Here is a 57671-nt window from a genome sequence, read left to right as displayed (position 1 = left end):
GGGCATCCATAATCTGCTGCCCTGGAGCCGCGGCATCGACTCGACGCTTTTTCGCCCCCAGCCGCTCGAGGAAAACCCCTTCGGCCTGCCTCGCCCGATCTTCATGACCGTCGGCCGGGTAGCGCTCGAAAAGAACCTGCCGGCCTTCCTCGATCTGGACCTTCCCGGTTCGAAGGTGGTCGTCGGCGACGGACCGGCGCGCGCCGAGCTGCAGAAACTTTATCCAAAGGTGCTCTTCCTCGGCTCGAAGTTCGGCGAAGCGCTAGCGCATGCCTATTCGCAAGCCGACGTTTTCGTCTTCCCGTCAAAGACCGATACGTTCGGCAACGCTATTTTGGAGGCCTTGGCGAGTGGCGTCCCCGTCGCCGCCTATCCCGTCACCGGCCCCGCCGATATCCTTGGTGGCAACGATGCAGCCGGCGTCGTCGATGAAGACCTGGCGAAAGCCTGCCGTGCCGCACTCTCCTCTTCCCGCGAAGAGGCTCGCGCGCTGGCACTCAACTACTCCTGGGAAGCCGCCACGACGCAATTCATCAGCAACGTCCGTCTCGCCAATCATCGCGGCCGGACGTTGCCTCGAAACGACTGAGTGTGGGCCATTCGCCGTCGCCCGACGGCCGCTGTTGCGTGTCAGGCACGCATGAATTCACGATTCTCTTCGATCTTTAGCTGACAAGGAATGAGGTTCGCATCGCAACCGGCTCTGGCCGGCGCAGGCGTGACGTCATATTGCGCAATGCGGCGAGGGAACAGTTAGCCGGTCCACCGCGTTCACTGGCACGCATAGCGACGTTTTGCCTTCATCCGCGAACGTCACAACATTGAATTCTTTGGCATGTTCCGCCACAGACTTGGCATCGGCACCAATGTTGGTGACCATCCGCGAACCGCGTGGCCGGCTCTCCAAGGCAACTTACATTGCGCAGGACTCTTTATCGCTAAAATCAAGAAAATGCATAGCTGTCATGCATTTTTATGTATACGATTATTTATCGCACGATTTAAGTAAAGTCGCTTATGGAGTGCTAAACATGACAGACGACCCGCTGAAACTGGATACTTTCATATGCTTCGCCCTTTATTCGGCGAACCATGCGATGAATCGGCTATACAAGCCCATGCTCGACGAGCTGAACCTCACCTATCCGCAATATCTCGTCATGGTGACGTTGTGGGAGGAGGATGGCCAGACCGTCGGCGGCATCGGCGAAAAGCTTTTTCTGGAATCAAGTACGCTGACGCCGCTGCTGAAGCGCCTGGAAGCCGCCGGCTTCATCCGGCGTACCCGCAGCAAGGAAGATGAACGCCAGGTGCTGATCCGCCTGACGAGCGAAGGCACGGCTTTGAAGAAGAAAGCCACAGGCATTCCCGCCTGCATTCTCGATGCATCGGATACGACGGCGAACGAGCTGACGCGGTTGAAAGTGGAAATCATTAAGCTGCGCGAAGCACTGAGCAAGAACGCGGCCTGATCCCTCAGCCACTGATCCCCTGGGCCGTCACCGCTTCTTTTTGCTCTCGTACGGATTTTCCGACGAGCGGAAATGGATGCGGATCGGCACGCCCGGCATGGCGAAATCTTCGCGCAGGCCGTTGATCAGGTAGCGCACATAGGATTCCGGCAGCGCATCCGAGCGCGTACAGGAAATCATGAAGGCCGGCGGGCGCGCCTTCACCTGGGTCATGTATTTCAGCTTGATGCGCCGGCCGGAAACCGCCGGTGGTGGATGCTGGACCTGCTGCGTCTCCAGCCAGCGATTGAGCCTTGCGGTGGACACGCGCTTGTTCCAAACCTTATCGGTATCGACGACCGCTTGCATCAAGCGATCCAGCCCCTCGCCCGTCTGACCGGAAATCGGGACGGCGCGAATGCCGCGAGCCTGCGGCAGCAGCCGATCGGTCTTTTCGCGCAGATCGGCAAGCACCGCCTGGCGATCCTCGATCATGTCCCACTTGTTGAAGGCAAGCACGGCGGCCCGGCCCTCGCGGACGACGAGATCGACGATCTGCAGATCCTGCTTCTCGAAGGGAATGGTGGCGTCGAAGACGATGACCACGGTTTCCGCGAAACGAATGGCGCGCAACGCATCGGCGACGGAGAGCTTTTCGAGCTTTTCGGTCACCCTGGCCTTGCGGCGCATGCCGGCGGTATCGAACATTTTCACGGTGCGGCCGCGCCAGCTCCAATCGACCGAGATCGAGTCGCGGGTAATTCCGGCTTCCGGACCGGTCAGCAGCCGGTCCTCACCAAGGAAGCGATTGATCAGGGTCGACTTGCCAGCATTCGGGCGGCCGACGATCGCGACACGCAGCGGCCGCGTGTCGTCATAGGCCGGCTCCTCGTCGATCTCTTCACCGTCTTCGCCGACGGCAGGACGCGGAATGTTGACATTCGTCTCCGCCTCATCATCCCTGGGCGGAAAGGCGCGCTCATGGCCGAGCGCCTCGACGATGGCATCGCGCAGATCCATCATGCCCTGGCCATGTTCGGCAGAGATCGGGCAAGGCTCGCCAAGGCCGAGCGTGAAAGCATCGTAGAAACCGCTATCCGAACCGCGTGCTTCCGACTTGTTGGCGACGAGCACCACCGGGCGTCCGCGCTTGCGCAGCATTTCGGCCAGCGCCTTGTCGACATGTGTCAGGCCCATCTTGGCGTCGACGACGAAGAGCGTCAGATCGGCTTCGTCGATCGCAGCCTCCGTCTGGGCGCGCATGCGGCCTTCCAACGTCTCCTCGCCGGCTTCTTCAAGACCAGCGGTATCGACAATGCGAAAACGAAGATCGACGAGGCGCGCATCGCCGGGACGGCGGTCGCGCGTCACACCCGGCGTGTCGTCGACAAGCGCCAGCTTCTTGCCAACCAGACGGTTGAAAAGAGTGGACTTACCGACATTCGGGCGACCGACGATCGCAACCGTGAAACTCATTTAGTGATTTACCCTTCAGCCTTTCGCGACCGGTGCCTTGCCGGATGCGGTAATGAGATCAAGCAGCATCTGGGCGCGGTTGCCGACATTGCGCGGGCTCTGGGGATCGTCGACGATCGCCTGGAACCATTGACGCGCCTTGGCAAAATCGCCGGCCTTGTAGGCAGCAAGACCGAGCACGTCACGTGCGGAATGCCGGAAGGCATTGGCCGGCACGGCCAGTTCCTGGGCTTCCGCGGCAACTTGGTCGTACGTGCCCGTATCGACAAGCAAATAAGCAGCGCGCAGGCGAGCCGCATCCTGGATAACGGCCGGAACGCCGGATTCCTTGCCGATCGCCGAGAAGGCGGCGATCGCGCCGGCCGTATCGCCCTTCTGCGCCTGCAGCGTAGCGGCGCGCATGCGCGCCAGCAGCGGATAAGAACCGCTGCCGCTCTTCTCGATGGCGGCCAATGCAGCCAGCGCATCGTCCGTCTTGTTCTGGTCAGCCAGCGTCAACGCGGCGATGAACTGATCGCCGCTGCTGCCGGCCTGACGACCCGACCAGTAGCGGTAGCCGCTAAAGGCCGCAGTGCCGAGAACGATGAGCACGGCAGCACCGATGATAAGCCGGCCAAAACGGCGCCATACGAACCGCAACTGGTCCGAACGCAGTTCCTCGTTCACCTCGCGGATGAAGCTATCGTCGTTGAATGCCATTCTCGTCTCCGGCCCAGGCCAAAATATTGCAAAGAGCTTATGGGTAGTGGGGCCTTCTACTCCATTTTGCGGCCGTTGTAAGGGGGAATGGCAGAAATCGTCACATAACGAGCGGCGAAACCCCGATAATCCACGCGTGCAGCTTCCAAATGATCAATCCCCAGACCACGATGCCGATGACGATGGCATAAAGATCGTATTTCGCCGAAACGAAGGGCCGCAGGGAAATCTCGCCCGCGCGTTCGCGCCGCTTCAGCGATATCCGCATGATAACGCCCCAGGCCAGGAAGGCGGCAAACAACAGCATGGCGGCGCCATCGCCATTGGAAAGCAGATGCGCGAAGGCCCAGATCTTCACCGACAGCACCATCGGATGCTTCGTCCTGACCGCGATATGCCCTGCCGGCAGCAGAGAGGCGACAAGACAGATCAGTGCAAAAAGCATTAGCAGGATGGTGATATGGCTCATCCAGAATGGCGGAGACCAGATCGGGGTCGAATCGCGCGCTTGCCCGAAGCCGTAGATCAATAGAATCAGCGTGACGATGCTGGCAATCGAATATCCGATCTTCCAGCCGCCCTCGCCGAGACTCTCGATCATCGAGCGGCGGAAGCCGGGTATCACGACGCGGATCAGATGAATACCAAGGAAAAGGATGATGCCAAGGATGAGCAGTGACATGAGTGAAATCCTGTTCGTGTCTTATAGAGACACCAGTATCGACTATGGCGAAAAATTGCCAGCGGGACCGCAGCTTTGCCGCATTTGACCGGCAGGGAGGCAAGAAAGCTAAGCATCTCTCCCGAACCGCATGTTCACGCTGCGAAAAGCGTGAAGCGGATTACGGACAAGATCATGCCCACCTCCACAATTTTCACGGTGCCCATGTTTCGTTTTGTCTCTTTCACCTCCCTCGCCCTCTCCTTTGCCTTGCCGGCAATTGCCGAGGCTCAAGAAAAGCCGAAGCAATTGGTAATGATCTCTTTCGACGGCGCACATGACAATGCGCTGTGGACGAAGAGCCGCGAGATCGCTTCGCGCAACGGCGCACATTTCACCTACTTCCTGTCCTGCACCTTCCTGATGAACCGCGATCAGGCCAAGGTCTATCAGGCGCCGGGACAGAGAGCCGGCAAATCGAATGTCGGTTTCGCCAAGAGCGAGGACGACGTGCACACGCGTATCGCCAATATCTGGGGCGCACATCTCGAAGGCCACGATATTTCCAGCCACGCCTGCGGCCATTTCGACGGCAAAGCATGGACATCGGCAGACTGGCAGCAGGAATTCATGAATGCCCGCATCGCGCTACGCGATGCCTGGAAGAACGTCGGCGAAGCGGACAAGGAACCACCGGGCTGGCAGGAATTTGCGACGAAAGACGTCAAAGGTTTCCGCGCGCCCTATCTTTCGACCAGCGACGGCCTGATGCCCGCCGAAAAGGCCGTGGGTTTCCAGTACGACGCCAGCCTGGTGACCAAAGGCCCGGCATTGCCGCAGGTGGTCGACGGCATCTACCGCTTTGGCCTGCCGCTGATCCCTGAGGGTCCGGACCACCATCCGGTGATCGGCATGGACTATAATCTCTATGTTCACCATTCCAAGGGCGTCGAAGACAAGGCGGATTCCAAGTCCTTCGAAGACCGCACCTTCGATGCATTCGAAGCCGCCTTCGCCAAGCAATATAATGGCGACCGCATCCCGCTGCAGCTCGGCTTCCATTTCGTCGAAATGAACGACGGCGCCTATTGGCGCGCGCTTGATCGCTTCGTCAGCGACGTCTGCCACAAGGACGGCGTTGCCTGCGTCAGCTATTCCCAGGCGATCCCATTGATCGCGGCGCGAGGCAAAGCGCAACAGGGGTGAGGAGCGGTTGGGCGAGCCCGAGCAAAGCTAAGGCCGGTGGTGCGGCAAGCGGAGGCTCCTCGATTAGCCTAACGCTCCCAATTTCCCGCCATTGGTATCATTGAAAAAGGCTCCGCTTCCGGAGCCTTTTCCTTGTTTCATTACCCATCGACATGCACGATGCCGGTCTCACGCTCCAGATAAGTCTGGTCGATCTTCGGTAACGGCTCATCATCGATCGCCGCTTCGAAAGCCTTGAGGCGCTTGTGGATCGACAGGAGCTCGATGATCGTCGTCCAGGAGTTGACGAGATACTGGAACGAATTGCTGACCTGGCCAAAGGCGGTCGCGATCTGCTGATAGATGCCGTAGGTGATCGCGCCGGCGACAAAGGTCGGAACCAGCATGAACAACACGAACATCGAGTCCGCCTGCAGATAGAAATAGCGGGCGACGTTGAAATAGACGTAGTGGAAGTAAATGCGGTAATAGTTCCGCCTGACATTCGCGAAGAGCTCTCCGACGGTCGCCGGCTGCGCACGCTCGCCATTGTCTTCGCCGTAAACGAGCTCCTTGCGGTAAGCTGCTTCCACACGCTGGTTCTTAAAATTCAGGCCGGGCAGCTTGATGCCGGCAACCGCCAGCAACACCGTGCCGAAAGCCGACCAGAAGAGCGCCAGCCAGAAGAGCGAATGGGAAATCTTGCCGATGATCGGCAGTTCGGTGACATAGCTCGAAAGCGCAAGCAGAATCGGCAGAAACACGATCAGCGTCATCACCGAGTTGATCAGGCTGATGCCCAATCCTTCCAGGGTGCTGGAAAAACGCATCGTATCTTCCTGCACACGCTGCGAAGCGCCTTCGATGTGACGCAGCTTTTCCCATTTCGACATGTAGAAGCTGTTCATCGCCGTACGCCAGCGGAAGATATAATGGCTGGTGTAGAAATCCGTCAGGATGGAGACGAACATGCTGAGGAAGGCGATCTGCGCGAAGATTATCATCAACGTGTAGAAGCTCTCCACCGTCACCCCAGGCTGTTTCGTGAGCGCAGCCTGCAGGAGGTCACCGAAAGGACGGCGGAAGTTGTTGACGACGACGGACACCTGGACACCGAAATAGGTGACCAGAATGATCAGCGCCGAGCCCCAGATCGACCAGAGCTTCCAGGGATGATCCCAGGCTTTGATGTGCCATGCCCCGCAGAAAATCGCGGTGCATAAAAAGAAAAACCCGTAGAACCAGAGATTCCCCCACAACACGAAATAGCTGAGGTCATAGGGCTCCTGCCCTTCCGCAGGCATGACGAAACCGAGATGCGTCCCCAAATCGGAAAGAGACGCATACCAGACTGCTATGCAGAGAATCGTCCAGACCACCATCGAGGTGAAGAACAGCTTTGGCTGGGGGAAGAAAGAGTGAAACACGGGAGGCAAGCTTTCTTGATTGGGTCAGCGACCGCAATGACGTTTATTCGCGGCGAACCTAAGGCACTTCGCTGGAGGCGGCAACCGGCCTTGGCTTATTCTTACATAGATGTAATCGCTTATCCCATGATCGTGATGCGATTGTTCAGCCACGGTTTCCCTTTTTAGGAAGGCCACCCTGTCGCCGTTCAGAGATCCGGCAACCCCTTCACTGCAAAAATCCCGTGCCCTCTTGCAGAATTCTATCTTACGATATATATCGTACGACATGACGAACGATATAAACCCTCGTCATCAAAGGAGATACATTATGAGAGGCTTTAGAGATCGCATGTGCGGCGATAGCTTTGACACCATCGAGGCATATATCCTACGACATGGCGAAAGCCGTGATTCACACGGGAGGCACAGGAGAGACTTCATGAGAGGCTTCAAGGGCGGCATGTTCGGCGGCGGCTTTCGCACCGGCCGAAAATTCGATGCCGCTGATCTGCAGCTCATCATTCTCGCCCTGCTTTCCGAGCAGCCGCGGCATGGCTATGAACTGATCAAGACCCTGGAAGAGCGCTCCGGCGGCTTCTATGTGCCGAGCCCCGGCGTCATCTACCCCGCCCTCACCTACCTGGAAGAGACGGGCCTGGCCGAAGTCGAAGCGAGCGGCACGAAGAAACTCTACCGCATCACTGAAAACGGTCAGAAGCGCGTCGAGGAAAACCAGGCGCTGGTCGAGGCGACGCTCGCCAAGCTCAGCGCCATTGGCGAGAAGATGGCGCATGTCAGGCGCGTCTTTGGCGGCGAAGATGCCGGCGACGATGAAGGCCGCGAAGGCCCGTTCGGCCGCGATGCCGGCGATGTTCACCTCGCACGCCAGCTTCTGCGCTCGGCGCTGCGCTCGAAATATCCATGGAGCAAGGCTGAAGGCGCGCGCATCGCCGCAATTCTCGAACGCGCCGCCGCCGATATCATCCGCGGCGAGACGAAGGCGGAAGACTAAGGTCTAGCCGCTTAGTTGTCCGCCAAGGTCAGGATGACAGGCCCGTTGCGGGTGGCGACGACGGTATGCTCGAACTGAACCGTGGGCGCGCGCGGATCGGCATAGAGCGTCCAGGCATCATCGCCGCCCTCCGCCCAGCTTGCGCCGAGCGATAGGAACGGCTCGACGGTGAAGACGAGGCCGTCCTGCATGATGCGGGTCTCGTCCGGATCAGCCCAGGTAGACACTTCCGCCGGTTCCTCATGCAGCGAACGGCCGATGCCATGGCTCGCAAGATTGGCGATCAGCGTATAACGGTTCTTCTGGGCGAAAGCACCAACGGCGTGGCCGATCTTCGAGAAAGGCGCGCCGCTGCGCACCTGGTTCAGCCCAACCCAGAGCGCCCGCTTGCCGTCGCGGCAAAGACGTTCGATCTTCGGCTTGACCGGCGGCACGGCAAAGGACGAGCCGGTATCGGCGAAGAAACCATCCTTCTCCGCGGAAACATCGAGATTGACGAGATCGCCGGCCTGGATCACCCGCGGACCGGGAATGCCATGCGCCACTTCCTCATTGACGCTGATGCAGGTGGCGCCGGGAAATTTGTAAACAAGTTCCGGCGCCGAGCGGGCGCCGGCATCGTCCAGCACCTTGCGGCCAATATTGTCGAGTTCCAGTGTGGTGATGCCCGGCTCCAGCGCCGCAGCCATCGCCTGTATGGCGTTGGCGCAGATGCGGCCGATTTCTTTCAGCTTGGTCAGTTCGTCGTCGTTCGAGATGATCATTCAAAGCTTCCGGATAGCATGCGTCTGTTCGGACAGGCGTTCAAGCCGTCGCTTTCGCCTCTTCGCTTTCTTCAGTCAATGCCTTTCTGACAAGCGGCGCGACTTTCGTGCCGTAAAGCTCGATCCCGCGCATGATCTGCTCATGCGGCATTGTGCCGATCGCCATCTGCAGCAGGAAGCGATCATTCTTGAACAGCTTGTGATGAGCGACGATCTTCTGCGCCACCACTTCGGGATCGCCGACGAAGAGCGCACCATGCGGCCCGCGCGATTGGTCGAAATGTGCCCGGCTCGTCGGTCCCCAGCCGCGCTCGCGGCCAATCCGGTTCATCACCTCGGCCTGCGGGCCATAGAACTGATCGGCGGCGGCCTCAGTCGTACCGGCTACGAAGCCGTGAACATTGATGCTGGTTTTTAGCTTGGCTGCATCCTGCCCGGCGCGGCGGGCGGCCTCGCGGTAGAGATCGATGAGCGGCGCAAACCGGCGCGGCTCGCCGCCGATGATGGCAAGTGCCATCGGCAGACCAAGGGCACCGGCGCGCGCAACTGACTGCGGCGTGCCGCCGACTGCCACCCAGATCGGCAAGGGATCCTGCAGCGGTCGGGGATAGACCCCTCGCCCATGGATCGGTGGGCGGAGTTCGCCTGTCCAATTCACCTGTTCGCTCTCACGGATCGCCAACAGCAGGTCGAGCTTTTCCTCGAAAAGCTGGTCGTAATCTTCGAGATTGTAACCGAAGAGCGGGAAGGACTCGATGAACGAGCCTCGTCCCGCCATGATCTCGGCGCGGCCGTTGGAAATGAGGTCGAGCGTCGAAAACTGCTGGAATACGCGCACCGGATCGTCCGAACTCAGCACCGTCACGGCACTGGTCAACCGGATGTTCTTCGTCTTTGCCGCAGCCGCCGCAAGGGCGACGGCCGGAGCCGATGCTGCGTAATCCGGGCGATGATGCTCGCCGAGCCCGAAGACATCGAGACCGACCTGATCGGCCAGCTCGATCTCCGCGATCAAATTCTTCAGGCGACGCGCCGCTTCCGCACCCTTGTTGAGGGCGGGATTGGGATCGACGTCCGCGAAGGTATAGAGACCAAGTTCCATGATAAAAATCCCATCTGTCATTGACGGACGAAATAGGAAGGCAAGGCTGATACCGCAAATATGAATTGTCGAACGGTTTGTTCGACAATGTTGATACTAAGCCTCTAATTCGAATCCGAATTCAACAGCTTGTCCGCCGCTTCGGAATCGACATCGGAAGCCCTTGATGCTGGACATCAAAGGCGCGGATCGTCCGACAGCAACGCCCAGCGTTCATGGTCGCACCAGACGCCGCCGATCCTCAGATATTTGGGTGAGAAACCTTCCTTGCGGAAGCCGAGCCTTTGCACCAAGGCGATGGAGGCATGGTTCGCGGGCTGAATATTAGCCTCCAGCCGATGCAGGCCGATATCGTCGAAACCATGGGCGACTGCCAGACGTAGTGCCTCGGTCATGAAACCCTGGCCGGCAAAGGCCACCATGCCGTGATAGCCGAGAAAGGCGCTGCGGAAACCGCCCCAAACCACCTGGCTGATATTGACCACTCCGACGATACCGCCCGAACCGGCATCGCGCGCAACCAGGCCGATATTGGATCCGGTCACGGTTTGCCCGAACCAGGCATCGAAGCCATCCCGATCCAGGAAGGGATAGGCCCATGGCGTATGATAAGCGCGGCTCGCTATATTCGCCGCGATCAGTTCGCCAGCATCGGATTGCCTGACTGGTGCGATGGTGACTTGCGGCATGGCTCGCTCCACAAATAGATGTGGCAGCGAGGCATAGCAAATCGAATCCAAAATCAACAGCTTCAACGCAGGAACGGAATCATTTTCCGAACCGCTTCATAGCGAAGATAAAGTCCGCCCCAGGCGATGACGCCGAGGTAGAAACCGAACAGCAGATGCGAGAACACCGGGCTGCCGACCCTGAGATGCGTCGCCATCGCCCCACCGAGCAGACCGGTGAGAAGGATCGCGCCGAGAACCGATGTCTGGGGAATGGCGTATAGAACTGCGCAAAGAAGCGTGATGGCACCGAGCAGCCGCGCCAATGCCGGATCGGCGGAATAGCCGAGAGCTTCCATAGTCTCCGTAACCACAGGCAAAGGAATGAGCTTGATCGCGCCGTCAAAAACAAGAAAGGCGACGATCAGGCCGCTGAGGATCGTGCCGGCCACACGCTGCACCCGAGAACTGGATGGTGATTCCATTGCATAAAACATTGCTGTATCCCCCGGAATTGAATCAACAATTCAGATCTTCGACGCCAGCGCCGCGAGCTGGTCGGTGCACTGGCCCCACCCCTCGTGAAACCCCATCTTCTCATGCGCCTCGCGATCCTCCGCCGTCCAATGCAGGACCGTCGCGGTATAGCGTGTCTTGCCATTGCCGAGATCGTCGAGCTGGATGGTGCCCACCATGAAGGGTTTGGCCGAGGGTACCCACGCGCTGGTGAAGGCATCCGTGAACACGATCCGCTCGTTCGGAACGACCTCGAGATAGACGCCGACGTTCGGGTACTCCTCCCCGTCCGGACTGCGCATGGTGATGGAGCTTGTGCCGCCGGCGCGAACGTCGAGTTCGGCCGCCGAAATCGTCCAGGGCAGCGGCGCAAACCATTGCTTCACAAGGTCCGCTTCCGTCCAGCATCGATAGATCTTCTCGCGCGGAGCATCGATGATGCGGGTAAGAGAAAGTTCGAGGCGTGCATTCTGTTCGGTCACGGCGTGTTCCTTTCTTTCGCGTGAAACGGCCTGATCGGCCTATGTCTCAAGGACGTTGACGTCAGCCTCTTCCCGACATGGAAGGACGGATTTTTTGATTATTTTGCAATTGCCGGAACCGCGGCGCTGAGGCGGTCGAGCTGATGACGGATATGGGCGGCTTCGGCGGGCGAATGGGCCAGCGCGATTGCACGGTCGAAGGCAACGTGCGCCTCACGCGGCCGCCCTAATTGGGCAAGAAGACCGCCCCGAAGCCCGTGAAAATAGAAATAGCCATCGAGTTTATCCGTGAGCGCCTCGACCAAGGCCAGCGCCTCCTCCGGCCCTTTAAGCTTGGCAACTGCGACGGCGCGGTTCAGCGTCACGACTGGCGACGGGTGCAGCCGCTCCAGCGTTTGATAGAGCAGATCGATTTCCGCCCAATCCGTATCCTCGGCTCGCTTGGCGCGCGAATGCAGCGCGGCGATGGCGGCCTGAAGCTGGTAGGGTCCGGGGCGGCGATGGCGGATTGCCTTGTCGAGCAGAGCAAGCGCCTCATCGATCAATTGGCGGTTCCAGAGCGACCGGTCCTGGTCCTCCAGTAGAATGATCTGGCCGTCCGCATCGAAGCGGGCAGCATTCCGCGATTGCTGCAGCAGCATCAGCGCCAGCAGACCCATGATCTCAGGTTCCGCCTGAAAGATGCGCAGCAACAACCGACCCAACCGGATTGCCTCATCGGCAAAGGCGGACGCCTCGCGGCCCGGTCCGCCGGCGGAATAACCCTCGTTATAGATGAGATAGATCATGGCGCTGACAAGCGCCACGCGCTCGGCCCGCTCGACCGCACCCGGCGTCTCGAAAGGCACGCCGGCGGCCGCAACACGCGCCTTGGCGCGGGTGATGCGTTGCTCCATCGCGCTTTCGCTGACGAGGAAGGCACGGGCGATCTGGGTCACCGAAAGGCCGGAGACGACGCGCAGCGCCAATGCGATCTGCTGCGTCGCCGGCAGGTCGGGATGACAGCAGATGAACAGCAATCGCAGAATATCGTCACGATAGTTGGAGCCGTCGAGCCGCTCGGCAATATCGCTTTCGGCGTCGCCGGTATCGGAGATCACCTCCTCATCCGGCAAGCCCTGCGTCTTCGACTGTTTGCGCACGGCGTCGATGCCGCTGTTGCGGCCGACGAAGATTAGCCAGGCGACGGGATCGCGCGGCGGCCCCTTATCCGGCCATGTCTTCAAAGCTCTAAGACAAGCCTCCTGAAACGCCTCCTCGGCAATATCGAGATTACGGAAATACCGCAGCAACGCGCCGAGCACCTGCGGCCGGGCATTGGTGAATGCGATATCGATCCAGGCGAGGTCCGTCATGTTGCGATCGTCCCTGGTCTAAAGACATAAAGCGGGCGGATTTCATAGGAACCGGCGCCGGGATTGGCGATGGCCAGTTTCTTTGAAAATTCAATCGCTTCGTCAAGCGTCTCAAAGTCGACGACGTAGAAGCCGAGCAATTGTTCCTTCGTTTCTGCAAAAGGTCCGTCGATGACGAGGGGTTCGTTCTTGCCCTTGCGCAGCGTCGTTGCCGCCGTCGTCGGCATCAGCCGCGCGACCGGACCGAGCTTGCCGGCTTCGCCAAGCGGCGCCTGCACCGCCAGCAACCGGTCCATCGTCGCCTCTTCCTCCTCCTTGGACCAGGAAAATACGGCGTCTTCGTCGTTGTAGCATAGGATCGCGTAGAGCATGAGGACCTCCTTCTCATGTAAGACGAGGGAGTATCGCCCGCGCCGACAAGCCGCGTCAAAAAATTATCGCAGCAGAAAGCTATGCATCACCGCGGCGGACCGTCAGCGTCCCCGCTTTCGCATCGAGAATGGCAGCCGCGCCGATCGGTACGTTCAGCGGGCTGTGCCCATGCCCCAGCGGCAGGCCGCCGAGGACCGGCACGCCGAGCGCATCGAGATGCTCACGCAAGATATCGATGACCGAGAAGCGGCGATCGAATTCGAAGCGGGTGAACTGGCCGACCGCAACGCCCGCCAGACCGTTCAAATGCCCCGCCTTGCGCAGCATCGTCAATTGCCGGTCGACCTGCCCGCGGTACATGTTGACCGCTTCGAGCAACAGGATGGCACCGCGCAGATCCGGCAGAGCCCAGCCGGCGGCTGTTGCGACCATATCGAGATTGCCGCCGATCAAGCGTCCGGTAACCGTACCCTCGGTCGTCAGCGCCACCGTCGGTTCCTCCGGGCGCGCGCGAATGACGATGTCCTCTGATGTCATCAGCACCCGGCGAAGGGACAAGCTGGTTTCCAAACTGACCTCCTGTTCGCCGTCACCGACGAAAAGCGCGCCGTGGACACCCACCTGCCGGCAGTGCATCCACAGGCTGAGATGCAGTATGGTGATATCGCTGAAACCGACGAGAAACTTGGGATCACGCCGGACGGCTTCGAAATCCAGCCGGTCGGCGATACGGTAAGACCCCTTGCCGCCGCGCGTAGCGAAAATCGCCCGAACCTCCGGATCACGAAGCGCCGCATTGAAATCCGCCAGCCGCTCCTCGTCGGTTCCGGCAAGATAGTCGTGCTTGCAAAACGCATGTTCGCCGAAATCGACGTTGAGCCCCCACTCCTTCAGTATCTCCACCTGCTTCAAAATGAGGTCCCTGTCGGGCGGGCTTGCGGGCGAAACAAAACGGATTTTATCGCCCAGCCGGAGCAGCGGCGGCGTCAGGACGAGATCGGTTTCGGCGCGATCGGGTGATTCCATGCGGGGATTTTGGCATGGAACGCTGATGGGCGTTAGCCTCTGGCTGCGCATCACGCGGCCGCCTGGATTGAGACCGGAATTCCCCTCTTCAGGGAATTGCTGACCATGCATCTCGCCTTGGCTTCATCGATCACCGGCTGCGGATCGGAACCATCGAGCGTTTCGCAGGATACCGTCATCATCGCTGCCTTGGTAAACGACAGATCGCTCTCGAGTTCCACCCGCACGGAGATCGCGATTTTTCGCAAGCCGACACCCATTTCGGCTGCGATGTAATACAGGTCGTTGCAGAAACATCCGCCGATCGCCAATCCCAGCAGTTGGGCGCCGTTGAAGCCGAGCCCCTGCCCGCCGGCACGGCCTGGCGGACGGTCGACGGCAAGCGTATGGCCGCTGGCCCAGCCCAGTGCCGCCTGCGTATCCTCCACATTGCGCAATTCAACGGTCACGGACACCATGGCTGATCTCCTCATTCGCCGGAAAGACGAATGATTGCGCGATCAACGCAGCGATGGAGTCAAGTGAGTAGCCCCTTTGGAGGTCAGCCCTTCAGCATTCGCGGAGGCTTGCGTCTCCCGCCGGGCCGACGCCTTGCCCTGCCACAAAGGCAATCCGAGGGATTCCGATACGGTTGGATCGGCCGTAAAGACGGGGTAACCCTGCTCCATCAACCGCAACAGAATTTCCCTGTCCTTTTGAATATGCAGCCGGGCCAGATTGACCTGGTTGTAAATGTGACCGCCGGAAGCTGGATTGATGCCGGTAATGATCACCGCCGTCGCACCGTTATAGAGCGCGAAAAGTACCGCATTGATACCGTTCGAACATTTGTCATCCGCACCCAGTTCGCTGCATTTTACGCCGCCGATCCGGTCGAGAAGCGCCATCCGCTTATAGCGGTCGACGATTTCAAGATCGTCATATTGGTACTTGAAGGCCTTCAGCCCATTCTCCAGCCGCTCACGGCTCTTTCGCCACAGGAGAATGTAAAGCTTCTTCGTGCGCTCGCCATTGAGAACGCGGCGCACTTCGACGGCGTTCGTATTCGTCCCCTCGATCTGGTTGAATTGAACGAACGAGACATCCGGCACCTCAATGCCCCATGCCTTGGTGACGACCTGAGAGCCGTTGATGGTGATAACCTTGAAGGTCTCGTCGAAATCCGCGGGCTTATGAGACACCGGCGCCGATCCGACCACAAGAACGGGTCCGCAGAAAGGCTCGGCCAGCGTCGGAGGTTTCGGCCGGCAAAGCCAGTATTTGACACTCCGATAAAGGTGTCTCTTCAATTCCGTATAATTAGCAGCCATGCCTCGCCTTGATGTCCCCAAAAGGCGTTCATCGGAAAACAGTCGAATCCAGCCCCCCACTCGAAGGGCGCACTATCACCGCTTCGAACTACATTAGGAAAATAAAATTATCTTACATAATCAAACCGTAGGTGATCTGCCGGCTGGCTTCTGCCGCCTTCAACCCGCACTCAAGGTGCGCGCCACGGCGTTCTTCCATCCCTTGAGCTTCGCGCTTCGCGTCTTCTCGTCCATATCGGGCTCGAAGCGCCGGTCGCGAGCCCAGGCCTTGGCAAAGCTCTTGCGGTCGGGCCAGACACCGGCACGGCTGCCGGCAAGCCAGGCGGCACCGAGCGCGGTGGTTTCCAGGATGGTGGGGCGATCGACGGGCGCGTCCAGCAGGTCGGCGAGCCGCTGCATCGTCCAGTCGGAAGCGACCATGCCACCGTCGACCCGCAAAACGGTCTCCTTGCCGCTGCCGCTCTTCCAATCCTTGTGCATGGCGTCCAGCAGGTCGCGCGACTGATAGCAGACCGCCTCCAGCGCAGCGCGAACGATTTCCGCGGGGCCGGTATTGCGCGTCAGCCCAAAGATCGCACCGCGCGCATCCGGATCCCAATGCGGCGCGCCGAGACCGGTGAAGGCCGGCACGAGATAAACCTCCTGCATCGGATCAGCCTTTTCCGCAAACCCATCGGAATCGGAAGCGCGCTTGATCGCCTTCAGTCCGTCGCGCAGCCATTGCACGGCCGCGCCCGCGATGAAGATCGAGCCTTCCAGCGCATAGGTCGTCTCGCCGTTCAACCGATAGGCGATGGTGGTCAGCAGACGATTTTTCGAGCGCACCATGTCCGTGCCGGTGTTAAGCAGCGCGAAGCAGCCGGTGCCGTAGGTAGATTTCATCATGCCGCGCTCGAAACAAGCCTGGCCGATGGTCGCCGCCTGCTGATCGCCAGCAACGCCGAGGATGGGGATTGCCGCCCCGAAGATGGATGGATCGGTGATCCCGAAATCGGCCGCGCAGTCCTTCACCTCCGGCAGCATCGCGGCGGGAACACGCAGGATCTCGAGCAGATCCTCGTCCCATTCATTGCTGCCGATATTGTACATAAGCGTCCGCGAGGCGTTGGTCGCATCGGTGACGAAACTCTTGCCGCCGGTCAGTCGCCAGATCAGGAAGGTGTCGATCGTGCCGAAGCAGAGTTCGCCCTTGGCGGCACGCGCGCGGGCGCCCTTCACATTGGCCAGCATCCACGAAAGCTTCGTGCCGGAAAAATAGGGATCGAGCAGCAGGCCTGTGTGGCGGGTGAAGAGCTTTTCCAGATCCTGCCGCTTCAGCTTGTCGCAATAGCTCGCGGTGCGGCGGTCTTGCCAGACGATGGCATTGTGGATCGGCTTGCCGGTCGCGCGGTCCCATACGACGACGGTTTCGCGTTGGTTGGTGATGCCAAGAGCGGCGATGTCCTTTGCGGTGATCCCAGCAGCTTTGATCGCCTTATTGACGGTCGCAACCACGGAAGCCCAGATTTCCTCCGGATCATGCTCGACCCAACCGGGCTTCGGATAGTGCTGCGTGAACTCCTTCTGGTCGACGCCGGCAATCTTCATGTCACCGTCGAAAACGATAGCCCGCGTCGACGTCGTTCCCTGGTCGATCGCCAAGACATAACCGCTCATGCATTCCTCCCCGATTGTTCCTGTCCTTGAAACAACAGATACGGCAGCAAAACGAATGTGAAAAGAAAGCAAAACGAAATTTTTGACGAAAATTCCTTATTCCAGCTCGCGGATATATGAAGGGAACTGTCTCCAAAGAGTCTCGCCGGGATGCGATTGCCATATCCGCCGGTTTGAGACTAACCTCAAAGCCGCTATTGCGCTGCAACAACAGCCGCGCCGTCCAAGGAGAAAATCATGGCAAGAACAGTTGTTGTCACCGGTTCTACAAGCGGCATCGGCCTCGCCATTGCGACCGCCTTTGCCGCGAAAGGTGAAAACATCGTCCTCAACGGCTTCGGCAAGCCTGAAGAAATCGATGCCATCAGAAACACGCTCGAAGCCTCCGGCGGCGGCAAGGTGATCTACCATCCGGCCGACATGACCAAGCCCGCGGAAATCGCCGACCTGATCGCGAGCGCCAATTCAACCTTCGGCAGCGTCGATGTCCTCGTCAACAATGCCGGCGTTCAGCATGTCGAGAAGATCGAGGACTTTCCGATCGAGAAGTGGGACCAGATCATTGCCATCAACCTCTCAAGCTCGTTCCATACGATGCGCGCCGCCATTCCGCTGATGAAGGCGAAGAAATACGGCCGCATCATCAATATCGCCTCGGCCCACGCCCTCGTCGCCTCGCCCTTCAAATCCGCCTATGTCGCGGCAAAACATGGTATTATGGGTCTGACCAAGACTGCGGCACTCGAGCTTGCCGAGTTCGGCGTCACCGTCAACGCCATCTGCCCCGGCTATGTCCTGACCCCTCTCGTCGAAAAGCAGATCCCGGATACGGCCAAGGCGCGCGGCATGACCGAAGAGCAGGTGAAGACCGAGGTCATCCTCAAGGCGCAGCCGACGCGTGAATTCGTCAAGGCCGAAGAAATCGCGTCATTGTCGATCTATCTTGCCAGCGACGATGCCCGTCAGGTCACCGGCACGCACGTCTCGATTGACGGTGGCTGGACTGCGGCATAACCATAGACGGTCGAGCATGATCCGAAAAGTGCGGAGCGGTTTTCGGATCAGATTATGCTCAACCGAACAGATGGAACGAGATGACGGTTCGAAGGAAAGTTATCTCGTTCTAGAGTCCGGACTGGGGTTATCCCGTGACCGGCCTTGAAAGACCAAAATAATTGGGAACGACATGAACGACAGCATCCGCCTTATCCTCAACGGCGAGGATATTTCACTTTCCAGCCTGCGCCCGACCGAGACGCTCCTCGATTTTCTGCGTCTCAACCGGCATTTGACCGGCACGAAAGAAGGATGCGCGGAAGGCGATTGCGGCGCCTGCACTGTGCTGGTCGGCCGGCTGATCGATGGCGGATTGCATTACGAGTCGGTCAATGCCTGTATCCGTTTCGTCGGATCGCTGCATGCCACCCATGTCGTCACCGTCGAACATCTGGCCGCCAAGGACGGCACGCTACACCCCGTACAGCAGGCCATGGTCGACTGTCACGGCTCGCAATGCGGTTTCTGCACGCCGGGTTTCGTCATGTCGCTTTATGGCCTGTGGCTCGCGACCGAAAAGCCGAGCCGGGCACAGATCGAAAAAGCCCTGCAAGGCAATCTCTGTCGCTGCACCGGTTACGAGCCGATCGTCAAGGCGGCCGAACAGGTAAGCCAGGCGCGTCCGAGCGCTCTGTTCGATCCTCTTGAAAAGACAAGGGCGGACATCATCGCCCGCCTCTGGGCCATGCAGGGCGGCGATACCATCACCATTGCCTCCGGCGAAGATCGCCTGATCGTGCCGGGCTCGGTCGCAGCCCTTGCGCAAGTGTTGGCCGACGAGCCGAAGGCGACCGTCGTTGCCGGCTCCACCGATGTCGGCCTCTGGGTCACCAAGCAGATGCGCAAGCTCGACCCCGTCGTATTCATCAACCATCTGACGGACTTGCAAAAGATTGTTATGGAAGACACCGGCCTCACCATCGGCGCCGGCGTCACCTACACCCAAGCCTTTGCAGCCATGGCCGAAAAGATCCCGGCGATCGCGAACCTCATCAACCGCATCGGCGGCGAGCAGGTGCGCAACATGGGCACGATCGGCGGCAACATCGCCAACGGCTCGCCCATCGGCGACACGCCGCCGCCACTGATCGCGCTCGGCGCGACCGTGAAACTGCGCTCCGTTGCCGGCACCCGCACGCTGCCGTTGGAAGACTTCTTCATCGATTACGGCAAGCAGGACCGTAATCCCGGCGAATTCGTCGAAAGCATTTTCGTGCCCTATCCCGCCGAAGACATTCATTTCGCCGTCTACAAGATCTCCAAGCGCCGGGATGAGGATATTTCGGCGCTCTGTGGCGCTTTCCACTTGGCACTGGATGCAGCCGGTAACGTCGCCGATATCCGCATCGCCTTCGGCGGCATGGCCGGCACGCCGAAGCGCGCCCGCACGGTGGAAGCCGAACTGATCGGCAAGCCCTGGACGGAAGCAACGGTCACCGCCGCCCGCTCGGCCTTCGATGCCGATTACACACCGCTCACCGACTGGCGCGCCAGCGCCGAATACCGGCAGTTGACCGCCAAAAACCTGCTCATCCGCTTCTATCTTGAAACGGCTGGTGCGCCGCAGGAATTGAAGCGCTTCGCAACGGTGGAGGCATAATCATGGACAAATCCACCTTCGAAGAACGCAAGGTCATCAACGGCTCGATGCATGGTTCGCTGAAGCACGACTCGGCGCACAAGCATGTAACGGGCGCCGCCGACTATATCGACGACCTGCCGGAGCCGGCGGACCTTCTGCATGGCGCACTTGGCCTTTCCGACCGCGCCCATGCGGACATCGCCGGCATCGACCTCTCCGCCGTGAAAGCCTATCCGGGCGTCGTCTGGGTGTTCACTGCAAAGGACATTCCCGGCGCCAACGACACCAGCTCCAACGGCATGCATGACGAGCCGCTGCTGGCCGACACCAAGGTCGAGTTTCACGGCCAGCCGATCTTCGCCGTGATCGCCGAGACCCGCGATGCAGCCCGTCGCGCCGCGCGCCTTGCCAACATCGACTATCGCGATCTGCCCCATTGGAGCGACATCGATGGCGCGCTCGCCAATGGCGCACCGGTGGTCTACGAGCCGATGACCCTGAAGCGCGGCGAGCCGGAAACCGAGATGGCCAATGCCAAGCACCGCATCAAGGCGCAGATGCGCATCGGTGGCCAGGAGCATTTCTATCTCGAAAGCCACATCGCCATGGCGATCCCCGGCGAAGACGACGAGGTTGCCGTTTGGTCGTCCACCCAGCATCCGAGCGAGATCCAGCACATCGTCGGCCATGTGCTCAACATTCCGTCCAACGCCGTCACCGTCAACGTGCGCCGCATGGGCGGCGGCTTCGGTGGCAAGGAAACGCAGGGCAACCAGTTCGCAGCCCTCGCCGCTGTCGCCGCCAAAAAGCTTGGCCGCGCCATCAAATTCCGCCCCGACCGCGACGAGGACATGGCTGCCACCGGCAAGCGCCACGATTTCCTGGTCGATTACGAGATCGGCTTCGACGACGACGGCCGCATCCACGCCGTCGACGCGACCTATGCCGCCCGCTGTGGCTTCTCCTCTGATCTCTCCGGCCCGGTCACCGACCGCGCCTTGTTCCATGCGGATTCGAGCTATTTCTATCCGCATGTCCATCTCGTCTCGAAACCGCTGAAGACGCACACTGTTTCCAACACCGCCTTCCGCGGCTTCGGCGGCCCGCAGGGCATGGTCGGCGGCGAACGGTTCATCGAAGAGATCGCCTATGCGCTGGGCAAGGACCCGCTGGAGGTCCGCCGTGCGAATTTCTACGGCCAGCCGGGCTCCGGCCGCACGCTGACGCCCTATCATCAGGAGGTGGAGGACAACATCATCCACCGTATCGTCGACGAGTTGGAAGAGAGCTCCGACTATCAGGCGCGGCGCAACGCCATCATCGAGTTCAACCGCTCCAGCCGCTTCATCCGCAAGGGTATCGCGCTGACGCCGGTGAAATTCGGCATCTCCTTCACCATGACCGCCTTCAACCAGGCCGGCGCGTTGGTGCACATCTATCAGGACGGCTCCATCCATCTGAACCATGGTGGCACGGAAATGGGCCAGGGCCTCTATACCAAGGTGGCGCAGGTTCTGGCCGACAGTTTCCAGGTGGATATCGACCGGGTGAAGATCACGGCCACCACCACCGGCAAGGTCCCGAACACCTCGGCGACGGCAGCATCCTCCGGCTCCGATCTCAACGGCATGGCAGCCTTTGACGCCGCCCGACAGATCAAGGAGCGGCTGGTTGCCTTTGCCGTCGAGAAATGGGGCGTCGCCGCCGAAGAAATACAGTTCCTGCCGAACCGGGTGCGGGTCGGCGACATGGAAATTCCCTTCCCGGATTTCATCAAGCAGGCCTATTTCGCGCGCGTGCAGCTTTCCGCCGCCGGCTTCTACAAGACGCCGAAAATCCATTGGGACCGCAAGGCCGGCCGCGGCACGCCGTTCTATTACTTCTCCTATGGCGCCGCCTGCTCCGAAGTGTCGATCGACACGCTGACCGGCGAATATCTGATCGACCGCACCGATATCCTCCACGATGTCGGCCGGTCGCTGAACCCGGCGATCGACATCGGCCAGGTCGAAGGCGCTTTCGTGCAGGGCATGGGCTGGCTGACGACCGAAGAGCTTTGGTGGGACGCCAAGGGGCGGCTGCGCACGCACGCGCCTTCGACCTACAAGATCCCCCTCGCCTCCGACCGGCCGAAGATTTTCAACGTCCGCCTTGCCGAATGGTCCGAAAATGCCGAGGCCACCGTCGGCCGCTCCAAGGCCGTCGGCGAACCGCCTTTCATGCTCAGCATCTCGGTGCTCGAAGCCTTGTCCATGGCCGTCGCTAGCGTCGCGGACTACCGCGTCTGCCCGCGGCTCGACGCGCCGGCAACGCCGGAACGGGTGCTGATGGCGGTAGAGCGGCTGAAGGGGATGTGACCATGGCGGTCCGCGAAGTGCTTTCCGGCGTCATACCCAGGAGCGACTTCCGCGCATTTCTCGCGACACGCCCCTCTTCCATCCTCATCGAGATCGTTGAAACACAGGGTTCAACGCCGCGCGAGGCTGGCACCTTCATGCTCGTTTCCGAACGTGCCATCTGGGGCACGATCGGCGGCGGGCAGTTCGAATTTTTGGCGATCCAGAACGCCCGCGAATTGCTGGCGGGCAACGGCGTCGAACTGATGGACATCCCGCTTGGGCCGGAGATCGGCCAATGCTGCGGCGGTCGCACGCAACTGTGCTTTCAGAAGATGACGGCACAATTGCTCGAAGAACTCGAAGCCAAACGGGCCAGCGAAGCGGAACATCGGCCCGAGACCTATCTCTTCGGCGCGGGACATGTCGGCCATGCTCTCGCGGCCGCGCTGGCACCTCTGCCGCTTGCGGTGACGGTGATCGAGACGCGGAAGGAGGAATTGGCAAACCTGCCGGCAGAGACGAAAACTGTGCTTTCGCCAATGCCGGAGGCGCTGGTGCGAGATATTCCGGCCGGCTCGGCCATCGTCATCCTGACCCATGATCACGCCCTCGATTTCCTGATCGCCAAGGAAGCGCTCGCTCGCACCGATCTTGCCTATGTCGGCATGATCGGCTCGGCAACCAAGCGGGCCACCTTCTCCCGTTGGCTGACCCGCGAAGGCGGCGACAAGGCCTCGCTTGAGCGACTGACGCTGCCGATCGGCGGGGCCACGGTGAAAGACAAACGTCCGGAAGTGATCGCCGCCATGACGGCCGCCGAGCTGCTGACGGCCTTCGCGGCTTACCCCATACGATCATCCTCATAACGCGGCTCGCGCCCGTCCAGAAAACCCAGATCGCGCTTAAGCCGATCCGGCATTCCCTCCAGATCCAAGTGTGGCGAAGGCTCTGTGCCCCTCATGAAGACCTGCGCCAGTGTTTCCAACATGCGGGCCAAGGCTGATGGCCCGGCGTTCGTCTGTTCGACGGCATAGCAATCCATGACAATACCTCAATCCAATCGGTGATGTGGATTGCAGTTTGCCGCTGAAAATGCTGAAATTCCAATCGAACAATCGTCTGCATACATAAAGAGAACTTATCCATGAAGCTCTCGAAACAGTTTCCGCTGAATGCGCTGCGGGTCTTCGAGGCCGCTGCCCGACACGGCAGTTTCACGCGCGCCGGTAAAGAGCTCGGCATGACGCAGACGGCCGTCAGCTATCAGATCAAGCTTCTGGAGGAGAATGTCGGCGAGCCGCTGTTCCTGAGGCGGCCGCGCCAGATCGAGTTGACCGACGCTGGCCAGCGCTTGGCGCCGAAGGTAAGCGAGGCCTTTGGCATGCTGCATGAGGCGATGGCTTCGGTCAGCAGCGATGCCGAAACCACGCTCCTCATTCACTCGACACCGACCTTCGCCTCACAATGGCTTGCTCGCCACCTGGGCTCATTTCAACTGCTGCACCCGAATGTCGCGGTACGGCTTGCCACATCAGACAAGATCATTGATTTCTCTCGCGAGTCGTCCGACATCGCCATTCGCAGTGGCCGCGGAACTTGGCCGGGGCTGCGCGCGCATCTTTTGATGAAAATGAACTTCACGCCCATGCTGAGCCCAGCGCTCGGAGCCAGCATCGGCGGCGTCCATACGCCGGCCGATCTTCTCAAACTTCGGATCATCGATGCCGGCGACCCGTGGTGGGTGCAATGGTTCGAAGCGGCTGGGGTTCCGGATCCCGGCCTGCAAGGCCGGCCGAGAAGCAGGCTTGGGGCACAATCCTTCGAAGCAAGCGCCGCCATCGCCGGACAAGGCGTCGCCGTCCTGACGCCTGAATTCTATGCCGACGACCTAGCCGCCGGCCGGCTTGTCCAGCCCTTCGATATCCTCTGCAACGATGGCTCGAATTATTGGCTCGCCTATCCCGAAAACAGACGTCACATGCCAAGAATCCGCGTTTTCCGGAATTGGATACTCGGCGAGTTCGGCATGCCGCTGGAATAGGCGTCGTTCAATAGGCCATATCCGGCGCATAGAAGCAGCGCGGCGTGTTCTCGTCCGGAAACAGACAGAGATGATAGGCTCCGTCCGGCGAACGCATCGTCTTGCGCTGTGGCAGCGTGAAGATATGGGCGTGCGTCACGTAGCGATGATCTCCGGGATAGAGTGTGATCCGATAGCCGCCCGGGATAACGGTAACCGTGCGCGAGGGGATCATCTCGCAATCACCGGTCTTGCTGTCACCGTTGCAACAATAAGGATCGTAGGACCAGCCGGAGGGCGCATCGTGCGCCATGGCGGAAGTTGCGAAGAGGAATAGTGCAAACGCCAGTATACCACGCATGGGCAAATCTCCGACGATGCGGCGAACCGGGGGCTCCGCTGCCCGTTTATCGCCGACGGCGCTGAAAAAAGCGTCCGATTTTGATCTATGGCGAACTTAACGCTCGACAAGAGCGGCAGTATATCGGTCACGGAAGTGTGTGATAATACGAAAAGTAGTCCCTCGCTCAAACTCCGCTTCCCTCTGCGCCCAACATTTTGCAAGGTGTCGAGTCGGAGGAAGAAAAGGGGACCTGAATGTATGAATACGCCATAGCGTGGGAATGGCTGGCCTTTGCTGCCCGCTGGTTCCACGTCATAACCGCCATTGCCTGGATCGGCTCGTCTTTCTATTTCATCGCGCTTGATCTTGGGCTGGTGAAGCGCCCGCATCTTCCGCCCGGCGCCTACGGCGAGGAATGGCAGGTGCATGGCGGCGGTTTCTACCACATCCAGAAATATCTGGTGGCGCCGGCCACGATGCCCGAGCACCTGACGTGGTTCAAATATGAGAGCTATTTCACCTGGCTTTCAGGCTTCCTGATGCTCTGCATCGTCTATTACGGCGGCGCAAATCTCTTCCTCATCGACCGGCATGTGCTCGATGTCAGCGTTCCCGTCGCCATCCTGATTTCGCTGGCTTCGCTCGCTGGCGGTTGGATCGTCTATGATCTGCTCTGCAAGTCGCCGCTCGGCAACAATACCTGGGGCCTGATGGTGGTGCTCTACGCCGTCCTCGTCTTCATGGCGTGGGGCTATACGCACCTGTTCACCGGCCGCGCCGCCTTCCTGCATCTCGGTGCCTTCACGGCGACGATCATGTCGGCCAATGTCTTCATGATCATCATTCCCAATCAGAAGATCGTCGTCGCCGACCTTATCGCCGGACGCACGCCCGATCCGAAATATGGCCGCATCGCAAAGCAGCGCTCGTTGCACAACAACTACCTGACGCTGCCCGTCATCTTCTTCATGCTGTCGAACCACTATCCGCTGGCCTTCGGCACCGCCTATAACTGGATCATCGCGGCGCTGGTGTTCCTCATGGGCGTCACCATCCGCCACTGGTTCAACACGACCCATGCCCGCAAGGGGCGGCCGACCTGGACCTGGATCGTCACCTTCATCCTCTTCATTCTCATCATATGGCTCTCGACCGTGCCGAAGATTCTGACCGGCGAGAAGGATGCCAACGCCATCGCACCGGCTTTCCAGCAGTTCGCATCGGATGCACACTTTCCGGCCGTGAAGCAGATGATCTCGACGCGCTGTTCGATGTGCCATGCCGCCGAGCCGGCGTTTGAAGGCATTGCGCGGGCGCCGAAGGAAGTGATGCTGGAAAACGACGCGGAAATCGCTATGCATGCCCGAGATATCTATATTCAGGCCGGCCGCAGCCACGCCATGCCTCCCGGCAACGTCACCGATGTGACGCCGGAGGAACGCAAGCTGCTGGTCGCCTGGTTCGAAAGCTCCGTCGGAGAAAAAGACCAATGATTACCCTTTTGCGCGGCCGCCTGCTCTCCTTCAAGCGTGCGCCGCAGAGCCTGAGCGACACGGACAGCTACTCGTATGAAAGCGATGGCGGCCTGCTGATCGAGAATGGCATCATCGCAGCCGTCGGTCCCTATACGGAGGTCAAAGCGAAAGCGCCCGCAGACGTCGCCGAAGTCGACCACCGGCCGCACCTGATCCTGCCGGGCTTAATCGACATGCACCTGCATTTCCCGCAGATGCAGGTCATCGCCTCCTATGCCGCAAACCTGCTGGAGTGGCTGAACACCTATACCTTCCCCGAGGAATGCCGCTTCGTCGAAAGCGCGCATGCTGAGCGTATCGCCACCCATTTCTACGATGAGCTGATCCGACACGGCACGACGACGGCAGTTGCCTATTGCTCGGTGCACAAGACCTCCGCCGATGCTTATTTTGCCGAGGCCATGCGACGCAACATGTGCATGGTCGGCGGCAAGGTGATGATGGACCGCAATGCACCGCAGGGCCTGCTCGACACACCGCAGATGGGCTACGACGAGACCCGGCAGGTGATCGCCGACTGGCATGGCAAGGGCCGCAATCATGTCGCCATCACCCCACGCTTCGCCATCACCTCAACGCCTGAGCAGATGGAAGCGACCGCCGCACTCGCGCGCGAATTCCCGGATCTGCATATCCAAACGCATCTTTCCGAGAATGACGACGAGATCAAATTTACCTGCGAGCTCTATCCGGAAGCGATCGATTACACCGATATCTATGCGCGCTACGGCCTGCTCGGCCGCAAGAGCCTGTTCGGCCACGCGATCCACCTTTCCGAACGCGAAGCCGACGCCATGAGCGAAGCCGGCGCCGTCGCCGTCCACTGCCCCACGTCCAACCTCTTCCTCGGCTCCGGCCTCTTCCCGCTGAAAGCGCTTGCTCGCCGCGAAAAACCCGTCCGCATCGGCGTCGCCACCGATATCGGCGGCGGCTCCAGCTATTCGATGCTGCGCACGATGGACGAGGCCTACAAGATCCAGCAGCTTCTCGGCGAACGGCTGAACCCATTGGAAAGCTATTACTACATGACCCTTGGCAATGCCGAGGCCCTGTCGCTGACCGATAAGATCGGCACTCTCGATCCCGGCACCGACGCCGACCTCGTGATCCTCAACGCCTCGGCAACGCCGGCCATGGCGCTGAAGATGGAAGTGGTGAAGAGCCTGACCGAGGAGCTCTTCCTGTTGCAGACCATGGGGGATGATCGGGCGATCATCGAAACCTATGTCGCTGGAAAGCCGATGAAATCGATCCTGCAATAAAGCGATCCGACCTCGCCGCAATGTAACCGCCCAGAGGACAAACAGCCATGACCGCGCCGCTCACCATTGCCGAACTGAAGAAGCTCGCTCAGCGGCGCGTCCCGAAGATGTTCTTCCAGTATGCCGATTCCGGTTCTTGGACGGAGTCGACCTACCAGGCGAACGAGGCTGACTTCGCCAAGATCAAGCTGCGTCAACGCGTGCTCGTCGACATGTCCGACCGGTCGCTGGCAACCAGCATGGTCGGCCAGAAGGCTGCCATGCCGGTGGCGCTGGCGCCGACGGGTCTTACCGGCATGCAGCACGCCGATGGCGAGATGCTGGCGGCTCGCGCGGCGGAAGAATTCGGCATTCCTTTCACGCTCTCGACGATGAGCATCTGCTCGATCGAAGACATCGCCGCGGTCACGAAGCAGCCCTTCTGGTTCCAGCTCTACGTCATGAAGGACCGCGATTTCGTCTTGAACCTGATCCAGCGCGCCAAGGCGGCGAAATGCTCGGCACTCGTGTTGACGGCCGACCTGCAGATTCTCGGCCAGCGCCACAACGACATCCGCAACGGATTGTCGGCGCCGCCGAAAATGACGGCGAAAAATCTCTGGCAGATGGCAACACGGCCCGGCTGGTGCATAGGCATGCTGAAGACGAAGCGTCATTCCTTTGGCAATATCATCGGCCATGCCAAGGATATCTCCGACATGACGACGCTGTCGCACTGGACGCATTCGCAGTTCGATACCAAGCTTTCATGGAGCGATGTCGGCTGGATCAAGGAGCGCTGGGGCGGGCCGCTGATCATCAAGGGAATCCTCGACGTCGAGGATGCGAAGGCCGCCGTCGCTACCGGTGCGGACGCGATCATCGTTTCCAACCACGGCGGCCGGCAGCTTGACGGCGCTCCTTCGTCCATCAGCATGCTGCCGAGGATCGTCGACGCCGTCGGCGACAGGATCGAGGTACACCTCGATGGCGGCATCCGCTCCGGCCAGGACGTGCTCAAGGCCATGGCCCTCGGCGCCAAAGGCACCTTCATCGGCCGCCCTTTCCTCTATGGTCTGGGTGCCATGGGTAAGGAGGGCGTGACCCTCGCGCTTGAGATCATCCGCAAGGAGCTGGATATCTCCATGGCGCTCTGTGGCAAGCGGGATATCAAGACGGTGAATCGATCGATCCTCGCCGATCTCTAACGCAACCAGCCCGTCGCCAGACCGCTAGCCCATTCCATGCGGCCATTCTGCGCCGCCAGCTTCGCCATCGCCATGTGATCGTAGGCCACCTGCCGGAATATAGGCAGCCACATGCCGTCCACCTTCTCCAGAATGGCATAGGAGGCGAAGGGATGGCCTGCTTCAACCTTATGAAAATGAGGCAGATCGTCGTCGTAGGCGGGGCAGCCGACGCTGCCGGGATTGACGATCAGGCGGCCATCGGCAAGCCTGACAACGCGCTGAATATGAGTATGTCCGCACAGGATCAGTGGAAAATCGATGCCGGCGGCCAGTGCTTCGATTTCCTCGATGGGCTTCTGATAGACATGACCGTCTGGCGAGACGGATTCGAGCCAATAGGTATTATCGTCTTTGGGCGTCGCATGGCAAAGATAGGCCTCGTCCCTATAGACGGCACTGAAGGGCAAGCTACGCAGCCAATCGAGATGACGCTCGGCCAGTTCGGCATGGGCGGCACTATCCGAAGCGTGCATCTGCTCGGGCATCTGCTCGATCAGATACCGATCATGGTTGCCGCGAACCGTCACGGCATCAAGCGCAAGGAGAATATCCGCTGTCTTTCCCGCCGTCAGCGGCCCGCTAAAGCAGTCACCGAGATTGACGATGTCGGCAATGCCCTCCCCGCGGATATCCGCAAGCACCGCCTCCAGAGCCAGATGATTGCCATGTACATCCGCAATCGCCGCAAAACGCAAGTCTCAGCTCCCGCGATAGGTGGAATAGCCGTAGGGCGAGATCAGCAGCGGCACATGGTAATGCGCCGTCGTATCGGCAATGCCGAAACGGATCGGCACAAGATCGAGGAACGCCGGCTCCGGCAGCTTGGCGCCGGTTGCTCGTAGATAGTCGCCGGCGCGGAAGAGCAGCTCGTAAGTCCCGGCGATAAAACTGTCGTCGACCAGGATCGGCCCGCCGTCGACGCGCCCATCCGAATTGGTCGTGACCGTCTTCAGATGCCTCCGCGTCTCACCCTCGATCTTGAAAAGATCGATCGTCAAGCCTTCGGCGGGCTTACCGAGAGCAGTGTCGAGCACATGGGTGGTCAATCCGGTCATAGCGTCGGCGCTCCGATGATGAAGGGGGTGTCGAAGAAATATTCCTCGAGATTATTTCCAGGCCCGTCGCGATCCACGATGAGAAAATCACTCCGCTCGCCGAGCGCCATGAGGGGATAGTGCCAGACATTGCGGTAATAATTCACGCCCTGATCGCCTTGCGCCAGGAAAACTTGCGGCCTGCCGGGCTTGCCGCCCTCATCACGCGCGACCACAACGAGGAACGGCCAGCCGTTCAACGGTACGAAGCACTGGCTGCCGAAGGGATGACGCTCCATCATGTCGATCGAGAAGGGAAAGGCACGCGGCTGGCCGCGAAACAGATTGATGATGACCCTCGCTTCGTCGCCCACGGCCTCCGCGCTCGAAAGCGCATGAAACCGCTCCGTCGTGCCGCCATTGATGAATCGCATCGTGGTCGGATCAGCCTCGATCACATCGCCGAACGGCGCGAATGCGGCTTTTGTCAAAGGCTTGATGTCCAGATGCTGTGTCATTGAATGATCATTCGCCTTCCGCGCGCCAATGGCGAATGGACTCCAATCGCAGGAGCAGCTCCGGAAGAGATTTCTGTGCGATGTCCCATAGGGTCGTCAACTCGATGTCGAAATATCCCTGCATAATCCGATTCCTGAAGTCGCGCATCTCATCCCAAGACAACTCCGGATGGTCAACGACAAACTCAGGATAGTCCTCCGCAATGCGCGCAGCCGCCTCGCCGATCAACATGAGATTCATGCCGGTAGCACGCTGCTTCTCAACATTTTTGAAAAACGCTGCTTGATCGACTCCTCGAAGGAATTGATCAATTTCAGATGCAGCCCGCTGCATGCGCTCAAGGTAAATGATCAGCCGATCCAAACTCATACCGGCTTCACTTCGTCGACAATGGTCTGCCGTCTGCTTCCAGCTCTATCCAATGCTTTCCAAAGCCTCATCACAGCACCCTACCGAGCGGATACTAAGCCATGAACGGACCGAAACATAGCGTGCAGGCCGCGCATCAGCCTTCAGGAAGCATGGATTGCAGCCGCAGCAGGGCGATCTTCTCCACCTGCGCCGTCGCGGTCGCAAATTCCGCGTCCCGGTCATTGCCGATCCGTGTTTCGAAGGCGGCAAGAATGTCGTCTTTGCCCAGCCCCTTGACCGCAATGATAAAAGGGAAGCCGAATTTCGCTACGTAAGCCGTATTGAGCTCGGTGAAGCGCGCATGCTCGGCCGGTGTCAGCCGGTCAAGCCCGGCGCCTGCCTGCTCCTTGCGGCTGTCTTCGGTGAGCTTGCCGGCGATTGCGAGCCGACCGGCGAGATCGGGATGCGCGCGCAAAACGCCAAGCCGCTCGTCAGCGCTGGCAGCGCGGAAGATGGCGGTCAGCGCGCCATGGACACCGCCCGATGTCAAAGGCTCGGCAATTTTTCCGGTGTCATAAGCGCGTTCGGCGATGAACGGAGAGTGCTCAAAGACGCCGCCGAAGTGGGTCACGAAATCATCACGCGATATCATCTCAGGGCGCGCCTACGGGAAGGTGATGCTGGTGCCAATGGTTGGCGATCTCGATGCGCTTGGGTATCCAGACCTTGTCGTGCTTCAGCACATATTCAATGAAGCGCCTGAGCGCCGCTGCGCGACCCGGTCGCCCAACCAGACGGCAATGGAGGCCGACCGACATCATCTTCGGGCTCCCCTGCTTGCCCTCTTCATAGAGCGTGTCGAAAGCATCCTTGAGATAGGTGAAGAACTGATCGCCGGAATTGAAGCCCTGTGGCGTGGCGAAGCGCATATCGTTGGTTTCGAGCGTGTAGGGGATGATCAGAAATGGCTTACCGTCGATGCCATCGACCCAATAAGGCAGATCGTCGGCATAGGAATCCGACGAATAGAGGAAGCCGCCTTCCTCCATCACCAGCCGCAGCGTATTGTCGGAGGGCTTGCCCTGGTACATGCCATAGGGCCGCTCACCGGTCAGCTCTGTATGCAGGCGCACGGCTTCGAGGATGTGCTTGCGCTCCAGATCCTCTGAAAAATCCTTATATTCCAGCCAGCGATAGCCATGACTGGCAATTTCCCAACCGGCTTCCTTCATGGCGGCGACCGCTTCAGGATTGCGCGCCATGGCGAGCGTCACGCCATAGACGGTCGCCTGTACCTTGAGTTCGGTAAACATGCGCCACAGCCGCCAGAAGCCCGCGCGCGAACCATATTCGTAGATCGATTCCATGTTGAGATTGCGCTGGTTTGGCCACGAGGCCGCACCCACGATCTCGGAGAGCAGGTTTTCGGAGCCACCATCACCATCGAGAATGCAGCTTTCCCCGCCCTCTTCGTAATTGATCACGAACTGCACCGCGACGCGGGCGTCACCCGGCCATTTCGGATCGGGTGTATTGCGGCCATAGCCGACGAGATTGCGGGGATAGGTATCGGACATCAAAGCACCTTCTCGAATATGCGAGGACGGTAGCATTCACGGCCGGAATGTCGAGACGGAAAGTGTGAAATCTACTTTCCTTTCAACGTCGAGGTCTCAGGCGATCTTACGGGCGCTGACCTTGCCCATGGGATGCAGCGAGTGCACCCGGAACGGCCCGCCCGTGCCCTCTTCCATCATCAGCGCGATGTTCGACACCGGCATCGGCTCGGCAAGCACCGGCTCGAAGAAATCGCGCAACACCCGCTCCATCCGCGGCAGATCGGCGGGGCTGACCGTGCCGGTCAACATCATCTGGAAGCGGAATTCGTCCATCACATGCGGATGGCCCCATCGATGCAAATTGGCGAACTGCGCTGCCGACAGGCCGTCGGGATCGCTGCGCTCGATTTCCGCTTCGGTCAGCGGCGCGCGATAGTGATCGAAGGCCTGGATCAGCGACGCCGCCAGGAAATTCATCTGCTGAGATGGTTCTGATGGCACCAGCCCGAATGCACCGCCGAGACGCGCGACCTCCATCCGCGGAATCTCAAACGGCGTCACGGTGCCGGAAAAACGCATGAGATCGCGCAGAAGCGCCGCCTCGGACATATCCTCAGCCAGGCGAAACGGCGCTTTCAAAGTGCCGTTGAAGCCATAACGGCGCGGCACGGCGGTATGGAAGGCGATTTCATGAATGCCGAGGCCGCGAATAGCGGGCGGATCGACCATCTCGCCGGAATAGACATTGCGGCCGAGCCAATTTGCGGCCACGAGCGTCAGCGGATCGCTCGCAGACGGCGTGAAGCAAATGGCGTAGCGCATAAAATCTCCTCCAGAGCGCGAAAAGCCGGCCGACCGATCCAACCGGCAGCCGATGGGCAAGGAGATAGGTGATTTGCGTGACAGATTAACGACCTGAACGGCGTTTATATTCACGTTTTATGTGATGCTACCATAATGTGATGCGAAAGGGCGAAGCCTTCGGGCAGCTTGAAAGAACAGGGAATTTCCATGGCCTCCCGGATCGCTGCTTCGGCCAGGCGATGCGCAAGGCCGAAGCTGACCTTGAAGCCGCCGGTCAGCGCGATGAGCCGCGGATGGTCCGGATGCGCTCCCACCATGGGGTCCCGATCGATCGCCTTCGGCCGCAAGCCGGCCCAGCGTTCGACCACTTCGGCATCCGCCAGTTCCGGCGCCATTGTTCGCGCAGCGGTCAGCAGCTTATCCAACTGACCATCCGTCGATACCGGATCGTCGAAGCGGTTCTCGCTCGTGCTGCCGACTGCGACCAATCCGCCCTCATGCGGAACGATATAGAGCCCATCGCGGAAAATCACCGGCGAGCCGAGATCGACATCCGCTTTCAGCAGCGCCGCCTGACCCTTGACCGGCTGACCGAGTAAAGAATGACGTCCGGGCGTCAATCCATCCAATAGCGGAAAGGAGCGATGCCCGGAGGAGAGGATGCAACGGCTAAAGCAAATGGTGCCTTCGCGAGTCGTCGCGATACCGCGATCTGGATCGATACTTTGGATTTCCAGACCTTCGGCAAGCCGGACATGCTTCGCCCTATCAAGAAAGCCGGTAAGAACCCTTATGAAAGCTCGCGGCGCCACGCGGGCGGCGAGCGTGTCGAAGACGAATCCGCTGTCGCCGGCGGCCGGATCGATCCAGCCGTCTACCGGCGCAGCTTCGAGCACATGCCAATGAAATCGCCGCTCGCCATGATGCCAATGCGTTTCGGCATCCTGCGAGTGGCCCAAAGCGATCTTATGTAGATGCGGCTTCGGCAAAGGCATCAGCCGGCCGGAACGACGGTATCCGGCGGCAAGCCCGGTTTCCGCTTCCATCGCGGCAATCTCGTCCTCGAGAGAAACCAGCGCATCGAACTGGAACTGCTTCTTCTCAGACCACTTATCCGGCATATGCGGCATCAGCGCGCCCAGCAGGCCGCCGCTTGCCCCCTGCCCCAGCCGACCTGCGTCGACGAGCAGAGTCTCGATGCCCAGACGCTCCGCATGCACCGCCGCCCAAAGGCCCATGATGCCGCCGCCGACGATCAGCAGTTCGACGGATGATTGACCGGCAAGCCCCGGAGGATTATCGGCTCTTCCCATGACAGATCCAGTTTCCGATCAGACGCCCGCGGCAAACACTAATGCGGCAAGCCAAACGCTGGAATGGCGCGACGGCGATATGCCCTATTCGACCGCCTTTGGCGACCATTTTTATTGCCAGACCGATGGCCGGCTGGAATGCGGCCATGTCTTTCTCGCCGGCAACGGTCTGCCCGCGCGCTGGGATGAGCAACGGAGCTTCCTGATCGGCGAGCTTGGTTTCGGCACCGGCCTGAATTTCTGCGAGACCTGGCGGCAATGGCGCCAGCACCGCAAACAGGGTTCGCAACTTCACTTCATGTCCTTCGAGCTCTATCCGATGCGCGCCGCGGAGATCGACCGCGCGCTGTCGCACTGGCCGGAAATCGATGTCGAACGTCGGGCACTCGTCGCCGCCTGGCCGGAAGAACCGCGCGACATCGTCACGCTCGCCCTCGATGCTGAGACGCGCTTGAGCGTCGTCTGTGGCCCGGCGATCGACGGCGTGCGCCAAGCTGCAACAGGCTTCGACGCCTGGTACCTCGACGGCTTTGCCCCTTCCAGAAACGGCGATATGTGGTCGCCGGAGCTGATGCAGTTCCTCCATGACAAGACCGTCGCCGGCGGCACCTTCGCCACCTATGCCGCCGCCGGTTTCGTGCGTCGCAACCTGCAGGCGGCGGGCTTCACGGTCGAGCGGCGCAAAGGATTTGCGGGAAAACGCGAAATGCTCTGCGGCGTCAAATAAGTTTACCTGGTGGAACGCTCGGTCTGCAGCATGGCATCGCCGAGCCAGCGGCGGGCTTTGGTTTCCAGGAGTTCCGGGCTGATCGGCTTGGACATATAGTCGTCCATGCCCGCATCCAGACACATGTCGCGGTCGACATCGAGCGCATGCGCCGTGACACCGACGATCGGTACGTGCCAGCCCTGTCCCGCCTCCGTTTCCAGTTGCCGGATCATGCGCGTTGCCTGATGGCCGTTCATGATCGGCATGGAGACATCCATCATGATCAGCGATGGCCGAAGCCTTCGCCAAGCCTCCACGGCTTCCTGGCCGTTCGGGACCACGAGGAAACGCAGGCCCGTAACCTGCAGAATCTGCGTGAAGACGATCTGGTTGACCTCATTGTCCTCGGCAACGAGGATATCGATAGCGCTAACCGGCTTCGCCGCCACTTCGCGCTCGACGGCATCGATGGCGGCAACGGCCTCGGCCTCGATCGACTTCGAAGCGGCAGCGATTTCATCGCCGCTCATCCGCTGCCGGCGTGCCGTGCGCACGACATCGATGATGGTGTTACGCAGCACATTGGCGCGGGCTGGCTTCATCAGATGTGCTTGACCGTTCAGCGCCGCAAATTCCTTGTCGCTGCCGGCGACGTCCATGGATGTCAGGAAAATCAGCGACACCTTGTCGAAGCGAGAATCGGCGCGAATTGCACGCGCGACTTCATCGCCGTTCATGTCCGGCATGTGATAGTCGAGGATCACGGCATCGACCGGCACGCCCATGTCGAAAGCGGCATGGAGGATCGCGAGCCCCGTCTTGCCATCCTCGGCCGCGTAGCCGTCAAAACTCCATTGCTCCAACTGCTCGGTCAATATCCGGCGGTTGATCTCATTGTCGTCGACGACAAGAATACTCGCGCCCTTGACATTGACCGGCACCGGACGCGCTTCGTTGCGCATGGCCGCCGGTGGCATGGGCAGATGCACGGTGAAAACCGAACCCTTGCCCCACTCGCTCTCGACTTCGAGATAGCCGCCAAAGAGATCGACCAGCCCGGCAGTAATGGCAAGGCCAAGGCCTGTGCCTTCGTGGCGGCGCGTCGAAGAAGCGTCGACCTGCGAAAACTTCTCGAAAATGGAATCGAGCTTCTCGTCGGGAATACCAATGCCGGTGTCTTCGATACGCAACGTCAACATGATCTCGCCATTGTCGACCGGCCGGCTGTCCACCTCGACCAATACGTGGCCGCGCTCGGTGAATTTGACCGCATTGCCGACGAGGTTGGTGACGATCTGGCGGAAGCGGCCGGCGTCTCCCAGCACCATGGCCGGCACCTCGGGCGCGGTGCGCACCAGCAACTCGATGTCCTTGTCCGCCGCCGGCGAAGACAGCAGCGTCGCAACATCCTCCACCGCCTCGGCCGGATCGAAGGCAGCCTTGCGCAAGCGCATCTGCCCAGCATCGATCTTCGAGAAATCCAGAATATCGTTGATGATCGTCAACAGTGCATTGCCAGACTTGACGATGATGTCGACAAAGGTCTTCTGCCGGGCGTCGAGATCGGTCTTGGCGAGCAGCTCCGCCATGCCGAGAACACCGTTCATCGGCGTGCGGATTTCATGGCTCATGTTGGCGAGGAATTCGGACTTGGCACGGTCGGCGGCTTCGCTGCGCGAAAGCAGCAGTTGCAGCTCGGCCTCGCGTTCCTTCATCTCGGTGACATCGGTCAGCACCACGGTCCAACGGCGGCTTTCGCTCATCGTCGCTTCGAGCTGCATCCAGCGCTCGCCAGCGACCTGGAACACCGCCGAAACCGGCTTGCTCGCCGCCATGCTTCGGCTCCAGATACGCCGAACTGCCCCCGGATGGTGACCGAAATCGCCGCGCGCGGCGCAATGATGGAAGGCGGCGGACCAATGCTTACCGACCTCGAGATCGTCTGCCGGAATGCGCAGCATGTCCCGCACGGCATCGTTCGCCAGCATGATGATGCCGTCTTCGACGATGAGCAGTCCCTGCGACATGGCATGCGTCGCGTCCGTCATCAGCTCGCCGAGGCGTTCCAGCGCAAGACGCGCCTCGGTGATCTCACGGGCTTGCTGACGCACGGAGGAGATGTCCGCATAGGCGACCAGCATGCGGCCGTTCGAAATGCGGCGTGCATCCGCGATGACGGATTTGCCGTCGGCAAAGTTCATCTCAGTCTGGAAATGCGGTCCGGCATTGCGGAAGGATTCCAAACGCGCCTGATAAATATCGTCGATACTGCCGGCATCGGCATCGTATCGGCCAAGCTCAAAGTGCTTGGCGACAAGATCTCGATAAGACCGGCCTTCGAAGCGTTCGTCCTTCGGGAATTCCCAGATGTCGTAAAAGGCATCGTTGGTATATTCCACAACATAGTTGCCGTCGTGGATCATCACGCCGATCGGCATCGAGCGCAGGATGTTCTCCAAATCCTGATGCAATGTTTCGGCGTGCGCCTGCGCCTCGATCAACTCGGTCTCGCGCAGCTTCAACACCGAAATATCGGTCATGGACCCGACGGCATAGCGCTTGCCGTCAGAGGTGACGACGCGGTTGACGCGCGTCATGATCGGATGCGTCACATGCTCCCGATCGATCACCGTACCTTCGAATGCGAGTGCGCGCCCTTCGTTCAGCACCCGCTCGTTTTCCGCGAAGTAATCGTCGCCGCCGGTTTCGAACATTTCCTGTTCGGTCTTGCCCAGCACCTCGGCGCGGCTGAGCCCCGTGATGGCCGCATAGGCCTCGTTGGAATAGATCAGCCGATGGCTGGCATCGCGCACGAAGGCGGCAACCGGCAGGTCTTCGAGAATTGTGCGGTAAAGTCCGATCTCGTCGACGTCACCCGGGATATCGCCGCTTTCCCGATCAGAAGAGGCACGCGAAGGCACGGCCGGCGCGTCGAGGAACATGCCAAAGACATAAAGGCGGTCTTCAGACGGCGAAAAACTTTCGATCTGCACACGGGAACGTTCCCGCCCCGTCGGGTCGAAGCATAGCGCCATCTCTTCCGAGCCGAAGACCAGCGCCCGGCGCTCCTTGTCTTCGCGGTCGGCTTCCTCGCCGCTATCGAAGAGATCACGGCTGCGATTGCCGATGAAATCGCCGATGTCGCGGCGAAAAAAGCGCGCATAGGCTTCGTTGACGGCGACGTATCGCAGATCGCTGTTCTTGACATAGGCCGGCTGATCCAGATCTGCGATCCGGCGGCAGGCCATCTCCAGCAATTCACCGTCCGAGTTCAACGGGACCCCTCTTCTCACCGCTCGCTATAGTTTACTGAACCCAAGCTTTATCACAAATCGCTTTAACAAGCCGTTAACCATATTGCGAAGATGCAGAACGTCGCGTTCAGACCATTGACTATCCCAGAACGGACGTCCTTTGGTCGCAAACGACGGCAGCATTTGAGGTCGAACTCTGCCAAGAATCATATGAGCACAATGGTGGAGCGAGAGCATGAGCGACGATAGAAACACGGCCTTGCACGAGACTGACACTGCTGCCATTCCCGTCGAGCGCCGCCGCCGGGCCGGAGGTCGCGGGGCCGAGCGCAGCCGCAAGCCGAGTGGCACGAAATACCTCAACCTCGTCAACAATCTCGCCCGTACCGAACTTCTGTCGCCCGAGGCGCTCGACGATATCCACGAGGCGTCGCTGACCATTCTCGAAGAGATCGGCATGGACATCATCCTGCCGGAAGCGCGCGAGCGCATGAAGGCCGCCGGCGCCGATGTCACGCCGGGCAAGGAGCGCGTCCGCTTCGACCGCGGCATGATCACGGAGCTGATCGCCTCCGTCCCCTCGACCTTCACCTTGCACGCCCGCAACCCGCTCCGAAACGTTCAGATCGGCGGCAGGAACCTCGTCTTCGCCCAGGTCGCCTCGGCGCCTTTCGTCGCGGATCGCGAGGGCGGCAGACGCGCCGGGAATCAGGAGGACTTCCGCAAGTTGATCAAGCTTGCCCAATCCTACGACGTCATCCACCTGACCGGTGGCTATCCGGTCGAGCCTATCGATATTCACGCTTCGGTCCGCCATCTCGATTGCCTCTCCGATATCGTGAAGCTGACCGACAAGGCATTTCATTGCTATTCGCTCGGCAAACAGCGCAATCTCGATGCCATCGAGATCGCCCGCATCGGCCGCGGCATCAGCATGGAGCAGATGGAGCGGGAGCCGTCGCTCTTCACCGTCATCAATTCCTCCTCCCCGCTGCGCCTCGACGGACCGATGCTGCAGGGCATCATCGAGATGTCGTCGCGGGGTCAGGTCGTCATCGTTACGCCTTTCACGCTGGCGGGTGCCATGGCGCCGGTGACCATCGCTGGCGCGCTGGTGCAGCAGAATGCCGAGGCGCTCTGCGGCATTGCCTTCACGCAGATAGTGCGCAAGGGCGCGCCGGTCATGTATGGCGGCTTCACCTCGAACGTCGACATGAAAACGGGAGCCCCCGCCTTCGGCACGCCGGAATATATGAAGGCCGTGATTGCCGGCGGCCAGCTCGCCCGCCGCTATGGCATCCCCTACCGCACCTCCAACACCAATGCCTCCAATACGCTGGACGCCCAGGCAGCCTATGAATCGGCGCTGTCGCTCTGGGCGCTGACCCAAGGTGGCGGCAATTTCGTGCTGCATGCGGCCGGCTGGAGCGAGGGCGGCCTCACTGCCTCCTTCGAGAAATTCATTCTCGATGTCGACATGCTGCAGATGGTCGCCGAATTCCTGACACCGCTGGATGTCAGTAGCGAAGCGCTGGCGCTTGATGCCGTGCGCGATGTCGGCCCCGGCGGCCACTATTTCGGTACGGCGCACACACTCGCCCGTTACGAAACGGCCTTCTATTCGCCGATCCTGTCGGACTGGCGCAATCACGAGACCTGGACGGAAGCCGGCCGGCCAACGACCTATGATCACGCCAACCGCATTTTCAAGGAAACGCTCGCCCATTACGAACATCCGCCGCTCGACCCGGCGATTGAGGAAGAGCTGGACGCCTTTGTCGCCAAGCGCAAGAAGGAAGGCGGAGTCCCCACCGATTTCTAGTTGAAAATCAAAGGCTTTCACCTAGCTATCGTGAACAAAATTTAATGTCGAGACCCTCTTTTTAGCCGCGACTTCGCCCGCTTTCCTCCGCACCTTCAAGCTCGGCGTCGGCTGGGAGCTGTGTTTTGGGAAAGGGATTTCGATGTCTTTGCTTCGCACTTTAACGACGGACGGTTTGATCGCGCTGACGCTTGGCAGCGCCGCCGCCGTAACCACAACGACTGCCGGCGCCTCCGAGCGCGGCGCCTTCTTCGGCGGTCTTGCCGCCGGTGTCGTCGGCGGCGCCCTGGCTGCCGAAGCCGTGTGACCGGCCTACCCGGTCTATCCGGCTTATTATCCTGCCTATCGAACCTATTACGCTCCGGCCTATGTACGCGCCTATCCCGACTGCTACTGGGCATGGCGTCACGATGGTTGGGGTTGGCCCTACCGCGTCGAGGTCTGCCGCTAAGCCTATAAAGATCGGCCGCGACGCCGCCGGATTTCCGGCGGCACTTTCGCCGACCTTCCGAAAAGCTTTTGGCTTCACCTCTTGACTTCGGCGGCGAATAAGACCAAATGCGCGTCAGCTTTCACCTTCCGGCCGCCGCGTGAGCGTGCCCTGCGGGACTAAACGTACGCAAGAGAGGGACAAAAGCGCTTTTGAAATGAGACCGCACCCAAGGCGGTCGGATGCGCTGGAAAGCTTTTTCCAACTTACAAGTTCCCACTTCACGCGGGGTTCTTGACGCCAGAGACAGACCGGACCGCATGGTGCGACCCGGCCTATTCGCTTTGGCGCCCCGAAAGGTATTGAATTGACCGATTTTCACTCGCTTGGTCTCTCCAAGCAGATCGTTGACACGCTGTCGCAGAACAACTTCGCGACGCCGACGCCCATCCAGGCACAGGCTATCCCGCTTGTTCTCCAGGGCCGCGATCTCATCGGCCTCGCCCAGACAGGCACCGGCAAAACGGCCGCTTTCGGCCTGCCGATCATCGAAATGCTGCTGAAGGATGCCAAGCGTCCCGACAACCGCACCGTCCGCACGCTGATCCTCGCCCCCACCCGCGAACTGGTGAACCAGATCGCCGACAATCTTAAGCTGTTCGTCCGCAAGACGCCGCTGAGGATCAATGTCGTGGTCGGCGGCGCCTCGATCAACAAGCAGCAGCTTCAGCTTGAGCGCGGCACCGACATCCTCGTCGCAACCCCCGGCCGCCTGCTCGACCTCATCAACCGCCGCGCCCTGTCGCTCGGCCATGTCAGCTATCTCGTCCTCGACGAAGCCGACCAGATGCTCGACCTCGGCTTCATCCATGATCTCCGCAAGATCGCCAAGCTCGTCCCGGCCAAGCGCCAGACCCTGCTGTTTTCGGCCACCATGCCGAAGGCGATTGCCGATCTCGCTTCCGACTATCTGACCAATCCGCTGAAGGTCGAAGTCTCGCCTCCCGGCAAAGCTGCCGACAAGGTGGAGCAATATGTCCACTTCGTTGCCGGTCAGAACCACAAGACCGAGATCCTCAAGGAAACGATTTCAGCCAATCCGGATGGCCGCGCCATCGTGTTCCTGCGTACCAAGCACGGCGCCGAGAAGCTCATGAAGCATCTCGACCATGTTGGCTTTGCTGTCGCTTCCATTCACGGCAACAAGAGCCAGGGCCAGCGCGAGCGTGCGCTCAAGGGTTTCCGTGACGGTGAAGTCCGCGTTCTCGTCGCAACCGACGTCGCCGCCCGCGGCATCGATATTCCCGGCGTTTCGCATGTCTACAATTACGACCTGCCGGAAGTGCCGGATGCTTACGTTCACCGCATCGGCCGTACCGCGCGCGCCGGTCGCGACGGCATCGCCATCGCCTTCTGCTCTCCCGATGAAATCCGTCTGCTGCGCGACATCGAGCGCCTGATGGGCATCGAAATCGCCGTTGCCAGCGGCGAAGCTCCTGCCGATCGCGCCCGTCCGGCCCGCGGCAACAACCGAGGTGGCGGTCGTGGCGGCCAAGGTCAAGGCCGTGGCGCAGGCCAGGGTCGCTCCGAAGGTCGTCCGGCTCGCCCGGCTCGTCGTCCCTTCTTCGACAAAGAAAATGGCGAAGCCCGAGGCCAGACCGGCGAGCGCCAGGAGCGTCGTCCGCGCGAAGATCGTCCGCAGCGCGAAAACCATCGCAATGCCGATTTCCGCGGCCAGCGCCGCGACGAGCGGACACCGCGACCGGAAGCAGACAACGATCTCGTTTCGACGTCCGACTTCCGCCCGGCCAAGAAGCCGCATCACAACGGCCCGGCAAACGCTAACGGCGCCGCCCACGAAGCTGGCGCCCATCGCGGCCCCCGCCACGCCCATGGCCGCCCCTCGGGTCGCCACAATGAGGAGCGCGGCCACGGTCACGCCCACGGCGAACACCGCGAAGGCGGCAACGGCGGCATGAAGCGCCGCGGGCCGCGCAACGGCAACGGCCAGCGCCGCGAACGCGCTTGATCGAATGAAGAAAGGGGGCGAACAGCCCCCTTTTTTGTGAGTATTCCATAAGCGTTGGATTTCTTCCGACCATCCAAACGCTCGCCCTTTTTGGAGTGCCACCCAAGCAAACGGCAGCGATTTCGAAATCGCGTGGTTCTGCTGAAAATCTCGTTTCCAATGGCCTAGAACATTTGGATGTCTGTTCCGCCTCAATCGGGTCCCGTGCGAGTAGGATATTCGGGCATTCGCAGAATTCCCAACGTTGTAAGGCGAGACGTTGCGTGCGGCAGGATCAACACGGCCGATGTCTGCAAGCGACTGGGGGCAGCTCCTGCTTCTCGGCGGTCTTTGGGGCGGCTCGTTTTTCTTCGCCCGTATCGCCGTAGCCGAAATCCCGCCGCTGGCGCTTGTCCTCTACCGCGTCTCGATCGCCGCGCTTGTTCTGCACCTGTGGCTGCGAATACGCGGCATTTCGTTCTCTCCCGCCTTGGCCAGACCTGCCTCATTCCTGTGCCTGGCCATGCTCAATAACGTCATCCCATTTTCCCTGATCTTTACCGGGCAAACGAAAATCGGCGCGGGTCTCGCCTCCGTGCTCTATGCGACGACGCCTCTCTGGACGATCCTGGTGGCAAATCTGCTGACGGCAGACGAGAAGCTCTCGACCACAAAACTCGCGGGCGTGGGGCTTGGGATCGCTGGAGCGGCCGTCATGATCGGCCCCGGCCTTCTCTCCGATTTCGGCAGCCCGACTTGGGCGAAACTCGCCGTCGTCGGGGCAGCGATTTCCTATGCGTTTGCTGTCGTCTACGCCAAGCGATTCAAGGATTTAAAACCATCCGTCGTTGCAGCCGGCCAGCTCACCGCCTCCACCGTTCTGATGGTGCCGATTGTCCTTCTCGTCTACAGACCCCAGGATATCGTCACCTCAAGCCTTTCCATCTGGATGGCCATCGGTGTTCTTGCAGTCTTCACAACCGCATTCGCTTACATTCTCTATTTCAACATCATCGCCTCGGCAGGAGCGACTAACGCCTCCCTCGTGACGCTGCTGGTGCCCGCCAGCGCGATCATGCTGGGCACAGCCTTTTTAGGCGAGCGGCTTGAGCCTTATGAATTCGCCGGATTGGCGTTGATCATTTCCAGCCTGATTGTCGTGGACGGCAGATTATTTCGCCGCTGACGGGCGGATAACCGCCTGCCCCTACTCCGGAACCACGTCCGCCGTGCGTCGATTGGTAAGATAGACGCCGATCACCACGATCAGCGTGCCGATGATGATCGGCGGTGTCAGCGGTTCGCCGAAGACGATGGCCGCTTCGATGGCGACCGCGGGCGGCATCAGGTAGATCAGCGACGCAGCGCGCGATACCTGACCACGGCGAATGAGGTAGAGCAGCAGGCCGACCGCACCCATCGACAGGCCGAAGACCGACCAAGCGAGGGCAAAAAATGCTTCGTGCGTGCCGTCGAAGTGCAGATTCTCGAATATCAGCGCCAAAGGCGCGGTGACGATGAGAGCACCGACATATTGCAGCGTCGCGATGGTTCGGAGATCGCCGGTCTGCAGATGACGCTTTTGATAAAGCGTGCCGTACGTCACCGAGACCATCGACAACAGATTGACGCCGAGCGGGATCGCCGATTGCCAGAGATTGGCGGTATCCGATGCCAAAAGCTTCGGCGAGATGGCAATCGCTATGCCGACGAAGCCGAGCAGCAAGCCAAGCCGCTGCGCCGGCTTCAGGCGCTCGCCGACCAGATAGGGCGCGGCCATCGCCGTCATCAGCGGCTGCAGCGCCGCGATGATGCCCGAAATGCCCGCTGGCACGCCGCTGGCGATCGCCCACCAAAGACCGCCGAGATAAAACCCATGCAGAAAGATGCCGGAATAAATGGCGCGGAAGACGCTGGACCAATCACGCGGCCATCTCGCGCCGGTGAAAGCGCAAAACAGGACGAAAGCGAGCGCGGACAGGCTGTACCGGATCAGGAGAAAGGTAAACGGACCCGAGTGCATCGTCGCATATTTCGCAACGATCCAGCCTGTAGACCAAAGAAAGACGAAGATCGCCGGCGCGAATGTGTCGAGGGACATGGGGCTCTGACTGAAATTGATGTGGCAGGCTCGGTCCGGGCCTGAATTGAAACCGGGACGTCGCGTGCACAGGGGCAACCGCTGATAACCGAAGACGGCCAAAGCGTCAAAATCGAACCGCTGAAACCAATCATCAATTTTTCTTCATGTCCGCTTCCCGACCGTTGGCCTGAGGACTCGGCACACCACCATGCGCCGACGACAAAATAAGCACACGCTCAGATTTTGATCGCGGCGCCGCGGTAGTAAACTTTCATTTACGGATACGTCGGCTCAAAAAGCCCGGAATTCCGCCATTTTCGGCGGTTTCGAAATTCGTGCGCGCAAATGCGCATACTTCTTGCATTGTCAAAATTGTTGTATTCAAATGGGAAAAAACACGGGGACCGCGCCTTTGGCATTTGATGAAATGATTACTGCGGACGAAAATCCGCGCGCACCTTACGAAAAATATTTCGAGTGGTACTCAGGCCAGGACAGAGGCCACCTCATTGCCAAATCCCGCGATGCGGAAAACATCTTCCGAAAGACGGGCATTACCTTCGCAGTCTACGGGCACGCGGACTCCGCCGAAAAGCTCATCCCCTTCGACATCATCCCCCGCATCATTTCCGGCCGAGAATGGCGCAAGCTCGCCCAAGGCATCGAACAGCGCGTCATCGCGCTCAACGCTTTTCTCGACGATATCTACCACAAACAGGAAATCATTCGTGCCGGTCGCGTCCCGCGCGAGCTGATCGAGAGGAACGACGCTTTCCTGCCGGAAATGATCGGCTTCCGCCCGCCGGGTGGCGTCTACACCCACATCGTCGGCACCGATATCGTGCGCACCGGCGAGGATCAGTTCTACGTGCTGGAAGACAATGCCCGCACGCCCTCCGGCGTCAGCTACATGCTGGAAAACCGGGAAACGATGATGCAGATGTTCCCGGAACTGTTTCATCAGAACAAGGTGCAGCGCGTCGAGGACTATCCGCTGTTGCTGCGCCAGAGCCTCGCCTCGCTCGCTCCCCGCGGCTGCAACGGCAAGCCGCGCGTCGCCGTTCTGACCCCCGGCATCTACAATTCCGCCTATTACGAGCATTCCTTCCTTGCCGACATGATGGGCGTGGAGCTGGTCGAAGGCTCGGATCTGCGTGTCATCGACGGCAAGGTGAAGATGCGCACCACGCGCGGCTATGAGGCGATCGACGTTCTCTATCGCCGCGTCGACGACGACTTCCTCGACCCCCTCACCTTCCGTGCGGATTCGGCCCTCGGCATCCCCGGCATCATGGATGTCTATCGCGCCGGCCACATCACCATCGCCAATGCGCCCGGCACCGGCATCTCCGACGACAAGGCGATCTATTCCTACATGCCCGAGATCGTCGAATTCTACACCGGCCGCAAGCCGATCCTCGAAAACGTGCCGACCTGGCGCTGTTCCGAGCCGGCCAGCCTGAAATACGTACTCGAGAACCTGGCCGACCTCGTCGTCAAGGAAGTGCATGGTTCGGGCGGCTACGGCATGCTCGTCGGCCCGACCGCCTCGAAGAAAGAGCGGACGGAATTTGCCGAGAAGCTGAAGGCCAAGCCGAACAATTATATCGCCCAGCCGACCCTTTCGCTGTCGACCGTGCCTATCCTGGTCAACAAAGGCATCGCTCCCCGCCATGTCGACCTGCGCCCCTATGTCCTCGTTTCCGACAAGGTGCAGATCATTCCAGGCGGCTTGACCCGCGTGGCACTGAAGGAAGGGTCGCTGGTGGTCAATTCCAGCCAGGGCGGCGGCACCAAAGATACCTGGGTTCTGGAGGACTGAGACGGACATGCTTGGAAGAACCGCGAATGGCCTCTACTGGATGTTCCGTTACATCGAGCGCGCCGAAAACATAGCCCGTCTGGTCGATGCCGGCCAACGCATGTCGCTGACCCGCAGCGGTGCGGTGGAAGACGATTGGGATGGTGTATTGCAGAGCGCCGGCGTGCGTGAAGCCTATAACGAAGTGCACAGCAAGCTGACTGGCGCGGACGCGATCGATTACCTGATACGCGACCGCTCCAATCCGTCGAGTGTGATGTCCTGCATCGATTATGGCCGCAACAATGCCCGCATGGTCCGCACGGCGCTGACCCGCGACACCTGGGAAGCCACCAACGAATGCTGGATCGAGCTGAAGACATTGCTCGCCAAGCGCCTGAAGACCGCCGAAGTGCCGGAGATGATCGAGGTCATCAAGCGCCGCGCCGGATTGATCCGTGGCGCATTTCACGGCTCGATGCTACGCAACGAACTTTACAACTTCGCCCGCATCGGCACCTTCATCGAACGCGCTGACAACACGGCGCGCATTCTCGACGTGAAATACTACGTGCTGCTGCCGTCGATCTCGCATGTCGGCTCGTCGCTCGACAATGCGCAATGGGAATCGATCCTGCGCTCGGTCTCCGCCCATCGCGCCTATAAATGGGCGTATGATCCGGAGTACAAGCCGGCCAACATTGCCGACTTCCTGATCCTCAATGGCCAGATGCCGCGCTCGCTCGCCTATTGCTACGAAAAGATCGTCAGCAATATCGGCTATCTCGGGACCGAATACGATCAGCGGCTCCCCGCGCACGACACCGCCGATGCCATCCGCAAGATGCTGCAGACGCTCACGGTCAAAAGCATCATGGATCAGGGATTGCATGAGTTCCTGGAGGATTTCGTTTCGCGCAACAATAAGCTCAGCGCGGAAATCTCCGACGGCTACCGGTTCTATCAGTAAGCGGATCACACTATGAGACTGACGATCAGCCATACCACCGAATACCGCTACGACGAACCGGCGCAGTTTTCATTGCAGCGCCTGAGGCTCACGCCGCTCACCGGTCCCGGCCAGACCGTCCTCGATTGGAAGCTGACGGTCGAGGGCGCCCATCCGGAAGTGGAATATGAGGACCAGTTCGCCAATCGCGTGACGCTTGTTTCGCTCGACGGCGCACAGGACGCAACCCGGATCGTTGCCACCGGCGTGATCGAAACGCAGGACCTGAATGGCGTGACCGGCCAGCATACCGGCTTCAGCCCGCTCTGGCTCTTCCTGCGGGAAACGTCGCGCACCAAGGCCGGCAAGCTGGTGAAGGAGCTGTTGCGCGGCCTTTCCGGCGACAACGAACTCGGCAAGATGCATGCGCTGATGGGCGCAATCCACCAGACGGTGGAATACAAGCCCGGCACCAGCGATACGGAAACCACCGCAGAACAGGCGCTGGAAAAGAAGAGCGGCGTTTGCCAGGACCATGCCCACATCTTCATTGCCGGCGCCCGCGCGCTGCGCATACCGGCCCGCTATGTCTCAGGCTATCTCCTGATGGAAAGCAAGGCCGAGCAGGCCGCGACGCATGCCTGGGCTGAAGCGCATATTCCGGGTCTTGGCTGGGTGGGTTTCGATCCGGCCAACGATGTCTGCCCCGATGCGCGCTACGTTCGCATCGCGACCGGCCTCTGCTATCGCGACGCTGCCCCGGTCTCCGGCATGCGCCTCGGCACACCGGGCGAAAGCCTTTCTGTCAAGGTGACGGTGGAGAACCAGGGACAAAGCCAGAGTCAGAGCCAAAGCTGAGTTCAGAGCAGTTCATCGCTTCACGGAATCGCTGAACTGCTCTATCTCTTTGTTTTCACGCAATTCCGGACGGAAAACCGCTGCGCACTTTTCCTGGAATTGCCTAGTGCGCCTCGCCATCGGGCAACAGGAATTCCAACCCGTTGCGCCGCCCGATCTCAACCACACGCGGCATATCCTGAGGGTGCCCACCCGGCGGTGGCAGGTCGCGCGTGCCCACCGGCATCGCCTCGCCTGCTTCGGTAAAGAAGCCATCGTGAACGCGGCCGGGCGAATTGATGATCAGCAGCCGGCCCGGCGTCGAACCGATATTGCGGAACGCATGAATGGCGCCTGTCGGTATCTTGACGAAACTACCGGCCTGCGCCTGGACGGTCTCACCATCGACCATGAATTCGAACAGGCCCTCGAGGATATAAAACGCCTGGTCATCATCGGGATGCCTGTTCGGCGGCGCCCCCGCCCCTGGCGCCGTCAAAGTCTCGATGAGGCAATAGGCCCCGCCTGTGTCGGCGCTGTGAGCATGAAAACAAAAAAGATTGCCAAAGAGATAGTAGGTATCGGCCTGCAAGGCTGACATAGCGATCCCCCGGATGCCAGATTAAGAATGCAATCCGGAAGGAACTATATCATGAACTGCTGATCAAAGCAGCGCGGCCGGAAACAGGCACCGACATACGCCGCACACTTAGAGCGGTTCAGCGTTTCACGGAATCGCTTTCCCGCTCTATCCCTTTGGTTTGACGCATTCCGGACGGAAAACTGCTTCGCACTTTTCCTGGAATTGCTCCAGCGAACGGCCGCAACATACGAAAAGGGCGGAACTTTCGTCCCGCCCCTTTCCAATTCCAGTCGCCAAACTTAGTGGCTGTCGCGATTGTTCGGGATTTCCGAGCCGCGTGGGCCGACGAGGAAGTCGAGGTCAGCGCCGGTATCGGCCTGCATGACCGACTTCACATAGAGGCCGCCGTAACCGCCGGTAAGCGGCTTGACCGGGGAAACCCAGGCGGCGCGGCGCTTTGCCAATTCCTCATCCGACACTTCGAGCTGGATGGTGCGGGCAGGAACGTCGACGGCGATGATGTCGCCGTTCTGAACCAGTGCCAGCGGTCCGCCATCGGCAGCTTCCGGAGCCGTATGCAGGATAACGGTGCCGTAGGCCGTACCGGACATGCGCGCATCGGAAATGCGGATCATGTCGGTGATGCCCTTCTTCAGCACCTTCGGCGGAAGACCCATGTTGCCGACTTCGGCCATGCCCGGATAACCCTTCGGGCCGCAGTATTTCAGCACCATGACGCAGTTCTCGTCGATGTCGAGATCCTCGCGGTTGATGCGGGCGTGATAGTCCTCGATGCTTTCGAAGACGACGGCGCGGCCTTTATGCTGCATCAGATGCGGAGAAGCGGCCGACGGCTTCAAGACAGCACCCTTCGGAGCGAGGTTACCGCGCAGAACCGCGATACCGCCCGACTGCGTCAGCGCCTTTTCGCGCGGCACGATGACGTCGTCATTGTAGTTGACGACATCCTTGACGCCGGCCCAGATCGTGTCGCCGGTCACCGTGATGGCGTCCTTATGCAGCAGGCCCATTTCGCCGACTGCCTTGATGACGACGGGCAGGCCGCCGGCATAGTAGAACTCTTCCATCAGGTGCTTGCCCGACGGCTGCAGGTTGACGATCGTCGGCACTTCGCGGCCAAGGCGGTCCCAATCGTCCAGCGACAGATCGACGCCGACGCGGCCGGCAAGCGCTAGCAGGTGCAGAACGGCATTGGTCGAGCCGCCGACGGCGCCATTGACGCGGATGGCGTTTTCGAACGCTTCCTTGGTCAGAATGTCGGACGGCTTCAGATCTTCCTTGACCATGTCGACGATACGGCGGCCGGAAAGCTGCGAGATGACGCGGCGGCGCGCATCGACAGCCGGGATAGCCGCATTGCCGGGCAGCGTCATGCCGAGTGCTTCGGCCATCGACGCCATGGTCGAGGCTGTACCCATGGTCATACAGCTACCGGCCGAGCGAGCCATGCCCTGCTCTGCATCCATGAATTCATCCAGCGACATCTCGCCGGATTTCACCATTTCCGAGAACTGCCAGATTGCCGTGCCGGAGCCGACATCCTTGCCGCGCCACTTGCCGTTCAGCATCGGGCCGCCGGAAACGAGGATGACCGGGATGTCGACCGAAGCCGCACCCATCAGCAGGCTCGGCGTGGTCTTGTCGCAGCCGCCGAGCAGCACGACGCCGTCAACCGGATTGCCGCGGATCGCTTCTTCAACGTCCATAGCCGCCAGGTTGCGGAACATCATCGCCGTCGGGCGCAGCGTGCTTTCGCCAACAGAGAAGACCGGGAATTCGACCGGGAAACCACCCGCTTCGTAGACGCCGCGCTTCACGCGCTCCGCAAGATCACGCAGGTGCGCGTTGCAGGGCGTCAGCTCCGACCAGGTATTACAGATGCCAATGATCGGCCGGCCGTCGAAGGTGTCGGCCGGAAGGCCCTGGTTCTTCATCCAGGAGCGATGCATGATCGCGTTCTTGCCGGTGCCGCCGAACCAGTCATAGGAACGCAGCTTGCGCGGCCATTCAGCTTTCTTTTTCATGTCTCAGTACCTTTTGCGTCGCCCAGGCCGCCTCGTTCGCGCCTGGGCTTTGAAATCGATGGTCAGGCCAGCGTGTACGCGGTCTTGACGGTGGTGAAGAACTCGGCGGCATATTTGCCCTGCTCGCGCGGACCGAAGGACGAACCCTTGCGGCCGCCGAAAGGCACATGGAAATCGACGCCGGCCGTCGGCAGGTTGACCATCACCATGCCGGCTTCGGCATTGCGCTTGAAATGCATCGCGTGCTTCAGGCTGGTCGTGGCAATGCCGGAAGACAGGCCGAATGGCGTGTCGTTGGCCGTTGCCAGCGCCTCTTCGTAATCCTTCACCCGGATGACCGAGGCGACCGGCCCGAAGATCTCTTCGCGGCTGATACGCATCTGGTTCGTCGCTTCGGTGAACAGCGTCGGCTGCAGGTAGAAGCCGGGCGTGTCGCGGCTGACGAGTCCGCCGCCGAAGGCGAGCTTGGCGCCCTCCTGTTTGCCGATCTCGATATAGTCGGTATCCGTCTTCAACTGCTTGGCGTCGACGACCGGACCGATATGGGTGCCGGACTTCAGCGCGTTGTCGACATTCAGCGTCTTCAGCTTCTCCGTCAGCGCCGCCACGAACCTGTCGTGGATGCCTTCGGTGACGATCAGGCGTGACGAGGCCGTGCAGCGCTGGCCGGTCGAGAAGAAGGCGGAATTGGCAGCGGCCTCGACGGCAACGGTCAGATCGGCATCGTCAAGCACGACCATCGGGTTCTTGCCGCCCATTTCGAGCTGGTACTTGCGGCCATGCTCGACGGAGGAAAGTGCGACGCGCTTGCCAGTGCCGACCGAGCCGGTGAAGGTGATGCCGGAAAGAACCGGGCTGTCGAGCATTGCCTGACCGACGACCGAGCCCTTGCCCATGACGAGGTTCAACACGCCCTTCGGCAGGCCGGCGCGATGGAGAATATCGACGATCGCCCAAGAACAGCCGGGTACGAGATCGGCCGGCTTGAAGACGACAGTATTGCCGTAGCAGAGCGCCGGCGCGATCTTCCAGGCGGGAATGGCGATCGGGAAGTTCCAGGGCGTAATCACGCCGATGACGCCGAGCGGCTCGCGCGTGATTTCGACCCCGATGTTCGGGCGCACCGAAGGAACGACTTCGCCCGCCAGCCGCAGGGCTTCGCCGGCGAAGAATTCGAAGATCTGCGCGGCACGGATCGTCTCGCCGATCGCCTCGGGCAGCGTCTTGCCTTCTTCGCGGGCAAGCAGCGCACCGAGTTCATCCTTGCGCGCCAGGATTTCCTCGCCCGCCTTCTTCAGGATCGTGTGGCGCTCGAGAATGCCGGAACGCGACCACGCCGGAAAGGCTGCCTTGGCCGCGGCAATGGCGTCGGCAACGTCCTGTACGCTGGCGCTGGCATAGAGGCCGACAACTTCGTTGGTATCGGACGGATTGATATTCTCGGCGCCGGTCGTACCGGTCCATTCGCCGGCGATCAGATTCTGATGAATGGTCATGGCTTCATGCCTTCCTGGGTCTTCTTGGAGACGACCGGCCACTTAAGGAGTAGCCGGCCTCGATACACTAGAGCTGGCGAATGGCCACTTTCTCTTCGGCGGCAATAGCAAGTCGATTGCGCAGCGGCAGGCCGAAGTCGGCCACTTCGATTTCGAAGACATCGCCGGCTTCCGGCTTGATGCCTTCCGCGAAGGAGAGCGTCGCTGTGCCGAACATATGGACGTGGATGTCGCCGGGAATGCGGAACAGGCCGTACTTGAAATGATGGTATTCGAGATTGGCGAAAGTATGCGACATGTTCGCCTCGCCCGAGAGGAAGGGCTTTTCGAAGATCACCTTGTCGCCGCGCTTGATGCGCGAAGTGCCCCGGATATCTTCCGGTGCGGCGCCGATACGGATTTCCGGGCCGAAGCTTGCCGGGCGCAGCTTGGAATGGGCGAGATAGAGATAGTTGATCCGCTCGGTGACGTGATCGGAAAATTCGTTCGAGAGCGCGAAACCGATGCGGAACGGCGAGCCATCCTTGGCGATGACGTAAATGCCCGCCATCTCCGGCTCTTCGCCGCCATCAAGCGCGAAAGACGGTGACACGAGCGCCGCGCCGGGTGCCGTCGCACCAAAGCCGTTGCCCTTGTAGAACCATTCCGGCTGCACGCCCTTCTCGCCGTCCTTCGGCTTGCCGCCTTCGAGGCCCATCTTGAACATCTTCATCGAGTCAGTCAGCGTCTCTTCAGCAGCCTCCGTCGTCTTCTTGTGCATGGAATCGCGGGTTGCAGCGGAGCCGAGATGGGTCAGACCGGTACCGGTCAGATGCATGTGTGCGGCATCGGGATGGGTGATCGGCGGCAGGAAACGACCTTCGGCATATGCTTTTTCCAGATCGATCTCTTCGCCAAGCCCATGTGCCTCAATGACCGCGACGAGAGATTTGTCGTTGTCGGCGGCTTCCATGGCCAAGGCGTAGACGCTGCCGGCATTCAGAACAGCCTTAGCGGGGGTGCCCGGCCCATTGCGCACGGCGACGACGATGCCACCGTTCGAACCCTTGATCTGGGAAATGAGCATGTTTTTCATCCTTTTCTAACGGACAGAGATCGGATGCAGTTTCCCGCTCCGGCTCTCAGCGAGAGCCGGACTCTGTCATGGATTTGGTTTTAAAAGCCCGGCTGATCGCGCTGCGATCAGCCCTTGTTCTTGTTGTAGACGTCGATGAACACGGCAGCGAGAAGGACCGCACCCTTGATCATCTTCTGCGAGTCCGTCTGATAGCCGAGGATGGACATGCCCTGGTTCAGCACGCCCATGATCAAGGCACCGATGACGGCCCCCGTCACCTTACCGACGCCGCCGGATGCCGAAGCGCCGCCGATGAAGCAGGCCGCGATCACGTCGAGTTCCAGACCGTCGCCGCCCTTGGCAGTTGCCGAGTTCAGGCGCGTGGCGATGATGATGCCGGCAATGCTGGCAAGGATGCCCATGTTGATGAAGGTATAGAACGTCAAGCGGCGGGTATCGATACCCGAAAGCTTCGTCGCCTTCTCATTGCCGCCCATGGCATAGATGCGGCGGCCGATCGTAGTGCGCTGTGTGGCGAAGCTGTAGAGAGCAATCAACAGCAGCATCAGAACCAGAACGTTCGGCAGCCCTCTGTATGAGGAAATCTGGTAGCCGATGAAGATGGTCGCAGCCGCAACCACCAGATTCTGGCCAAGAAAGAAGCTGAACGGCTCGACGTCAATGCCGTGCTGCTCGTTAACATTGCGGCGACGCCATGAGAGGAGGAACATAACGATCGGGATGGCGATGGTCAGGAAAATCGACGTCGAACGGATGGTACCCATATCGACAAAGTCCGGAATGAAACCAGTCGCGACGATCTGGAAAGCAGGCGGGAACGGACCGATGCTGCTGCCGTTGCCGGTCGTATTGATGATCGTATAGGTCAAGCCGCGGAAAACCAGCATGCCCGAAAGCGTAACGATGAACGACGGAATGCGGTGGTAGGCGATGAAATATCCATGCCAGGCACCGACCGCGGCACCCATCAGAAGACAAATGACGGTCGCAAGCGCCAGATTCATATGCATCTGCACAACCAGCACGCCGGCAACGGCACCGACGAAACCGACGACGGAACCGACGGACAGGTCGATATGACCGGCCACGATGACCAGCAGCATGCCCAACGCCATGATGACAATGAATGAATTCTGCAGCACGATGTTGGTCAGGTTCTGCGGCCTGAACAGAACGCCGTTCGTGAGATACTGAAACAGCAGCATGATGACGACGAGCGCGATCAACATGCCGTATTCGCGAATATTGTTGCGGATATGGTCGCCGATGGAAACGACGTGGCTGCTTTCCGTAGCTGGGCTGGCCGTAGTCATTGATGCTTCTCCCCTGAGCGCATGATAGCGCGCATGATACTCTCCTGGCTTGCCTCTGCCTTCGGCAGCTCGGCAACGATTCGACCCTCGTTCATGACATAGATACGGTCGCAGGTACCGAGAAGCTCCGGCATTTCCGATGAAATCATCAGAACGCCCTTTCCGTCGGCGGCAAGCTGGTTGATGATGGAATAAATTTCGTATTTGGCGCCGACGTCGATGCCGCGCGTCGGCTCGTCAAGGATCAGGACGTCCGGATCAGAGAACAGCCACTTCGACAGCACCACCTTCTGCTGGTTGCCGCCGGACAGGTTGCCCGTCTCCTGGAAGACGCCTGCCGAGCGAATTCGCAGCTTCGAGCGATAGTTCGTCGCCACCTGCAGTTCCCGAACGTCGTCAATGACGGTCGCCTTGGAGACGCCCATCAAATTGGCGAGCGTCGTATTGTGCAGGATGCTGTTCGACAGCACGAGACCGAGCTGCTTGCGATCCTCGGTCACATAGGCGAGACCGGCATCGATCGCCCTGCGCACCGTGCTGGTGTCCACCTGCTTGCCATCGACGAAGACCTCGCCGCTGACCTTGTGACCGTAGGACTTGCCGAACACGCTCATGGCAAATTCGGTGCGGCCGGCGCCCATCAGGCCGGCAATGCCGACAACTTCGCCCTTGCGCACATTGACGTTGATATTGTGCAGGACCTGACGATCGCGATGGTGCTGGTGGAAGGCGTTCCAGTTTTTGACTTCGAAGATCGTCTCGCCGATCGGCACCGAGCGCGGCGGATAACGGTCGGCCAGCTCGCGGCCCACCATGTTACGAATGATGATGTCTTCGCTGATCTCTTCTTCGTGACAGTCCAGCGCCTTCACCGTCATGCCGTCACGCAATACCGTGATCTGATCGGCCACCTTGCGCACTTCGTTGAGCTTGTGCGTGATGATGATCGAGGTGATGCCCTGATTGCGGAACTCAATGAGGAGATTCAGGAGCGCATCGGAATCGCTTTCATTGAGCGACGCCGTCGGCTCGTCGAGAATGAGCAGCTTGACGCTTTTCGACAAGGCCTTGGCGATCTCGACGAGCTGCTGCTTGCCGACCCCGATGTCGGTGACCAGCGTATTCGGAGATTCCTTGAGGCCCACCTTGGCAAGAAGCTGCTTGGTGCGGGTGAAGGTTTCCTGCCAATTGATCATGCCATTGGCGACGACCTCATTGCCCAGAAAAATGTTTTCCGCGATCGACAGCAGCGGCACGAGCGCCAGCTCCTGGTGGATGATGATGATGCCGATCTCTTCGGAGTCTCTGATGGTTTTGAACTGACGGACGGCGCCGTCATAGAAGATATCGCCATCATAGGTGCCGGCCGGGTAGACGCCCGAAAGCACCTTCATGAGGGTGGACTTGCCTGCCCCATTTTCCCCGACCAAGGCATGGATTTCGCCCTGCCGGACCTTCAGATTGACATTTTCCAAGGCGTTCACACCAGGAAACGACTTGGTGATGCTCCGCATTTCGAGGATGGTATTGTCCATTGTCCGTATCCAACGCCGCGATCAAACATAACAGACCGGGCGATCGTCTTAAATATCAAAGCCAGGGCCCGCATTTCAGCGAGCCCTGACCGGTATGTCGGAAGATTACTTCAGCTGATCAGCCTTGTAGTAACCGCCTTCTACGAGGATCTTCTCATAGTTGGTCTTGTCGACTGCGACCGGGGTCAGCAGGTAGGACGGAACAACCTTGACGCCGTTGTCGTAGGTCTTGGTGTCGTTGACTTCAGGCGTCTTGCCTTCCATCAGAGCGTTGACCATGTTGACGGTGACCTTTGCGAGGTCACGGGTGTCCTTGAAGATCGTGGAGTGCTGCTCGCCAGCAATGATGGACTTAACCGACGGAATTTCGGAGTCCTGACCGGTAACGATCGGCAGCTTCACGCCGCCGCTGCCATAACCAACGCCCTTGAGCGAGGAGAGGATGCCGATCGACAGGCCGTCATAAGGAGACAGAACGGCATCGACTTTAGCGTCGGTGTAGTAGGCCGACAGCAGGTTGTCCATACGAGCTTGGGCCGTTGCCGGGTCCCAACGCAGCGTACCGACCTTGTCCATGCCCATCTGGCCGGACTTCACGACCAGCTTGCCGCTGTCGATGTAGGGCTTCAGGACAGACATTGCGCCGTCATAGAAGAAGAAGGCGTTGTTGTCGTCCGGAGAACCGCCGAAGAGTTCGATGTTGAACGGACCCTTGCCATCCTTGAGGCCGAGAGCGTCGACGATCGAGCCAGCCTGGAGAACGCCAACCTTGAAGTTGTCGAAGGTCGCATAATAGTCGACATTGCCGCTGTTGCGGATCAGACGGTCATAAGCGATGACCTTGATGCCGGCATCGTGAGCCTTCTGCAGAACGTCGGACAGCGTGGTGCCGTCGATCGAGGCAACGACGAGAACCTTGTCGCCCTTCGTGACCATGTTCTCGATCTGCGAGAGCTGGTTCGGAATGTCGTCGTCGCCATACTGCAGGTCGGTGCCGTAGCCGGCTGCCTGAAGCTGCTTGACGATGTTGTTGCCGTCATCGATCCAGCGAGCCGAAGCCTTGGTCGGCATAGCGATACCGACGGTACCCTTATCTGCCGCGAAGGCAGGCGCAACCAGCGTAGCGACGCCGAGCGCTGCGCCGGCCATCAATGAGATAATGGATTTCATTACTCTCTCCCTTAGTTAATAATGCGGCGGACGAAAAAACGCCCGCCCGAGACTGCGGCAGGTTCCGTAGAAGGAATGGTTACTTCTAATTGTGAGAAACGAAGTAGGTCTCCTCCACGCTCTCACGTGCATGAGCTGCACCCAGCGCACGACCGGCAAACTCGTACGATTTCGTATAACTGTCAAATAGAATAACTGGCGCGACATATACCTAGTTTGGTATAATGTTAAAAAATAGTACTTTTTTGCCGACGAACAGGAAATTTGGCCGTGATGGAGAAAATATATAGCGATTATCCGAGCGAAAGCATCGAGATTCATTCCGACAGTTTTCGTGACGACACGCTGCTCAAGGCCGGTTTGAAACTCAATCACCTGCGTATGATCGTCACAATCGAGGATCATGGTCAGATTTCGGCCGCCGCTGAGTCGATGAACATCTCACAACCTGCAGCCTCTCGCATGCTG

At 60.0% G+C, this 57671-nt stretch carries 53 protein-coding genes and 1 pseudogene (2 of these 54 running past the window's edge); 21 read left to right on the top strand and 33 right to left on the bottom strand.

Features of this window, described 5'->3' with window-relative positions:
* Both GGD50_RS24815 and GGD50_RS24810 read left to right on the top strand, forming a co-directional pair.
* Positions 1 to 589 carry the 3' portion of a glycosyltransferase family 4 protein gene (locus GGD50_RS24815; RefSeq protein WP_107108726.1) on the top strand. The gene continues 518 nt to the left of window position 1, outside the view, so 589 of the gene's 1107 nt are visible here — the last part of the coding sequence; its start codon lies off the left edge, out of view; its stop codon occupies positions 587 to 589.
* 442 nt (positions 590 to 1031) lie between these two features.
* Positions 1032 to 1472, top strand: coding sequence for a MarR family winged helix-turn-helix transcriptional regulator (locus tag GGD50_RS24810; protein WP_107108727.1), 441 nt, complete (start codon positions 1032 to 1034; stop codon positions 1470 to 1472).
* Between the two features lie 27 nt (positions 1473 to 1499).
* On the opposite strand, the gene der is transcribed toward GGD50_RS24810, so the two are convergent.
* The 3 genes from der to GGD50_RS24795 form a co-directional block, all read right to left on the bottom strand.
* Positions 1500 to 2927: a ribosome biogenesis GTPase Der gene (gene der / locus GGD50_RS24805; protein WP_107108728.1), complete on the bottom strand. Its 1428-nt coding sequence runs from the start codon at positions 2925 to 2927 to the stop codon at positions 1500 to 1502.
* Between the two features lie 15 nt (positions 2928 to 2942).
* Complete coding sequence (locus GGD50_RS24800; protein ID WP_107108729.1) at positions 2943 to 3626, bottom strand: tetratricopeptide repeat protein; 684 nt, start codon at positions 3624 to 3626, stop codon at positions 2943 to 2945.
* A 100-nt stretch (positions 3627 to 3726) separates the two neighbouring features.
* The gene (locus GGD50_RS24795) at positions 3727 to 4308 is read right to left on the bottom strand and encodes an NnrU family protein (protein WP_107108730.1); all 582 of its coding nucleotides are present in this window, start codon (positions 4306 to 4308) and stop codon (positions 3727 to 3729) included.
* A 204-nt stretch (positions 4309 to 4512) separates the two neighbouring features.
* Here GGD50_RS24795 and GGD50_RS24790 point away from each other — a divergent pair, with 204 nt between their 5' ends.
* Positions 4513 to 5493 carry a polysaccharide deacetylase family protein gene (locus GGD50_RS24790; RefSeq protein WP_107108856.1) on the top strand — a complete coding sequence of 327 codons (981 nt, stop codon included), beginning with the start codon at positions 4513 to 4515 and terminating at the stop codon, positions 5491 to 5493.
* A gap of 140 nt (positions 5494 to 5633) precedes the next feature.
* Here GGD50_RS24790 and sbmA read toward each other — a convergent pair whose 3' ends face one another.
* A complete protein-coding gene (gene sbmA / locus GGD50_RS24785; protein ID WP_107108731.1) occupies positions 5634 to 6899 on the bottom strand; it encodes a peptide antibiotic transporter SbmA in 1266 nt (421 codons plus the stop codon).
* 421 nt (positions 6900 to 7320) lie between these two features.
* Here sbmA and GGD50_RS24780 point away from each other — a divergent pair, with 421 nt between their 5' ends.
* Positions 7321 to 7893 (top strand): PadR family transcriptional regulator, encoded by a 573-nt coding sequence (locus tag GGD50_RS24780; protein ID WP_107108732.1) that lies wholly within the window; start codon positions 7321 to 7323, stop codon positions 7891 to 7893.
* Positions 7894 to 7904: 11 nt separating this feature from the next.
* Here GGD50_RS24780 and map read toward each other — a convergent pair whose 3' ends face one another.
* The 11 genes from map to glpK form a co-directional block, all read right to left on the bottom strand.
* A complete protein-coding gene (gene map / locus GGD50_RS24775; protein ID WP_107108733.1) occupies positions 7905 to 8657 on the bottom strand; it encodes a type I methionyl aminopeptidase in 753 nt (250 codons plus the stop codon).
* A 40-nt stretch (positions 8658 to 8697) separates the two neighbouring features.
* A complete protein-coding gene (locus GGD50_RS24770; RefSeq protein WP_107108734.1) occupies positions 8698 to 9759 on the bottom strand; it encodes an LLM class flavin-dependent oxidoreductase in 1062 nt (353 codons plus the stop codon).
* A gap of 176 nt (positions 9760 to 9935) precedes the next feature.
* The gene (locus GGD50_RS24765; RefSeq protein ID WP_107108857.1) at positions 9936 to 10448 is read right to left on the bottom strand and encodes a GNAT family N-acetyltransferase; all 513 of its coding nucleotides are present in this window, start codon (positions 10446 to 10448) and stop codon (positions 9936 to 9938) included.
* Positions 10449 to 10510: 62 nt separating this feature from the next.
* On the bottom strand, positions 10511 to 10924 hold the full coding sequence (locus tag GGD50_RS24760) for a DoxX family protein (protein WP_107108735.1): 414 nt from the start codon (positions 10922 to 10924) through the stop codon (positions 10511 to 10513).
* A 30-nt stretch (positions 10925 to 10954) separates the two neighbouring features.
* Positions 10955 to 11425 (bottom strand): SRPBCC family protein, encoded by a 471-nt coding sequence (locus tag GGD50_RS24755; protein WP_107108736.1) that lies wholly within the window; start codon positions 11423 to 11425, stop codon positions 10955 to 10957.
* Positions 11426 to 11523: 98 nt separating this feature from the next.
* Entirely contained in the window at positions 11524 to 12780 is a 1257-nt protein-coding gene (locus GGD50_RS24750; RefSeq protein WP_107108737.1) for an RNA polymerase sigma factor, read from the bottom strand.
* Positions 12777 to 13151: a YciI family protein gene (locus tag GGD50_RS24745; RefSeq protein WP_107108738.1), complete on the bottom strand. Its 375-nt coding sequence runs from the start codon at positions 13149 to 13151 to the stop codon at positions 12777 to 12779. Before GGD50_RS24745 ends, GGD50_RS24750 begins: the two co-directional genes overlap by 4 nt.
* Before the next feature lie 79 nt (positions 13152 to 13230).
* On the bottom strand, positions 13231 to 14178 hold the full coding sequence (locus tag GGD50_RS24740; protein WP_107108739.1) for a S66 peptidase family protein: 948 nt from the start codon (positions 14176 to 14178) through the stop codon (positions 13231 to 13233).
* 50 nt (positions 14179 to 14228) lie between these two features.
* Positions 14229 to 14636 (bottom strand): OsmC family protein, encoded by a 408-nt coding sequence (locus GGD50_RS24735; RefSeq protein WP_107108740.1) that lies wholly within the window; start codon positions 14634 to 14636, stop codon positions 14229 to 14231.
* Between the two features lie 42 nt (positions 14637 to 14678).
* Positions 14679 to 15488: a membrane-anchored protein gene (locus tag GGD50_RS24730; RefSeq protein ID WP_107108741.1), complete on the bottom strand. Its 810-nt coding sequence runs from the start codon at positions 15486 to 15488 to the stop codon at positions 14679 to 14681.
* A 159-nt stretch (positions 15489 to 15647) separates the two neighbouring features.
* The gene (glpK, locus tag GGD50_RS24725; RefSeq protein ID WP_107108742.1) at positions 15648 to 17144 is read right to left on the bottom strand and encodes a glycerol kinase GlpK; all 1497 of its coding nucleotides are present in this window, start codon (positions 17142 to 17144) and stop codon (positions 15648 to 15650) included.
* A 237-nt stretch (positions 17145 to 17381) separates the two neighbouring features.
* Here glpK and GGD50_RS24720 point away from each other — a divergent pair, with 237 nt between their 5' ends.
* The 5 genes from GGD50_RS24720 to GGD50_RS24700 all read left to right on the top strand — a co-directional run bounded on the left by GGD50_RS24720 (position 17382) and on the right by GGD50_RS24700 (position 24162).
* On the top strand, positions 17382 to 18158 hold the full coding sequence (locus GGD50_RS24720) for a 3-hydroxybutyrate dehydrogenase (RefSeq protein ID WP_107108743.1): 777 nt from the start codon (positions 17382 to 17384) through the stop codon (positions 18156 to 18158).
* A 172-nt stretch (positions 18159 to 18330) separates the two neighbouring features.
* The gene (xdhA, locus tag GGD50_RS24715; RefSeq protein ID WP_107108744.1) at positions 18331 to 19800 is read left to right on the top strand and encodes a xanthine dehydrogenase small subunit; all 1470 of its coding nucleotides are present in this window, start codon (positions 18331 to 18333) and stop codon (positions 19798 to 19800) included.
* 2 nt (positions 19801 to 19802) lie between these two features.
* Positions 19803 to 22139 carry a xanthine dehydrogenase molybdopterin binding subunit gene (xdhB, locus tag GGD50_RS24710; protein WP_107108745.1) on the top strand — a complete coding sequence of 779 codons (2337 nt, stop codon included), beginning with the start codon at positions 19803 to 19805 and terminating at the stop codon, positions 22137 to 22139.
* Positions 22140 to 22141: 2 nt separating this feature from the next.
* On the top strand, positions 22142 to 22987 hold the full coding sequence (gene xdhC / locus GGD50_RS24705) for a xanthine dehydrogenase accessory protein XdhC (RefSeq protein WP_107108746.1): 846 nt from the start codon (positions 22142 to 22144) through the stop codon (positions 22985 to 22987).
* Between the two features lie 278 nt (positions 22988 to 23265).
* Entirely contained in the window at positions 23266 to 24162 is an 897-nt protein-coding gene (locus GGD50_RS24700) for a LysR substrate-binding domain-containing protein (protein WP_107108748.1), read from the top strand.
* Positions 24163 to 24169: 7 nt separating this feature from the next.
* On the opposite strand, the gene GGD50_RS24695 is transcribed toward GGD50_RS24700, so the two are convergent.
* Entirely contained in the window at positions 24170 to 24502 is a 333-nt protein-coding gene (locus GGD50_RS24695) for a hypothetical protein (RefSeq protein WP_107108749.1), read from the bottom strand.
* 236 nt (positions 24503 to 24738) lie between these two features.
* Here GGD50_RS24695 and GGD50_RS24690 point away from each other — a divergent pair, with 236 nt between their 5' ends.
* The 3 genes from GGD50_RS24690 to GGD50_RS24680 are packed head-to-tail and all read left to right on the top strand — an operon-like array spanning position 24739 to position 28468.
* Positions 24739 to 25977: a urate hydroxylase PuuD gene (locus tag GGD50_RS24690; RefSeq protein ID WP_107108750.1), complete on the top strand. Its 1239-nt coding sequence runs from the start codon at positions 24739 to 24741 to the stop codon at positions 25975 to 25977.
* Complete coding sequence (guaD, locus tag GGD50_RS24685; protein WP_107108751.1) at positions 25974 to 27281, top strand: guanine deaminase; 1308 nt, start codon at positions 25974 to 25976, stop codon at positions 27279 to 27281. The genes GGD50_RS24690 and guaD overlap by 4 nt, the downstream gene beginning before the upstream one ends.
* 47 nt (positions 27282 to 27328) lie before the next feature.
* Positions 27329 to 28468, top strand: a complete 1140-nt coding sequence (locus GGD50_RS24680) for an alpha-hydroxy acid oxidase (RefSeq protein ID WP_107108752.1) — start codon at positions 27329 to 27331, stop codon at positions 28466 to 28468.
* On the opposite strand, the gene GGD50_RS24675 is transcribed toward GGD50_RS24680, so the two are convergent.
* From GGD50_RS24675 to GGD50_RS24640, 8 genes are all read right to left on the bottom strand, one after another.
* Positions 28465 to 29205, bottom strand: coding sequence for a metallophosphoesterase family protein (locus GGD50_RS24675; protein ID WP_107108753.1), 741 nt, complete (start codon positions 29203 to 29205; stop codon positions 28465 to 28467). The two genes, GGD50_RS24680 and GGD50_RS24675, sit on opposite strands and share 4 nt — an antisense overlap.
* Positions 29206 to 29208: 3 nt before the next feature.
* Positions 29209 to 29565: a hydroxyisourate hydrolase gene (gene uraH, locus GGD50_RS24670; RefSeq protein WP_107108754.1), complete on the bottom strand. Its 357-nt coding sequence runs from the start codon at positions 29563 to 29565 to the stop codon at positions 29209 to 29211.
* A complete protein-coding gene (locus tag GGD50_RS24665; RefSeq protein WP_107108755.1) occupies positions 29562 to 30062 on the bottom strand; it encodes an ureidoglycolate lyase in 501 nt (166 codons plus the stop codon). Before GGD50_RS24665 ends, uraH begins: the two co-directional genes overlap by 4 nt.
* Before the next feature lie 7 nt (positions 30063 to 30069).
* Complete coding sequence (locus GGD50_RS24660) at positions 30070 to 30432, bottom strand: HepT-like ribonuclease domain-containing protein (RefSeq protein ID WP_107108756.1); 363 nt, start codon at positions 30430 to 30432, stop codon at positions 30070 to 30072.
* A 136-nt stretch (positions 30433 to 30568) separates the two neighbouring features.
* On the bottom strand, positions 30569 to 31066 hold the full coding sequence (gene uraD, locus GGD50_RS24655; protein ID WP_107108757.1) for a 2-oxo-4-hydroxy-4-carboxy-5-ureidoimidazoline decarboxylase: 498 nt from the start codon (positions 31064 to 31066) through the stop codon (positions 30569 to 30571).
* A 1-nt stretch (position 31067) separates the two neighbouring features.
* A complete protein-coding gene (gene puuE / locus GGD50_RS24650) occupies positions 31068 to 31994 on the bottom strand; it encodes an allantoinase PuuE (RefSeq protein ID WP_107108758.1) in 927 nt (308 codons plus the stop codon).
* A 93-nt stretch (positions 31995 to 32087) separates the two neighbouring features.
* A complete protein-coding gene (locus GGD50_RS24645; RefSeq protein WP_107108759.1) occupies positions 32088 to 32795 on the bottom strand; it encodes a DUF1045 domain-containing protein in 708 nt (235 codons plus the stop codon).
* 110 nt (positions 32796 to 32905) lie between these two features.
* On the bottom strand, positions 32906 to 34090 hold the full coding sequence (locus tag GGD50_RS24640) for an NAD(P)/FAD-dependent oxidoreductase (protein WP_107108760.1): 1185 nt from the start codon (positions 34088 to 34090) through the stop codon (positions 32906 to 32908).
* Here GGD50_RS24640 and mnmC2 point away from each other — a divergent pair.
* On the top strand, positions 34089 to 34817 hold the full coding sequence (gene mnmC2, locus GGD50_RS24635) for a tRNA (5-methylaminomethyl-2-thiouridine)(34)-methyltransferase MnmC2 (RefSeq protein WP_107108761.1): 729 nt from the start codon (positions 34089 to 34091) through the stop codon (positions 34815 to 34817). The two genes, GGD50_RS24640 and mnmC2, sit on opposite strands and share 2 nt — an antisense overlap.
* 2 nt (positions 34818 to 34819) lie before the next feature.
* On the opposite strand, the gene GGD50_RS24630 is transcribed toward mnmC2, so the two are convergent.
* Positions 34820 to 38074: a response regulator gene (locus GGD50_RS24630; RefSeq protein ID WP_107108762.1), complete on the bottom strand. Its 3255-nt coding sequence runs from the start codon at positions 38072 to 38074 to the stop codon at positions 34820 to 34822.
* Between the two features lie 214 nt (positions 38075 to 38288).
* On the opposite strand from GGD50_RS24630, the gene GGD50_RS24625 reads away from it, so the two are divergent.
* From GGD50_RS24625 to GGD50_RS24610, 4 genes and pseudogenes are all read left to right on the top strand, one after another.
* Positions 38289 to 39875 (top strand): trimethylamine methyltransferase family protein, encoded by a 1587-nt coding sequence (locus GGD50_RS24625; protein WP_107108763.1) that lies wholly within the window; start codon positions 38289 to 38291, stop codon positions 39873 to 39875.
* Positions 39876 to 40017: 142 nt separating this feature from the next.
* Positions 40018 to 40326 (top strand): annotated as a pseudogene (locus GGD50_RS24620) (hypothetical protein).
* 346 nt (positions 40327 to 40672) lie between these two features.
* Entirely contained in the window at positions 40673 to 42334 is a 1662-nt protein-coding gene (locus GGD50_RS24615; protein ID WP_107108764.1) for a DEAD/DEAH box helicase, read from the top strand.
* A gap of 286 nt (positions 42335 to 42620) precedes the next feature.
* A complete protein-coding gene (locus GGD50_RS24610) occupies positions 42621 to 43499 on the top strand; it encodes a DMT family transporter (protein WP_107108765.1) in 879 nt (292 codons plus the stop codon).
* A 21-nt stretch (positions 43500 to 43520) separates the two neighbouring features.
* Here GGD50_RS24610 and GGD50_RS24605 read toward each other — a convergent pair whose 3' ends face one another.
* The gene (locus tag GGD50_RS24605) at positions 43521 to 44414 is read right to left on the bottom strand and encodes a DMT family transporter (protein WP_107108766.1); all 894 of its coding nucleotides are present in this window, start codon (positions 44412 to 44414) and stop codon (positions 43521 to 43523) included.
* A 394-nt stretch (positions 44415 to 44808) separates the two neighbouring features.
* Here GGD50_RS24605 and GGD50_RS24600 point away from each other — a divergent pair, with 394 nt between their 5' ends.
* The 3 genes from GGD50_RS24600 to GGD50_RS24590 are packed head-to-tail and all read left to right on the top strand — an operon-like array spanning position 44809 to position 48004.
* Positions 44809 to 46218 carry a circularly permuted type 2 ATP-grasp protein gene (locus GGD50_RS24600; RefSeq protein ID WP_107108767.1) on the top strand — a complete coding sequence of 470 codons (1410 nt, stop codon included), beginning with the start codon at positions 44809 to 44811 and terminating at the stop codon, positions 46216 to 46218.
* Between the two features lie 7 nt (positions 46219 to 46225).
* On the top strand, positions 46226 to 47167 hold the full coding sequence (locus tag GGD50_RS24595) for an alpha-E domain-containing protein (protein ID WP_107108768.1): 942 nt from the start codon (positions 46226 to 46228) through the stop codon (positions 47165 to 47167).
* Positions 47168 to 47179: 12 nt separating this feature from the next.
* Positions 47180 to 48004: a transglutaminase family protein gene (locus GGD50_RS24590; RefSeq protein WP_107108769.1), complete on the top strand. Its 825-nt coding sequence runs from the start codon at positions 47180 to 47182 to the stop codon at positions 48002 to 48004.
* A 103-nt stretch (positions 48005 to 48107) separates the two neighbouring features.
* Here GGD50_RS24590 and GGD50_RS24585 read toward each other — a convergent pair whose 3' ends face one another.
* The 7 genes from GGD50_RS24585 to chvE form a co-directional block, all read right to left on the bottom strand.
* Positions 48108 to 48584, bottom strand: a complete 477-nt coding sequence (locus GGD50_RS24585) for a cupin domain-containing protein (protein WP_107108770.1) — start codon at positions 48582 to 48584, stop codon at positions 48108 to 48110.
* A 281-nt stretch (positions 48585 to 48865) separates the two neighbouring features.
* Entirely contained in the window at positions 48866 to 50611 is a 1746-nt protein-coding gene (araD, locus tag GGD50_RS24580) for an L-arabinonate dehydratase (protein ID WP_107108771.1), read from the bottom strand.
* A gap of 62 nt (positions 50612 to 50673) precedes the next feature.
* The gene (locus GGD50_RS24575; RefSeq protein WP_107108772.1) at positions 50674 to 52107 is read right to left on the bottom strand and encodes an aldehyde dehydrogenase family protein; all 1434 of its coding nucleotides are present in this window, start codon (positions 52105 to 52107) and stop codon (positions 50674 to 50676) included.
* 67 nt (positions 52108 to 52174) lie between these two features.
* Entirely contained in the window at positions 52175 to 53173 is a 999-nt protein-coding gene (gene araD1, locus GGD50_RS24570; protein WP_107108858.1) for an AraD1 family protein, read from the bottom strand.
* A 116-nt stretch (positions 53174 to 53289) separates the two neighbouring features.
* Positions 53290 to 54498, bottom strand: a complete 1209-nt coding sequence (gene mmsB, locus GGD50_RS24565; protein WP_107108773.1) for a multiple monosaccharide ABC transporter permease — start codon at positions 54496 to 54498, stop codon at positions 53290 to 53292.
* Complete coding sequence (gene mmsA / locus GGD50_RS24560) at positions 54495 to 56033, bottom strand: multiple monosaccharide ABC transporter ATP-binding protein (RefSeq protein ID WP_107108774.1); 1539 nt, start codon at positions 56031 to 56033, stop codon at positions 54495 to 54497. Before mmsA ends, mmsB begins: the two co-directional genes overlap by 4 nt.
* 105 nt (positions 56034 to 56138) lie before the next feature.
* Positions 56139 to 57203 (bottom strand): multiple monosaccharide ABC transporter substrate-binding protein, encoded by a 1065-nt coding sequence (gene chvE, locus GGD50_RS24555; RefSeq protein ID WP_107108775.1) that lies wholly within the window; start codon positions 57201 to 57203, stop codon positions 56139 to 56141.
* A 273-nt stretch (positions 57204 to 57476) separates the two neighbouring features.
* On the opposite strand from chvE, the gene GGD50_RS24550 reads away from it, so the two are divergent.
* Positions 57477 to 57671: the 5' end (the start) of a LysR family transcriptional regulator gene (locus GGD50_RS24550; RefSeq protein WP_107108776.1), read on the top strand. 828 nt of this gene lie beyond the right edge of the window; 195 of the gene's 1023 nt are visible here — the first part of the coding sequence; the start codon lies at positions 57477 to 57479; its stop codon lies beyond the right edge, outside the window.

The sequence above is a fragment of the Martinezella paranaensis genome (assembly GCF_014200235.1).
In the GTDB taxonomy this organism is placed as follows: domain Bacteria; phylum Pseudomonadota; class Alphaproteobacteria; order Rhizobiales; family Rhizobiaceae; genus Rhizobium; species Rhizobium paranaense.
Note: the sequence above shows the minus strand (reverse complement) of the source record. Positions and strands in the feature narration are given on the sequence as shown.

Excerpts from the sequence above, each read along its gene's own strand:
- GGD50_RS24665 (WP_107108755.1), bottom strand. The coding sequence starts at position 30,062 with ATGACACAGCATCTGGACATCAAGCCTTTGACAAAAGCCGCATTCGCG.
- GGD50_RS24690 (WP_107108750.1), top strand. The coding sequence starts at position 24,739 with ATGTATGAATACGCCATAGCGTGGGAATGGCTGGCCTTTGCTGCCCGC.
- araD1 (WP_107108858.1), bottom strand. The coding sequence starts at position 53,173 with ATGCTCATTTCCCAGATCAAGGGTTCGAACGGTGGCATCGTCGTCGCC.
- GGD50_RS24640 (WP_107108760.1), bottom strand. The coding sequence starts at position 34,090 with ATGGGAAGAGCCGATAATCCTCCGGGGCTTGCCGGTCAATCATCCGTC.
- xdhB (WP_107108745.1), top strand. The coding sequence starts at position 19,803 with ATGGACAAATCCACCTTCGAAGAACGCAAGGTCATCAACGGCTCGATG.
- map (WP_107108733.1), bottom strand. The coding sequence starts at position 8,657 with ATGATCATCTCGAACGACGACGAACTGACCAAGCTGAAAGAAATCGGC.
- araD (WP_107108771.1), bottom strand. The coding sequence starts at position 50,611 with ATGAAAAAGAAAGCTGAATGGCCGCGCAAGCTGCGTTCCTATGACTGG.
- xdhC (WP_107108746.1), top strand. The coding sequence starts at position 22,142 with ATGGCGGTCCGCGAAGTGCTTTCCGGCGTCATACCCAGGAGCGACTTC.
- mmsB (WP_107108773.1), bottom strand. The coding sequence starts at position 54,498 with ATGACTACGGCCAGCCCAGCTACGGAAAGCAGCCACGTCGTTTCCATC.
- GGD50_RS24730 (WP_107108741.1), bottom strand. The coding sequence starts at position 15,488 with ATGGCTGCTAATTATACGGAATTGAAGAGACACCTTTATCGGAGTGTC.
- GGD50_RS24795 (WP_107108730.1), bottom strand. The coding sequence starts at position 4,308 with ATGTCACTGCTCATCCTTGGCATCATCCTTTTCCTTGGTATTCATCTG.
- GGD50_RS24765 (WP_107108857.1), bottom strand. The coding sequence starts at position 10,448 with ATGCCGCAAGTCACCATCGCACCAGTCAGGCAATCCGATGCTGGCGAA.
- GGD50_RS24695 (WP_107108749.1), bottom strand. The coding sequence starts at position 24,502 with ATGCGTGGTATACTGGCGTTTGCACTATTCCTCTTCGCAACTTCCGCC.
- GGD50_RS24700 (WP_107108748.1), top strand. The coding sequence starts at position 23,266 with ATGAAGCTCTCGAAACAGTTTCCGCTGAATGCGCTGCGGGTCTTCGAG.
- glpK (WP_107108742.1), bottom strand. The coding sequence starts at position 17,144 with ATGAGCGGTTATGTCTTGGCGATCGACCAGGGAACGACGTCGACGCGG.
- xdhA (WP_107108744.1), top strand. The coding sequence starts at position 18,331 with ATGAACGACAGCATCCGCCTTATCCTCAACGGCGAGGATATTTCACTT.
- GGD50_RS24720 (WP_107108743.1), top strand. The coding sequence starts at position 17,382 with ATGGCAAGAACAGTTGTTGTCACCGGTTCTACAAGCGGCATCGGCCTC.
- GGD50_RS24750 (WP_107108737.1), bottom strand. The coding sequence starts at position 12,780 with ATGACGGACCTCGCCTGGATCGATATCGCATTCACCAATGCCCGGCCG.
- GGD50_RS24740 (WP_107108739.1), bottom strand. The coding sequence starts at position 14,178 with ATGGAATCACCCGATCGCGCCGAAACCGATCTCGTCCTGACGCCGCCG.
- GGD50_RS24575 (WP_107108772.1), bottom strand. The coding sequence starts at position 52,107 with ATGACCATTCATCAGAATCTGATCGCCGGCGAATGGACCGGTACGACC.
- der (WP_107108728.1), bottom strand. The coding sequence starts at position 2,927 with ATGAGTTTCACGGTTGCGATCGTCGGTCGCCCGAATGTCGGTAAGTCC.
- GGD50_RS24745 (WP_107108738.1), bottom strand. The coding sequence starts at position 13,151 with ATGCTCTACGCGATCCTATGCTACAACGACGAAGACGCCGTATTTTCC.
- GGD50_RS24680 (WP_107108752.1), top strand. The coding sequence starts at position 27,329 with ATGACCGCGCCGCTCACCATTGCCGAACTGAAGAAGCTCGCTCAGCGG.
- GGD50_RS24585 (WP_107108770.1), bottom strand. The coding sequence starts at position 48,584 with ATGTCAGCCTTGCAGGCCGATACCTACTATCTCTTTGGCAATCTTTTT.
- GGD50_RS24780 (WP_107108732.1), top strand. The coding sequence starts at position 7,321 with ATGAGAGGCTTCAAGGGCGGCATGTTCGGCGGCGGCTTTCGCACCGGC.
- GGD50_RS24760 (WP_107108735.1), bottom strand. The coding sequence starts at position 10,924 with ATGTTTTATGCAATGGAATCACCATCCAGTTCTCGGGTGCAGCGTGTG.
- GGD50_RS24645 (WP_107108759.1), bottom strand. The coding sequence starts at position 32,795 with ATGCGCTACGCCATTTGCTTCACGCCGTCTGCGAGCGATCCGCTGACG.
- mnmC2 (WP_107108761.1), top strand. The coding sequence starts at position 34,089 with ATGACAGATCCAGTTTCCGATCAGACGCCCGCGGCAAACACTAATGCG.
- GGD50_RS24660 (WP_107108756.1), bottom strand. The coding sequence starts at position 30,432 with ATGAGTTTGGATCGGCTGATCATTTACCTTGAGCGCATGCAGCGGGCT.
- guaD (WP_107108751.1), top strand. The coding sequence starts at position 25,974 with ATGATTACCCTTTTGCGCGGCCGCCTGCTCTCCTTCAAGCGTGCGCCG.
- GGD50_RS24595 (WP_107108768.1), top strand. The coding sequence starts at position 46,226 with ATGCTTGGAAGAACCGCGAATGGCCTCTACTGGATGTTCCGTTACATC.
- uraH (WP_107108754.1), bottom strand. The coding sequence starts at position 29,565 with ATGACCGGATTGACCACCCATGTGCTCGACACTGCTCTCGGTAAGCCC.
- GGD50_RS24610 (WP_107108765.1), top strand. The coding sequence starts at position 42,621 with ATGTCTGCAAGCGACTGGGGGCAGCTCCTGCTTCTCGGCGGTCTTTGG.
- GGD50_RS24810 (WP_107108727.1), top strand. The coding sequence starts at position 1,032 with ATGACAGACGACCCGCTGAAACTGGATACTTTCATATGCTTCGCCCTT.
- GGD50_RS24735 (WP_107108740.1), bottom strand. The coding sequence starts at position 14,636 with ATGGTGTCCGTGACCGTTGAATTGCGCAATGTGGAGGATACGCAGGCG.
- GGD50_RS24800 (WP_107108729.1), bottom strand. The coding sequence starts at position 3,626 with ATGGCATTCAACGACGATAGCTTCATCCGCGAGGTGAACGAGGAACTG.
- GGD50_RS24790 (WP_107108856.1), top strand. The coding sequence starts at position 4,513 with ATGTTTCGTTTTGTCTCTTTCACCTCCCTCGCCCTCTCCTTTGCCTTG.
- GGD50_RS24605 (WP_107108766.1), bottom strand. The coding sequence starts at position 44,414 with ATGTCCCTCGACACATTCGCGCCGGCGATCTTCGTCTTTCTTTGGTCT.
- GGD50_RS24770 (WP_107108734.1), bottom strand. The coding sequence starts at position 9,759 with ATGGAACTTGGTCTCTATACCTTCGCGGACGTCGATCCCAATCCCGCC.
- GGD50_RS24590 (WP_107108769.1), top strand. The coding sequence starts at position 47,180 with ATGAGACTGACGATCAGCCATACCACCGAATACCGCTACGACGAACCG.
- mmsA (WP_107108774.1), bottom strand. The coding sequence starts at position 56,033 with ATGGACAATACCATCCTCGAAATGCGGAGCATCACCAAGTCGTTTCCT.
- GGD50_RS24625 (WP_107108763.1), top strand. The coding sequence starts at position 38,289 with ATGAGCGACGATAGAAACACGGCCTTGCACGAGACTGACACTGCTGCC.
- uraD (WP_107108757.1), bottom strand. The coding sequence starts at position 31,066 with ATGATATCGCGTGATGATTTCGTGACCCACTTCGGCGGCGTCTTTGAG.
- chvE (WP_107108775.1), bottom strand. The coding sequence starts at position 57,203 with ATGAAATCCATTATCTCATTGATGGCCGGCGCAGCGCTCGGCGTCGCT.